This is a genomic window from Streptococcus parasanguinis, from assembly GCF_040908565.1.
GTDB classification, from domain to species: Bacteria; Bacillota; Bacilli; order Lactobacillales; family Streptococcaceae; genus Streptococcus; species Streptococcus parasanguinis_AC.
In genome coordinates this window covers 1-57671 of the sequence record NZ_JBDGEA010000007.1, presented here as the reverse complement: position 1 = coordinate 57671, position 57671 = coordinate 1, and the positions used below count along the sequence as shown (strand labels likewise).

Here is a 57671-nt window from a genome sequence, read left to right as displayed (position 1 = left end):
GAGCATTGCTCTCTTTTTGAATAGACCAAACAATCCGAATGCCTCGTTCATGTGCAATTTTTAGACTATCTGGGATTCTAGGATCATCTGTGTCCATTCCTAAGATGCCTGCCACTAAGGCTAAATCTGTTCCATGACCACGATAGGTTTTTGCGAAGGAATTAAATAATTGGAACTCAACCTCTTTTGGCTCCTCTCCAAAAATAGAAGAAACAATTTTACCAATTCGAACAGCACCTGCAGTATGACTACTGGATGGGCCAATCATCACAGGTCCAATAATATCAAAAACTGATTGGAATTTTAAAGAGTTCATGCTCTGCTCCTTTGTGATCACTTTACTTCATTATATCAGATATGGCTGATGATTTCTTATATTTTTCCCGAAATATCTGAGAAATCTTAAGCAAGACTTAAAGCATTTATATTATATCTAAACTTTAGTCTTTCTAACATCTATCTGAAATATTTGACATATAATTTCAATAAATATGAAATATTTCTTGTGTAGTATAGAGGTATACCAATAAAGGAGTACATAATAATGAATAAAAAACAAATGATGAAACGAATAATTGGACTTAGTTTACTTGCAGGACTTTTCCTTCCAATTGTAGCGAATGCAGATTCTTATACTGTAAAATCAGGTGATACTTTATCAGCTATTGCTAAAGAGAAGAACACAACGGTTGATGCAATTGCTAAGAAAAATAAGATTAGTAACGTGAACCTCATCTCAGTTGGTCAAGTTCTTGAGATTGAAGGTGCAAATACAACGAAAAAGACTGAGGAGCAAGCTACTACTAGTAAAACTGATACTACACAAGCAACAACGACTGTCTCTGCTTCAGATGGCTTGAGTGCGGGAGATGTAGCTGCTAAGGAATGGATTGCTCAAAAAGAGTCAAGTGGTAGTTATACAGCACAAAATGGCCAATATTATGGTCGTTACCAATTGACTATCACTTATTTGAATGGTGATTTATCACCTGCAAACCAAGAAAAAGTGGCCAATCAATACGTTGTCAACCGTTATGGATCATGGTCAGCAGCTAAAAATTTCTGGTTGGCAAATGGCTGGTATTAAATTCGTTTAAAAAGAGTTCTTGAATAGGACTCTTTTTTAATTTACAGACCTGTAAACCCATCGATCCTGATCAACAAAAAGAATAGTAAGATGCTTGTTTTCTACTATAAAGCGTGTTAAAATGGTAACTGCTCAAAACGACCTTCAATCGTTGAAGCAAACCACGACCTTCAATCGTGAGAAACGAAAAGATGGGAGAAATCTATGAGTGATAACTCGAAAACACGTGTTGTTGTTGGTATGAGTGGTGGTGTTGATTCATCTGTAACAGCTTTATTATTAAAGCAACAGGGTTACGATGTCATCGGCATCTTCATGAAAAACTGGGACGACACAGACGAAAATGGTGTCTGTACAGCTACAGAAGATTACAAAGATGTAGCAGCAGTTGCAGACCAGATTGGTATTCCTTACTATTCTGTCAACTTTGAGAAAGAATATTGGGATCGTGTCTTTGAATACTTTCTTGCAGAATACCGTGCAGGCCGGACACCAAATCCGGATGTCATGTGTAATAAGGAGATTAAATTTAAGGCCTTCTTAGATTATGCCATGACACTCGGTGCCGATTATGTAGCGACAGGGCACTATGCGCGCGTGACGCGTGATGAAGATGGCATTGTCCATATGTTACGTGGCGTTGACAATGGGAAGGATCAAACTTATTTCTTAAGCCAACTGTCACAAGAACAACTTCAGAAAACCATGTTCCCATTGGGACATTTGGAAAAGCCTGAGGTTCGTCGTCTAGCTGAAGAAGCTGGATTAGCGACAGCTAAAAAGAAAGACTCAACTGGGATTTGCTTTATTGGAGAAAAGAATTTCAAAGAGTTTCTAGGGAACTACCTTCCTGCCCAACCAGGTCGAATGATGACCATCGATGGACGAGATATGGGCGAACATGCTGGTTTGATGTATTACACGATCGGTCAGCGGGGTGGTCTTGGAATTGGTGGCCAACAAGGTGGAGACAATGCTCCCTGGTTTGTAGTTGGTAAAGACCTTAGTCAAAACATTCTTTACGTTGGTCAAGGCTTCTATCATGAAGCACTGATGTCAACAAGTTTACAGGCTAGTCAAGTTCACTTTACACGAGATATGCCTGAAGAATTTACGTTAGAATGTACAGCTAAGTTTCGCTATCGTCAACCCGATTCCAAAGTGACTGTACACGTTAAAGGTGACAAGGCAGAAGTGATTTTTGCAGAACCTCAACGAGCCATTACGCCAGGACAAGCTGTTGTGTTTTACGATGGTGAAGAGTGTCTCGGTGGTGGTTTGATTGACAATGCTTATCGAGATGGTAAAGTTTGTCAATATATTTAGTATTTTCTAGGAGGAACGAGGATGTTTCAGTTCTTTAAGAAAAAAACAGATAAAAAAGAGAACGAAATGCCTCTCTCTGACTATAAGAAACAGTATTTGAGGGAGAAAACGACAGAGTCGATTGAAGCCTTGTTCATGCAATTGAAGCGATCCAAAGTTTGGGTTCCCTTTAATGCTTCTTTAATGGATGGGAGTGACGAACAAGAAGGTGTTCGTCTAAAACCAGATATTCTACGAAAGGGAGACAACTACTTTTATCCTTGCTTCTTGACGGAACAGGATATTCCTAAAGATTATTACGATCGTTTTTCTTGGCTGCAAATACCTTTTACGGACTGTTTATTTACTGCAGAAAGGATAGGAAAGTTTCCAGTGAGAGGGATTGTTCTAGATGCATTCTCTGATCCAGTTGAGATTGACAAAGGAGTTTTTGAAGCAATCCGTCAATCTTAGTATATTTAAATTGACAAATTTTCTCAATTTGCTACAATAATAAAAGCAATAGAAATGATGGTCAAAGCTCATGGATGTTGCAGGCTTTTTTGTCCTGCACTTCTCAGAGTTTTGACTATTTTTGTGTGATTTCGAAAGGAAGTAAAATGAGGCAACAGGATTTTCGGACGAAAATAGGTTCTACCGTTTTTGGTGTGAGAGCGACTGCTTTGATTGTAAAAGATAATCGCTTGTTCGTCATAGAAGATGAGGACGGCTGTTATACAATCGGAGGTGCTATTCAGGTCAATGAAACTACAGAGGATGCTGTAGTTCGGGAAGTCAAAGAGGAACTTGGTGTCACATCTACAGTAGGTCCGTTAGCTTTTGTGGTTGAAAATCGCTTCGAACAAGCTGGAATCCACTACCATAACATTGAATTTCATTATTTGGTAGACTTGCTGGAAGATGCACCTTTGGTCATGCAGGAAGATGCAAAGCAATTACCTTGCCGTTGGATTGCTTTAGATGATTTACACACTGTTGACCTGAAACCAGCCTTTTTAAAATCAGCCCTACCAGAATGGGACGGAAAATTACAACACATCCATCTTGAGAAATAGGAGAAAAAATGACTTATAATTTTATTGAAGAATACGATATCATTGTAATCGGTGCGGGTCATGCGGGGGTAGAAGCCTCTCTAGCTGCTAGCCGTATGGGTTGTAAGGTCTTACTTGCGACTATTAACATTGAAATGCTGGCTTTTATGCCTTGTAATCCCTCTATTGGTGGTTCTGCTAAGGGGATTGTCGTGCGTGAAGTCGATGCCCTCGGTGGAGAAATGGCGAAGAATATCGACAAGACCTACATCCAAATGAAAATGCTCAATACTGGTAAAGGTCCTGCGGTTCGTGCACTTCGGGCTCAAGCAGACAAAGAACTTTACTCAAAAGAAATGCGGAAAACGGTAGAAAACCAAGAAAATTTGACTCTCCGCCAAACCATGATTGATGAGATTTTGGTGGAGGATGGTAAGGTTGTTGGTGTAAGGACTGCGACTCACCAAGAGTATGGGGCAAAGGCTGTTATTGTTACTACTGGGACAGCTTTACGCGGAGAAATTATCATTGGAGATCTCAAGTATTCGTCAGGGCCTAATCATAGTCTAGCTTCTATCAATTTAGCCGATAATCTCAAACAGCTAGGATTAGAAATTGGACGTTTCAAAACAGGGACACCACCTCGTGTAAAGGCATCGTCAATTAATTATGACGAAACGGAAATTCAACCTGGAGATGAAGCTCCAAACCATTTTTCTTATACATCGCGTGATGAAGATTATGTAAAGGATCAGGTTCCTTGTTGGTTGACTTATACCAATGGGCATAGTCATGAAATTATCCAGAATAATTTACACCGGGCACCTATGTTTACAGGTGTTGTAAAGGGAGTAGGCCCTCGCTATTGTCCGTCCATTGAGGATAAAATTGTCCGTTTTGCTGACAAAGAGCGCCATCAACTATTTTTAGAACCAGAGGGACGAAATACAGAAGAAGTCTATGTTCAAGGGCTGTCAACGAGTTTACCAGAGGATGTTCAACGGGATCTTGTCCATTCTATTAAGGGACTTGAGAAGGCAGAAATGATGCGAACGGGTTATGCGATTGAGTATGATATGGTTTTGCCTCATCAACTGCGCGCAACTTTGGAAACCAAGAAAATTGCAGGTCTCTTTACAGCTGGCCAAACCAACGGAACATCTGGCTATGAGGAGGCCGCTGGTCAAGGGATTATTGCAGGGATCAATGCGGCTCTAAAAATCCAAGGAAAACCAGAACTCATTTTGAAACGTAGTGATGGCTATATTGGGGTTATGATCGATGATTTGGTAACAAAAGGAACGATCGAACCCTACCGTTTGTTAACAAGCCGTGCAGAATACCGCTTGATCTTACGTCATGATAATGCAGATATGCGGTTGACGGAGATGGGGCGAGCAATTGGCTTGGTAGATGATGAACGTTGGCAACGTTTCGAAACCAAGAAGTATCAGTTTGAAAACGAGATGAAGCGCCTTGACAGTATTAAGTTAAAACCTGTAAAGGAAACGAACGAGAAGGTTGCAGCGCTAGGCTTTAAACCATTGACAGATGCTGTCACAGCCAAAGAATTCTTGAGAAGACCAGAAGTATCTTATCAAGATGTTGTTAATTTTATCGGACCAGCTGCTGAAGAGCTAGATGATAAGATTATCGAGTTGATCGAAACTGAAATTAAGTACGAGGGTTATATCTCAAAAGCTTTAGATCAGGTTGAAAAAATGAAGCGTATGGAAGAAAAACGAATTCCTGCCAATATTGACTGGGATGATATTGACTCCATCGCAACCGAAGCGCGTCAAAAATTTAAATTAATTAATCCAGAAACGATTGGTCAAGCAAGTCGTATCTCAGGTGTCAATCCCGCTGACATTTCTATCTTGATGGTTTATCTTGAAGGCAAGAGTCGTAGCATCTCTAAGAGTAAGACAAATTAGCATGAAAAGAGGTTGAAGTAGTTGCTTCAGCCTCTTTTGTCAGATTACAATGATCAAGCTGTATTTACAAATATGTCAATATAGTTTACAGCAATGTGAAATATTAGAAAAAATATGTGCTTACTTATCTTCGTAGAAATAAGGAGAAACCTCGCTTTTTAGCTCTTTTTATGGTATAATTCCGAGAAGAGGTTTATGATGAAAAAATTTCGTTTGACCCCTATTCATTATTGTATGGTAGGGTTATTATCTTTTATTATTTTAGCCATTAGTTCTAGATTAATGGGTGGAACATTTGCAAATTTAATTGTAATCTTTTTTATTCTTTCAGGAATCATCTATCTCTTTCTTCATCAATTAAAGCAGGTTGAACTGGATGAGTTGGAACAAATCCAATATGTCAATCATCAGGCAGAAAATGGACTGGCATCTTTACTAGATAAAATGCCAGTTGGGGTGATTAAAATTAATAGCGATACTAATGAAGTAGAGTGGTTTAACCCCTATGCAGAATTGATGTTTTCGACGGATGATGGAGATTTTGATGTTGAATTGTTGAAAAAACTCATTCACAATTTGTTTGAAGGCATTGGACATTTTATTACAATAGCTGATAAGAAATATTCTGTTTATTTTGATCAGACAGCTAGTGTTGTTTACTTTTTTGATGTATCTAGTGAGTATGAGGCGACAGTTGGCTTGGTGACAACTCGTCCTGTTATCGGTATTATTTCTGTTGATAACTATGATGATCTAGAAGATGTCATTTCAGACTCTGATATTAGCAATATCAATAGTTTTATTGCCAACTTTGTAGAAGAGTTTACAGCTCATTACCATATGTTTTATAGACGTGTGGGAATGGACCGTTTCTATTTGTTTACAGATTACACGGTCTTGGAACAATTGATGGAATCGAAGTTTTCAGTCATCGATCAATTCCGTGAAGTAGCTAAAAATCGTGAGCTACCTGTTACCTTAAGTATGGGATTCTCGTACGGTGACGGGGAGCATGATGAGATTGGTAAAGTGGCTCTCTTGAACCTAAACCTTGCGGAAGTTCGTGGTGGGGATCAAGCGGTTGTCAAGGAAAATGATGAACAGAAAAACCCTATCTTCTTTGGTGGGGGAACAGCTTCGGCTGTCAAGCGGACTCGGACTCGCACACGCGCTATGATGACAGCTATTTCGGATAAGATTAAATCCGTTGATCAAGTCTTCATAGTTGGACATCGGAACTTGGATATGGATGCTTTAGGAGCGTCTGTGGGAATGCAGTTTTTCTCTAGCAATATTTTGGCTTCCTCTTATGTGGTCTACGACCCGCATGCAATGGCTAGTGATATTTCAAGAGCGATTGAGAAATTAGAAGATGAACAAGTTACGAAAATCCTTACCTTAGAGGAAGCCATGCAAATGGTAACGGATCGCTCCTTGTTGATTATGGTTGACCATTCTAAGACGGCCTTGACCCTTTCTAAAGAGTTTTATAAGGAATTTCAACAGATTATTGTTATTGACCATCATCGTCGGGATGATGACTTCCCTGAAAATGTTCTGATCACTTATATCGAAAGTGGAGCAAGTAGTGCGAGTGAATTAGTCAGTGAGCTTATTCAGTTCCAGAAATCGAAGAAAAATCGGTTGACGAAGATTCAAGCTAGTGTCTTAATGGCTGGGATCATGCTGGATACTAAGAATTTTTCTGCTCGTGTGACGAGTCGGACCTTTGATGTGGCGAGTTACCTTCGCTCAAGAGGTAGTGATAGTGTAGCCATCCAGGAGATCTCTGCGATTCAGTTTGACGAGTACCGCGAAGTGAACGAACTGATCTTGACTGGTGAAAAGATTTTGCCACATATCATCGTAGCTTGTGCGAATACGTCTAAAGCTTATGATTCAGTAACCATTAGTAAAGCTGCTGATAGTATGCTAGCCATGTCTGAGGTGGAAGCAACCTTTGTCATTGCTTGTAATCAAAGTGGGACTGTCTCAATTTCTGCACGAAGTCGAAGCAAAGTCAATGTACAGCGTATCATGGAACAGCTTGGAGGAGGAGGTCATTTCAACTCGGCAGCCTCTCAAATTGAGGGTCAAGATTTGATGAGTATTCGTCAACAACTGATTGAGACTATTGAAAACGAAGTAACTATTGAAAAGGAGAATGTAGAATGAAAGTTATTTTCTTAGCGGATGTAAAAGGTAAAGGTAAAAAAGGCGAAATTAAAGAAGTGCCTACTGGTTATGCACAAAACTTTTTGATCAAGAAAAATCTTGCAAAAGAAGCCAACGCCCAAGCAATCGGGGAGCTTCGTGGAAAGCAAAAATCAGAAGAAAAAGCGCATGCTGAATTGTTAGCGGAAGCGCAAAAGATTAAAGCGAAATTAGAAGAAGAAGCAACAGTTGTTCAATTCACTGAAAAAATTGGACCAGATGGCCGTACTTTCGGCTCTATTACCAATAAAAAGATTGCAGAAGAGCTTGAGAAACAATTTGGCATTAAAATTGATAAACGTCATATCCAAGTTTCCTCTCCAATTCGTTCAACAGGATTGATTGACGTCCCTGTAAAAATTTATCAAGATGTTACAGGTGTGATTAATATTCGTGTAAACGAAGGGTAAACACGATCGATAGAAAGGTTTTTTTATGGCTGAGATAGAGGAATTACGAACACAACCTCAGGATATCCAGGCTGAACAATCAGTGTTGGGAGCCATCTTTATAGATGAGGGGAAATTGGTCTTTGTTCGTGAATATATCGAGCCTGGCGATTTCTTTAAGTATTCGCACCGTTTGATTTTTAAAGCCATGATTGATCTGGCTGACCGTGGGGATGCGATTGATGCGACGACTGTTCGAAATATTTTAGATAGTCAAGGAGATCTCCAAAATATTGGCGGTCTCTCCTATTTGGTAGAAGTTATCAATTCGGTACCAACTTCAGCCAACGCAGAGTATTACGCGAAGATTGTAGCCGAAAAAGCTGTCCTACGTCGGTTGATCTCTCGATTAACGGAAAGTATTAATCAAGCTTATGATGGTGCGAGTCCGTCAGATGAAATAATAGCTGGTGCTGAAAAAGCTCTGATTGATGTTAGTGAAAATGCAAATCGTAGTGGGTTTAAAAATATTCGAGACATCTTGAATAGTAACTTTGGTAGCTTGGAAGCTCGTTCGCTTCAAACATCTGATATCACGGGTATTGCGACGGGCTACCGCGATTTGGATCATATGACAACAGGGCTACATGAGGAAGAGTTGATCATTTTAGCAGCTCGTCCTGCAGTAGGGAAAACAGCTTTTGCTCTAAATATTGCTCAAAATATCGGAACAAAGCTGGACAAGACAGTGGCTATTTTTTCATTAGAAATGGGTGCTGAAAGTTTGGTCGACCGGATGTTAGCAGCTGAAGGCTTGATTGAATCTCATTCGATTCGGACAGGTCAATTGACGGATGAAGAATGGCGGAAATATGCTATTGCCCAAGGGAATTTGGCCAATGCGAGTATTTACATTGATGATACTCCAGGAATTCGGATTACTGAGATTCGTTCGAGAGCAAGAAAATTAGCACAGGAAACAGGGAACCTTGGTCTTATTCTGATTGACTACCTGCAGCTGATTACAGGGACTGGAAGAGAAAACCGTCAACAGGAAGTTTCAGAAATTTCCCGTCAGTTAAAAATTTTGGCCAAGGAACTAAAAGTACCTGTTATTGCTTTGAGTCAGCTGTCACGTGGTGTGGAACAGCGCCAAGACAAACGTCCTGTTCTTTCTGATATTCGTGAATCTGGATCGATTGAGCAGGATGCAGATATTGTTGCCTTCTTGTACCGAGATGATTATTATGATCGGGCTGGTGAAGAGGAAGAAGATGGCATGCCCAATAATACGGTTGAAGTGATTATTGAAAAAAACCGTTCAGGCGCGCGTGGAACAGTAGAATTAATTTTCCAAAAGGAATACAATAAATTCTCAAGCATTTCAAAGAGAGAGGATCAATAAAATGAGTGATGCATTTACAGATGTTGCGAAAATGAAAAAAATTAAAGAAGAGATCAAAGCTCATGAAGGACAAGTAGTTGAAATGACGCTTGAAAATGGACGGAAACGCCAAAAGAATAAATTCGGACGCTTGATTGAGGTCTATCCTTCTTTATTTATTATTGAGTATACAAATGACAATAGCCTGCCAGGTGAACCAGCTAATACCTACGTAGAGTCTTACACCTATTCAGATATTTTAACAGAGAAAAATTTAATTCGTTATTTGGATTAATTTCTTGCTTTTATCGCTTAAATCAGTTATTATAATAAATACATATGGGAGTCTGTGTACAGTCTGAGAGGAAGTGTAAGCTTCGACCGCACCTGATCTGGGTAATGCCAGCGTAGGAAACAAATGAAATGTATTTTTCGTTATGAGTGACCTTGTGCTATCCGTCTCCTTTTAGGAGGCGTTTTTTTATTTTTGAGAAAGGAGGTTACGATGTCTCTTGTAAATAGATATTCAAAGCAGTTGATAGGGATTGCAGGGGTTGCCAGTCTTCTTGTCTTATGGCAGTTGGCAGGGGTTTTAAACATCTTGCCAAAATTTGTATTGCCGACACCGCTTGAAATTGGGACTGCCTTTGTTCGGGATCGAGCGCTTCTGCTTCATCACAGCTTGTCTACTCTTCAAGTAGCCTTGCTCGGACTAGTTATAGGGGTTCTTCTGGCTGCAGGTTTAGCGATTGTCATGGATAGTTTTCAATGGGTCAATGATCTAGTCTATCCTTTTATGGTTATCATACAGACGATTCCGACGATTGCCTTAGCCCCCATCTTGGTTCTTTGGTTTGGTTATGGTATCCTTCCAAAGCTTGTTTTGATCATTATTACGGTGGTGTTTCCCATTGTAGTTAGTTTCTTAGATGGTTTTCGGCATTGCGATCATGATATCTTGAGATTGTTTCAGATTATGCAAGCCAACCGTTTTCAGACCTTAGTCCACTATAAAATTCCTGCAGCACTTCCTTATTTTTTTGCAGGTTTACGTGTGAGTGTATCCTATGCTTTTATCAGTACGGTTGTTTCAGAATGGTTAGGAGGATTTGATGGATTGGGAGTTTATATGATCCAATCGAAGAAGTTGTTTCAGTATGATACAATGTTTGCTATCATTGTATTAATTTCTGCTATTAGTTTACTCGGTATGTTTCTCGTTGACCAATTAGAAAAAACTATTCTGAAATGGAAAAAGGGTTGACAAACTTGTAAATGGTGTAAAAATAAATTGACAATAATGTAAAAGAGGTATTTCTTATGAAGAAGCAGTTAGCTTTGTTTTTATCGATTATTTGTGGAGTTGTTTTTTTGGTGGCTTGCCAAAATTCTGTCAAGCAATCGTCAAGCAATTTGAAAAAGATTGATTTTATTCTAGATTGGACCCCGAATACCAATCATACGGGTCTCTATGTAGCTAAGGAAAAAGGGTACTTTAAAGATGCAGGACTGGATGTAGATATAAAACTTCCCCCGGAAGACAGTAGTTCTGATTTGATTATCAATGGGAAAGCTCCATTTGGTATTTATTTCCAAGATTCTATGGCCAAGAAATTGGATAAAGGTGCGGGTATTACCGCTGTTGCAGCTATCGTCGAACACAATACGTCAGGGATTATTTCAAGAGAAGATGCAGAAATTAAAAGTCCCAGGGATTTGTCTGGGAAGCAGTATGGTACCTGGAATGATCCGATTGAATTGGAAATGATCAAATCTATGATGAAAAAAGAAGGGGCTGATTTTAATCAAGTAAAATTGGTTCCAAATAGTGACTCGAATTCCATTACGCCAATTGAAAATAAGGTCTTTGATGCTGCTTGGATTTATCATGGTTGGGATGGAATTTTAGCTGAGCAAAAGGGAATGAAGACGAACTTCTTTTACATGAAAGATTTTGTTCCTGCATTTGACTACTATTCGCCTGTTATTATTGCTAACAATGACTATTTGAAGTCTCATAAAGAGGAAGCAAAAAAATTCATTCAAGCGGTTAAAAAGGGCTACCAATATGCTATAGAGCATCCAGAAGAAGCTGCGGATATCTTGATCAAACAGGCCCCTGCCTTGGCAAACCAGCGTGATTTTGTCCTGGCTTCCCAAAAATATCTTTCCAGTCAATATGCTTCAGACAAGGACAAGTGGGGGCAGTTTGATTCTAAGCGGTGGAATGCTTTTTATGCTTGGGCAAAAGAGCAAGGTTTGGTTTCAAATGACTTAAGAGACAAAGGTTTCACAAACGAATTGGTAGGTGACTGATATTTTAACCGTAAAAGATGTAAGTTTCTCTTTTGGAGATAAAGCAGTTTTAAATAATGTATCACTAGAAGTGCAAAAAGGAGAAATCGTCTCTATTCTAGGTCCGAGTGGGGTAGGGAAATCAACCTTGTTTAATTTAATTGCTGGGATCCTTCCCTTACAAAAGGGCGCTATAGAAGTAGATGATGCTCCGATCTCTTTTGGGAAAGTCAGCTATATGCTACAAAAGGATCTTTTGTTAGAACATAAGACAGTATTGGGAAATATTATTCTTCCCCTTCAATTAAAAAAGATTCCTAAGGAAGAGGCGACATCTACAGCTCTAAAATTGTTAGATGAATTTAAATTGGGAAGTATCTCCAACCTTTATCCTAATGCGCTGAGTGGGGGGATGCGGCAACGGGTGGCGCTATTGAGAACCTATCTTCTGGGTCATTCTGTCTTCCTATTGGATGAAGCTTTTAGTGCCTTAGATGAATTGACAAGGCAGGATCTTTATCACTGGTATCTAGAAAGTAAGGAACGTCTTGGTCTCACAACTCTGGTGATCACTCATAGTATCGAAGAAGCTTTGACATTGAGTGACCGGGTCTATATCTTGAATCATAATCCCGGTGAAATTATTGCCGATCTTCCTTTAAAATGGGATCCAGCAATGGATAGAGATTGGCAACAATTGCAATATAAAAAACGAATCATAGAATTATTGTCTGAATTTCATTGAAATTGTTTTGAAGGACTTTACAAAGTCTCGATTCCGTGATAAAATAGAGTTTGTGCGAAATGACAGCAGGACAAAATGAAGCTCGTCAACAGGAAGTCAGCTAGAAAAGTAACCTTTGCTGTTTGGGCGAAGGCTTTCTGAACGAATCAGGTTTGTCTAAAACGTTATTTCCTACAAAAATTATTTTTATAGGAGGACATTTCACATGTCACGTTATACAGGACCATCTTGGAAACAATCTCGCCGTCTTGGCTTGTCACTTACAGGTACAGGTAAAGAATTGGCACGTCGTAACTACGTACCAGGTCAACACGGACCAAACAACCGTTCAAAATTGTCAGAATACGGTTTGCAATTAGCTGAAAAACAAAAACTTCGTTTCTCTTACGGACTTGGTGAAAAACAATTCCGTAACTTGTTCGTACAAGCTACTAAAGTTAAAGAAGGAACTGTCGGTTTCAACTTCATGCTTCTTTTGGAACGTCGTTTGGATAACGTTGTTTACCGTCTTGGACTTGCGACTACTCGTCGTCAAGCTCGTCAATTCGTTAACCACGGTCACATCCTTGTTGATGGAAAACGCGTTGATATCCCTTCATACCGTGTAACTCCAGGTCAAGTGATCTCAGTTCGCGAAAAATCAGCTAAAGTTCCAGCTATCCTTGAAGCTGTTGAAGCTACAGTTGGACGTCCAGCATTCGTATCATTCGATGCTGACAAATTGGAAGGTTCATTGACACGTCTTCCAGAACGTGATGAAATCAACCCAGAAATCAACGAAGCACTTGTCGTTGAATTCTACAACAAAATGCTTTAATTTTAAGATATATCTTACGAAAAGCCCATGGTTGTGGGCTTTTTGTTTTGTCTTAAACCGTTGATTTCTGGGTTAGCTACCCTTTTTGTTTTATTAAAACTGAAGCCTTATAATAAAAAACTCCTGATCTATCTAGATCAGGAGGCACTGTTACCGTAACATTTTCATTAAAAATTCAGCCATTTGTTGAGGGCTTTCTTTTTTTCCGCGAGAAACCCACATCTGACAGACTCCGAAGAAGGCATTGGTCAGATAGACAGAACTGTAGACTCTTTCAATATCTGTTAATGATTTATGACTATAGCGCTCTTGCAAACTATCAACTAATAGAATCTGCAATTTATGACGTAAGAAGGTTTGAATCTCCTTGGTTCCATTCTCTGTCAAAAGAACTGCAAAGAGGGGCTCCTTGGTTAGAAATTCAAACACCTCTGTAATCGCTTGACGCTTGTCGTCTTGGTGTTTGTCAAAGACGTATTCAAGTTTGTGAAAGAGTGCTTGTTGGTAGCGCTCGATCATGTCGTACTTGTCTCGATAATGGGTATAAAAACTAGAGCGACTAATGCCGGATTCTTGCGCTAACTCAACCGTTGTGATTTGGTCGAATGATTCCTTTTCGAGTAGTTGAACCATTGCTTCCTCAATATTTCGTTTTGTTTTTAATCGTTTATTGCTCTCAGTCATCTGTTAATCCTTTTTGCACAAAATTATACACAGTGTCCAAAAAATGAAATTCCTACTTGTGAAATTTTCTAGAAACTGTATAATCTATTATATCAGAAATTTAGACATTGTGTATAAAAAGGAGACAAAAAATATGATGAAAGAATGGAAGGCTGTTCTTAAAAAGCCGACATTTATCATTGTCATGCTTGGAGTTGCGTTGATTCCAGCTCTTTATAATATTATTTTTCTATCTTCCATGTGGGATCCATATGGTCAGGTTTCGGATCTTCCTGTAGCGGTTGTCAATAAGGATCAATCTGCTACATATAATGGACAAAAAATGGAAATCGGGAAAGACATGGTGTCCAATTTAAAGGATAACGATTCGCTTGATTTTCATTTTGTAGATGAGAAAGCTGCGAAAGATGGTCTAAAAAATGGCGATTATTATATGATTGTAACCCTACCTGAGGATCTTTCAAAAAAAGCTAGCTCCATCTTAACCAATCATCCGGAACAGATGACTATTGATTACCAAACGTCCAGTGGTCATAGTTTTATCGCAGGAAAAATGAGCGACTCTGCGATGACAAAAATGCAGCAGACAGTGGCTGAAAAAGTGACCAACACTTATACAACAGCTTTATTTTCCAAAATGGGATCGCTTAAATCTGGTATGGGGACAGCGGCAGATGGAAGTGCTAAATTGGCAGATGGTGCAACAAAGTTGGAAAACGGTGGGCAAACACTGACCACTAATTTGAATACCTTAGCTAGTTCCAGTTTAACATTTTCAGATGGTGCAACCACCCTTCGTACGGGTCTAGCAGCCTATACAAATGGTGTTGGTCAATTAGGAAATGGTCTTAATCAAATGGCTGGTCAACTTCCAAACTTGGTATCTGGAGTCAATCAATTAAATAATGGGTTTGGTACTTTTAATACAGGTTTGATGGCTTACGCTACCGGAGTGGATCAATTAGGAAATGGTCTCAATCAAATGGCGAGTCAAACCCCTCAGTTGGCCTCAGGAGTTGGTCGATTAACCAGCGGTATGGGGACACTCAATGACGGTCTTGGGAATTATACCAATGGCGTGCGTCAATTGAATTCGGGTCTATCTAACTTTTCAAATGGTTTAGTGACCTATACAAATGGAGTCGCTACATTATCAGAGGGAGCGGGTCAATTAAGTAGTCAATCCACTACTCTTCGAAATGGAGTTTCTCAATTAGAATCAGGTATTCAAACATTATCAAGCCAGCTGCAAGCTTCTACAAGCCAATCAGCTCAGATTGATCAATTGGCAGCTGGTTTGAACCAATTAAATGCAGCGATTCAAAATGCTTCGGTAGATACCAGTCAACTTTCATCTGGCTTGACGAGTATTGCGAATTCAGCCCAAGCGATCCTTGCTTCAGCCCAAGCGGATCGTGCAAATGCCCTTGCAAGTGTGCAAGGGACAGCAGCTTATCAAGCAATGACAGCTGATCAACAAGCGGAAATCAGTGCGGCGATCTCATCGAGTCCAAGCACGAGTGAAACAGCAGCTCAAGGGATTTTGACAACGATCCAAACGATCCAAAGTAGTTTGAATACAGGAAATAGCTTGACACAGCTGCAAACTGCAGCCAATCAAGTTTTACCAACAGCTTCTTCAACCTTGACAGACTTGTCAAGTGGCTTGTCTAAAATCCAATCCGCAGTTAGTGGACAATTGTTACCAGCTAGTCAAACCATCAGTCAAGGAATTGGCGCTTATACAGCTGGTGTTGATAAAATCGCTAGTGGGGCAAGCCAACTTCATACCAATAGTAACACTTTAACAGATGGTGCTAGTCGGTTAGCAGCAGGTGTTGGCCAACTAGATAGTAAATCATCGGAATTGCTTGCAGGAAGTAATCAATTAACTTCTGGACTAGGTGAGTTAAATGGGAAGATGCCTGCCTTGACATCAGGTATGAATCAACTGGCTTCAGGAGCAACACAATTAACAGGTAAGTCTAGTGAATTGGTTGCCGGTGCTGGAAAATTAGCTGACGGTGTAGGACAATTGAACAGCAAAACTCCAGAATTGGCAGGTGGTGTCAACAAACTTGTCACTGGTGTCAATCAGTTGACAGAAAAATCAAGTCAATTGGTGAATGGGGCTGATAAACTAGCTGACGGAGCAAATCAAATCTCAGAAGGGTCCAGCAAATTAGCAACGGGTGGCCAAACATTGACAAACGGTTTAGGTGAATTAGCAACAGGAAGCCAAACCTTGAGTCAAGGATTAAACGATGCTAAGGGACAATTGAATGCTGCTACAACTGAAAAAGAAAACGCAAAAACCTTAGCCAATCCTGTTACGACTTCTAAAACAGATCAAGATAATGTCCCTGTAAACGGGGTCGGAATGGCTCCTTATATGATCTCTGTAGCACTCTTTGTTTGTGCCTTGTCAACCAATATGATCTTTGCAAAATTGCCATCTGGTCGTCATCCTGAAAGTCGTTGGGCATGGTTTAAATCTCGCTTTGAGGTCAATGGAACCATTGCGGTGGTTGCAGGAATCTTGGTCTATGGTGCTGTTCACTTGATTGGTTTATCTGCCAATCATGAGATGGCTACCCTCTTCCTTTGTGTGATCGGTAGTGTGGCCTTCATGTCTACCGTGACCGCTTTAACAACATGGCAAAGAAAGGTCGGTGCTTTCCTCTCGTTGATCCTCTTGCTCTTGCAATTGGCTTCTAGTGCAGGAACTTATCCTCTTGCTTTGACAAATGGATTTTTCCAAGCCATTCATCCATTCTTGCCAATGAGCTATACCGTCTCTGGTCTTCGTCAAACGATTTCGATGACAGGAGAAATTGGAAATCAAGTGGTCTTTCTTCTGATGACCATTGCTCTTTTTGCAGGTCTCGGAATGTGGTTCTATAATCCCAAAAAATATGAAGAGGACTAATCTTCAAGAACTCCCAACAATGGATGTGTTGGGAGTCTTTTGTTTCATGTGAAACAAAAATTCTCGCTTGTTTAAGCGAGAATCAGAATGAAGATAAAGTCATATTAAAAACTTTCCTTAGGTGAGTACGGACGTCAGCGAACTTCTTCGAAGTTCCATGACTAATTATTGAGCCTAAGGTCTCAATAATTCCGAGTGCCTGAAACAACATTTCAGGCACTTTTCTCACAGTGGAGAGTTTCGGTATTTCCTTGAATTGATTTAAAAATTGGAACTCATTTTTATTTTTTTTTGCAGAATCATTTAACTTATTTTACTTTAAAATAGTTTGTCTAGATTCTAATTCTAGCTTGTCTAAGCGAGAATGTAAATTATTTAAAGAAGACAACATCAGGATTTGGCGTAATATAGAGGAGTTGGTCGTTTTCAAAGACCAATTGGATGGTGTTGTTTTTATAGGTGTAAATGGTGTAGGCTACTCCAAATTTAGAAGCTTGTTTCAGATCAACTGCCCCCAATAAAAAGGCATGAGCTTGTTCTTCTGTAATTTTCTCCTTACGGTAGAGATTTTTAATATTTTCTAGTTCAATATTTTGAAAAGATTCGCTAATATAAGCAGGGTCTGTTATTTGTTTCTCTGGATTTCCAAGGATTTTTTGGACAAGAGCAGTGGTATACCCTTCATAATCCGGCGTTTGTACAAAAATATTGTCGTCATTTCTAGAGTAGGCTACTTTTAAGTTCCCTGTTGCATAAATTTTATCCTTGGGTGCTTCTTGGGCATTTCTAGGGAGCCCTTCGGTTGTGATGATGTCAGAAGTGGTTTCCGTAGTAGTTGAGGGAGAGCTAGAGGAATTACCTGTGCTAGTTGAGCTAGTTGAACGACTCGAGCTACTTTTTTTAGTGGTTTTCTTTTTTGAGCTAGTAGTAGTAGGCTCTTGTTTAAAATTGATCTTAAGGTCCGGCACACAGGCTGATAGAAAAAGAAGAGACAGCAAGAGTGTGAAGAAAAGAGGTAGTGTCTGTTTTTTCATCATGTTCCTTTCAACAAGTTGATTGATTTTCTATTCTATCATAAAAAGAGTAACAAAAAAAGGTCAGGAAGAAATCCTGCCTTTATTTGTTATTATGGATGTCCGCCTCCAGGACCACCACCTTGAGGCCCGCCACCGCCGGGAGCACCACCGCCTCCAGGCATGGAATTGACAATTTCTGTTTGTTTTTCACCATTGATATAGATATCTCCACCGGTGTAGGTAGCAGTACCATCAAAGTCGAATCCAGATTGACCTGTTAATTTAATGGTTCCTCCGGTAACGGTGATATTTCCATTCGAATCGATTGGATCGGTGTCCCCTTGGCCAACTTCAACGTTGAGGGTTCCACCATTCATGGTGAAGAAAATTTCATCTTGGTTGGCATTGGCATTAGCCGCATTGACCCCGTCATCGGTTGCATAGATGGTGATATCTCCACCGTTAATGGTGATCGATTTTCCTTCGAGACCTTCGACAGACTCGGTTACCTTATAGGTTCCGCTATCGATGATCAGATCACCAGAAGCATGGATGCCATCGTCTCCTGCTGTGATGGTCATTTTGTTATCTGAAAGGTACATGGTTCCGACCGAAGTATCCTCATCATTATCCACCTTGACTGCATCTTCATCTGCGTCAATGGTCATGGTCGTGCCAGTGATATTGAGTTCGTCATTGACATTGAAGGCATCTCCTACAGCTGTGATTTTATAGGTTCCACCCGTGATGTGAAGAGTGTCATTAGCCTTTATCCCGTTGTTCTTCTTGGCATCAATATTGAGCGTACCTGAACCATTGATGGTGAGGTCGCCTTTAGAGAAGATGACCGCATCGGCATCTTCATCACTGTTTGAACTTGAATCAGACAAGGTATTGGTCGTGCCATTTGCTAGAGTCAGGTAAACATGCCCCGCTTTCGTAGCAGAAATTGGTGCGTTGGTGTTGGACATAGTAACACCTTTTAAGACGATATGAACATCATCTGAGTCACCTGCTTCGACTTTGATTTGAACCCCATCGGATTCACCAGAGATGACATAAGTTCCGGCCTTCGAGATGGTCACAGTTGATCCAGAAACGGCTACGCCATCCCCTGAAACAGTTGCAGACGAACCAGATAGTTTTACAGTAGATGCTTTACTTTCATCATATGAGGTATCTGAATCTTTTTCGGTAAAATAGTCAGATTGCTTGGTTTTAGTCGTTTTCTTTGAGACAGTAGAAGCAGTTGTTGTTGCGCTTGTTGTAGCTGATTGAGATGATTCTTGGCTACACGCTGTTAGTAGGGTGAGGGTTGCGGCCCCCGTTAATAAAAATTTCCATTTGTTTGATTTCATGAGCTTTTCCTCTCGTTCCATTGATATGCTCCTAGTCTAAAGTTGCTAGCTGAAAGTTTCCTAAAGTTTTTCTGAAAAGAATCTTAACTTTAGTTTTCTTTAAGTTTGGATTAATGACCAGTTAAGAAAGTCCCATTAAACTAGGAAACACGTAAGTCGTATCCATACTTACTGAAGATTAGAAGCAATATCCCCCCTTAAAGGAGTAGAAACATGAAAAAAACAATTGAGACAAATTTTAAACGAATCGAAACAAAATATATCGTCGCAAAAGATGACGTAAAAGACTTGATCAAAGACTTAAAAGAATACGTCGTAGAAGATGATTACCCAACTTCAACTATTTCAAACATTTATTTTGATACGGAAAATTTTGAGGTCATTCAAGATGCTCTTGCGAAACAACACCGCCGTGAAAAAATTCGGATGCGGACTTATATAGAAACACCTCAAGCAGACAGTCCGGTATTTCTAGAGGTAAAGTCAAAAGATGAAGAAGGAATTGGCCATAAATTCCGTTTAGTCGCTATTTCACAAGCCATTATCAACTTGATGACAGATGGGACAGTAGATCAGCAGATACAAGATCCAGACTTAGTGCAAGAGATTCAGAGATTGCGTAAACGCTATGGGCATCGATTGGAACCACGAATGTTCATTTACTATGATCGCTTGTCTCTCAAAGAAAAGAAATCCATTAAGGGTTATCCTTATCAGAAAATTCGCGTGACAATCGATCAAAACTTAGTCTTTCGTGATCAAGCTGTTAGTCTTTTTCATGGGAAGAAAGGAGAACCTTTGTTAGAGGATGATTTCGTAATCATGGAAATTAAGGCTCCCGGACAAGAATCTCAATGGTTAAAGGATATTTTAGAGAAGTATGGTTTGGTCAAGCAGAAATTTTCAAAATATAGCTGTGCTTATCATAAATCACAAGGATTGGATTATGCCCCAAGACCAGTGGAAGAAACGGTAGGTGCTGCCTATGTCTAATCTATTTGATTCTATTTTTAATAATGCCACAGCAACAGTGGATCCCTTGCGCTTACTGTTGGCTCTTTTGGTCAGCCTCTTTCTAGGGATGGCCCTATCTTGGACCTATAAATACCGAACACTGTACACTCGAGAGTTTGTCATTAGTTTGACCTTGCTCCCTTGTATGATGACCTTAGTGATCTTTTTGGTCAATGGAAGTTTGGGAACCTCGATTGCAGTGGCAGGGACCTTTAGTTTGATTCGTTTCCGGTCAGCTACGAGTGGTTCGAGAGAGTTGATTGCGATTTTTCTAGCCATGATTATAGGACTAGCGGCAGGTTCGGGCTATCTTTTATTGGTCATTTTATCAACCCTTTCTTTACTAGGGGTGTGGCTTGTATTAGAGAACAAACAGAGTAAGGCAGACCATCAACGGCGCCGTCATTTGACCATTACAGTCTCAAAACAAGATGCTGTTGCAGAACAAATCAGTCAGTTGTTAGACCAAAGTTGTTCAGAAGTTGACTTTATTTCTGTCACAACGGCCCAAGCTGGAGAACAACTGACCTTGAACTATGAGGTGAATATGAAATCGAACATCGATGATTTTGCCCTTGCTAATCTATTGATTAACAAGATTGAAAATTGTGATGTTGCTCTGACAAAGAAAGCCAAGAAAAGAAAGAATTTATAACTACTATCCTACTTTAGGATAGTTTTTTAGGATTTTAAGAACTTTTTAAGAAAAAGTGGTATACTATTTCTAAAAAATTGAAGGAATCCTTTATGAAAAAGACTGCTATTTTTGAAGATGTCATCTCGATTATGAGCCATGATTCATCTACCATCAAGGATCGAAAAGGATGCGACCCCGATCGCTTTCGAGGAAAAATGACAGATGATATGACGGATGATGCCTTTCTCTATCAAGTTAAGACCTACCTAGCTAGTTTTGGGGTGATCGGGCATGTTTCCTTTCGAGATACAAAAGCTATTCAAAAAGGGTTCCTCTTGAGAATAAATGAACAGAAACTTTATGTTGAGGAAGCTAATGAAGATACGGGTCTTCAAGTAGGAGATCAGATCTTGGGTCTGGATGGAAGAGACGTGGAGCAAGTAGCGTCTCTTCATAAGGACTATTTTATCAGTAAGACTCCCGAAAGACACTATAGAGAATGGGGAGATTTGGTCTCTCAGTCCACAAAGGTCACCCTACTTCGAGAAGGGATAGAAAAGACCATTAAAGTAGTCCCTAGTCGAGAACCGATCCAAGATCAGATTTTTTGGAAAAGATTAGACGATGAGATTCTTTATCTTCGTCTGGATAACTTTATGGATGAAGGAGCCATTAGTCGGGTATATCAAGAGTGTTTACCGATGATGACGGAAGTCAAGTTTCTTATCATTGATGTCCGACAGAACGGCGGAGGGACAGACTCTTTATATATCCCTCTATTACATCTAGCCTTAGAGAAGGATCAGGGCTATGATTCGCTTGACTGGGACGATGATGGCATGGAAATTCTCTATACGGAGCGCAATGTTGACCTGCGCTTGAAAGACTTTGAGGACTGGATGCAACAGGAAGAAATTAGTCCTGAAACAGTTAAACTGCTGGAAGAGATGAAAGAGGAGTTACTCCGCCATCGGGGAAAAGGCTATATACCGTATCAGCAAGAAAGCGAGGAATTCTTCCCAGAGGTTAGAGGAGGCCACTATCCTGAACAGATCTTTATCTTGTCAGATATCTACTGCGTTTCTTCTGGAGATAACTTCGTCCAGATGATGAAGCAGTTTAAGAAGGTAACGGTGGTAGGTAGACCAACGCTCGGAATTTTAGACTATTCCAATTGTTGTACCGTTGATTATGGTGATTATCGATTGATGTTTCCTACCTCTCGCTGTCTAAGCCTGGATCAAGGGAAAGGAATGACGGATCAGGGTGTTCTACCCGATATAGAGATTCCTTGGACACCTAGCCATTTCGAGAGAGATGTGGATCTGGACAAGTGTCTGGAGTTGATTCGTCAGAGCAACATAAAATAAAAAGAATTCTCATCAGAAAATGTAAAGAAGAAAAATTCTTTGGTTAGAAGGGATAAATGTCTGAAATGATAACGTTTTCCAGAGGGTTCTCACTATGTTTAAAATTGCTTACTTGGTATAAAAAATGGTAAAATAGAGAGTAATAATCAAAATGAAGAGTGAAACTTATGAAACATCAAACACTTTATAAATTTATCGGGCAGACGGTCTTGTATTTTGCCATTTTCCTAGCCCTACTTTATTTCTTTAGTTACCTTGGTCAAGGTCAGGGTGGCTTTATCTACAACGAATTTTAGAAAAGGAGAATCCTACCCGTGTCAAACCAACCTATTCACGATATGATCGAGACAATTGAACGTTATGCGCAACTACAACCAGACTATCCGGTCTACAATGTCCTTGGTGAGGAGCATACCTATGGCCAATTGAAGGCTGATTCAGATAGCTTGGCTGCCCATATTGACCAAATGGGACTTCCTGAAAAGTCACCTGTTGTTGTCTTTGGTGGCCAAGAATATGAAATGTTAGCAACCTTTGTGGCTTTGACCAAATCTGGCCATGCTTATATCCCAATTGATAGCCACTCTGCCTTGGAGCGCGTGTCTGCCATTGTTGAAGTAGCAGAGCCAAGCTTGATTATTGCTATCAATGAATTTCCATTGGAAAACCCAGCTGCTCCAATCATGTCCTTGGAGCAAGTGCGTGAAGCTTATGCGGCTCAGAATGCGTATGACTTGCAACATCCGGTCAGAGGGGATGATAACTACTATATCATCTTTACCTCAGGGACAACTGGGAAACCAAAAGGGGTGCAAATTTCGCACGATAACTTGCTCAGCTTTACCAACTGGATGATTACGGACAAGGAATTTGCAACGCCAGAGCGTCCGCAAATGTTGGCACAACCGCCCTATTCCTTTGATTTGTCTGTCATGTATTGGGCACCGACCTTAGCTCTTGGGGGAACGCTTTTTGCACTTCCATCAGCCATTACTCAAGACTTCAAACAACTCTTTGCGACGATCTTTTCTCTTCCGATTGCTATCTGGACTTCGACACCATCTTTTGCAGATATGGCCATGTTATCTGAAGATTTCAATGCTGAAAAGATGCCAGGGATCACCCATTTCTACTTTGATGGGGAAGAGTTGACTGTGAAAACCGCTCAGAAATTGCGCGAGCGTTTCCCAAATGCGCGCATCATCAATGCTTATGGCCCAACTGAAGCTACTGTAGCTCTTTCAGCTGTAGCCGTAACAGATGAGATGTTAGCTACCTTGAAACGTCTGCCAATCGGTTATACAAAAGAAGATTCTCCAACCTTCATTATTGATGAGGCAGGAAATAAATTGCCAAATGGTGAGCAAGGGGAAATTATCGTATCTGGTCCAGCCGTTTCAAAAGGTTATATGAATAATCCAGAGAAAACAGCAGAAGCCTTCTTCGAATTTGAAGGACTTCCAGCCTACCATACAGGAGATGTCGGAACCATGACGGACGAAGGCCTTCTTCTCTATGGTGGACGGATGGACTTCCAAATCAAGTTTAACGGTTACCGTATCGAGCTAGAGGATGTCTCTCAAAACTTGAACAAATCGAAGTATATTGACTCAGCAGTCGCAGTTCCGCGCTATAATAAAGATCACAAGGTTCAAAATCTCTTAGCCTATGTCATCTTAAAAGAGGGTATCAAAGAACAATTTGAGCGCGAGATTGATATCACGAAAGCCATTAAGGAAGATTTGGAACACATTATGATGTCTTATATGATGCCTTCAAAATTCCTCTATCGTGACAGCCTGCCATTAACACCAAACGGGAAAATCGACATCAAAGGGTTGATTAGCGAGGTTAACAACCGATGATCGAGTTTTTGAAACAGCTCCCTCATTTAGAACACTATGGAACACCGATCTATTTTATCTACCTCATTCTAGCTTTTTTGCCGATCTTTGTGGGTCTCTTTTTCAAAAAGCGGTTTCCGGTATATGAAGGACTTGTGAGTCTGATCTTTATCATTTTGATGCTGACAGGTTCGAATCTCAAGCAAATTTATGCCTTACTCTTTTACGTAGTCTGGCAAATCTTGATTGTGTATTCCTACAAATTTTATCGTCAGAAAGCGGACAATAAGTGGATTTTCTATCTTCATTCCTTCTTGTCTGTCTTGCCCTTGATTTTTGTTAAGGTAGAGCCAGCGATCAAGAATGGACACCAATCCTTGTTTGGATTTTTAGGGATTTCTTATTTGACCTTCCGGGCTGTCGGAATGATCATCGAAATGCGAGATGGTGTCTTGAAAGAATTCACGCTCTGGGAATTCTTACGTTTTATGCTCTTTATGCCGACCTTCTCAAGTGGGCCGATTGATCGTTTCAAGCGTTTTAATGAGGATTATAAAGCCATTCCTGAGCGCGAAGAATTATTGGATATGTTGGAGCAAGCTGTTAAGTACATCATGTATGGCTTCCTTTATAAATTTATCCTAGCTCATATTTTTGGCCACTTATTGTTAGGTCATGTGCAGACCTATGCCTTGTCTCAAGGTGGATTCTTCAACATCGGAACGCTGGGAGTCATGTATGTTTATGGCTTTGACCTTTTCTTTGACTTTGCAGGCTATTCCATGTTTGCGCTTGCGGCTTCCAACTTGATGGGAATTAAAAGTCCCATCAACTTTGACCGTCCTTTTAAATCACGTGATTTAAAGGAATTCTGGAATCGTTGGCATATGAGTTTATCTTTCTGGTTCCGTGATTTCGTCTTTATGCGTCTCGTGATGGTATTGATGCGCAATAAAGTGTTCAAGAGCCGGATCACGACCTCAAATGTTGCCTACATTATTAATATGTTGGTCATGGGCTTCTGGCATGGAGTGACCTGGTACTATATCGCTTATGGGCTCTTCCATGGGCTTGGAATGGTTATCAATGATGCCTGGATTCGAAAGAAAAAATCTATTAATAAAGAAAGAAAAGCAAAAGGATTGGATCCGATACCGGACAATCGTTGGACCAAAGCTTTAGGGATCTTTATCACCTTTAACACAGTGATGCTGTCCTTCCTGATTTTCTCAGGATTCTTGGATCAACAATGGTTTCCAAAATTGAAATAAAAGGAGAATAGAAAAATGGATGTAAAATCACAAGTAATTGAAATTATTGACGAATTGTTTATGGAAGATGTCTCAGACATGATGGATGAGGATCTCTTTGATGCGGGTGTTCTTGATAGTATGGGAACAGTTGAATTGATCGTGGAATTGGAAAATCGCTTTGGCATCCGTGTTCCTGTATCTGAATTTGGACGCGATGATTGGAATACTGCTAACAAGATCGTAGAAGGTGTAACGGAGCTTCAGAATGCTTAAGCGTTTATGGCTGATTTTAGGGCCCGTATTTTGCGCGCTCCTCATGGTAGCAGCTTTATTATTCTTTTATCCAATCAATCATAAGCACAACTATACTGAAGAGAAAAAAGCTGCGGTTAGTCTGAATGCAGAAGGCTTCAAGAGTCGTACAAAGAAGCAAGAAGCACTTTCTGATCCACAGCATCGATTTGTTCCTTATTTCGGCTCAAGTGAATGGTTGCGTTTTGATGTGGTGCATCCAGCAGTTTTGGCTGAAAAATATGACCGTAATTACAGACCCTACTTTTTAGGAGAACGTGGTGCGGCTTCTTTGAACCAGTATTTTGGAATGCAACAGATTTTGCCAGAACTTAAGGACAATACAGCTGTTTATGTGGTTTCTCCGCAATGGTTTACCAAGAAGGGCTATGATTCCTCTGCCTTTCAACAATTCTTTAATAGCGATCAGTTGAATAGCTTTATTGCCAATCACCAACAGGATGCTGCATCCCAGTATGCCGCGAAACGCCTGTTGCAACAGTATCCAAATGTCGCCTTTCAAAGTGTTGTGACGAACATTTCTCAAGGAAAGAAAATTTCAAGATTTGATCAGTCTTTGAACCAGCTTGTTTCCCATCTTGTTCAGCGCGAAGATGCCTTATTTAGCAATCTCGCTACTCGTACAAACGGGAATTACGATAAGAAGGTCAAAAAACGTCTACAAGATTTGCCAGATCAATTCTCATATGAGAAATTGGAGGAAATTGCAACGGCTGAAGCAAAAGTCAAAACCAATAACAACGACCTTGGAATCAGCAATCATTTTTACAATACTCGTTTAAAAATGAAGTTGAAGAAACTAAAAGGTTTCCAAAAGAACGAATCCTATGTTCAATCTCCAGAGTACAATGACTTGCAGTTGGTTCTAGACCAGTTTGCTAAATCTCGGACCAATGTCATCTTTGTGATTCCTCCAGTCAATGCCAAATGGATGAAATACACAGGCTTGAGCCAAGAAAAGTATGAACAGGCTGTTCAAAAGATTCGTTACCAATTAGAAAGTCAAGGTTTCACTAATATTGCAGACTTTTCTAAAGATGGTGATCAGCCCTACTTTATGGAAGACACGATTCATATGGGATGGAATGGTTGGCTAGCCTTTGATAAAGCGGTCAATCCCTTTGTCACAAAGGCTGAAAAAGCACCAACTTACCATCTAAATGATCGCTTCTTCAGTAAAGATTGGGCCCAATATAAAGGAACACCAGACGAATTTAAATAATGCTTGATCAAAGGGGGCAGGATCGAATCCTGGCTCCTTGATTTGTGAGGAAAGGGACGGAAAGTCACAAGTAAGCAAGCAAGTTATCCACAGGCTGTGGAAAACTTGCTTGTAAATGGATGAAAACAAGTCCTGATGCTGATGAATCTTCCTCTTTTAAGGGGAAAATAGGTAAAAGTTATCCACATTTTTGTGGATAAGTGATGAAAAACAGTGGATAAGTCAGCTAGCATGTGAAAAGGAGAAATAGTGTGAAAAAAATTTGGTTTTACGCAATTGTTCAGGGGATTGTTATCTTTTTTATTGTGGGTGGCATGACCTACGCACTTAGGGGGGATTTCTTTTTCCGTTACTTATCCCCTATTTTTGGACTAGCAGCAGCTGTCTTGAGATTTGGGACAGCGACTTTAATGAAGGGGATAGCCCCCACTCTCTACGATGATCCCAAAAAGAAGGAAGAAGTTGGCCACGATAACTAAAGAAGTTGGTAACTGAAAAAGTTGAGCTAAAGGCCACTTTCTGCTGGTCTTTATGGTAAAATAGAAAGAAGAATATTAGTTTGGAGATTAATTAGAAATGAAACGTTCAATGTTTGCTGGACGTGTTCGTGAAGAACACATTGGAACTCATATCACCTTGAAAGGATGGGTTAGCCGTCGTCGTGATTTGGGTGGTTTGATCTTTATTGATTTACGCGACCGCGAAGGAATCATGCAATTGGTGATCAATCCAGAAACAGTTAGTGCAGAAGTGATGGCCACAGCTGAAAGCATCCGCAGTGAATATGTTGTAGAAGTGACAGGTCTTGTGGAAGCTCGTGAACAAGCGAATCCGAACTTGCCAACTGGAGCAGTAGAACTTAAGGTAGAGGCTATTACGGTTCTTAATACTGCCAAAACAACGCCATTTGAAATCAAGGACGGAATCGAAGCCAATGATGATACTCGTCTTCGTTACCGCTACTTAGACCTTCGTCGTCCTGAAATGTTGGAAAACCTCAAACTCCGTGCAAAAGTAACTCATTCAATCCGCAATTATTTAGATGAATTAGAGTTTATTGATGTGGAAACACCCTTCCTTTCTAAGTCAACTCCAGAAGGAGCACGTGACTACTTGGTTCCTTCCCGTGTCAATAAAGGCCATTTCTATGCCCTTCCACAAAGTCCTCAGATTACAAAACAATTGTTGATGAATGCTGGATTTGACCGCTATTATCAAATCGTAAAGTGTTTCCGGGATGAAGATTTACGGGGAGACCGTCAACCTGAGTTTACACAGGTCGACTTGGAAACCTCTTTCTTGAGTGATCAAGAAATCCAAGATATCACAGAAGGCTTGATTGCACGTGTCATGAAAGAAACCAAGGGAATTGAGGTAACACTCCCATTCCCACGGATGAATTATGATGATGCCATGGCCTTGTATGGTTCAGATAAACCAGATACACGTTTTGAAATGTTGCTTCAAGACTTGACAGAGCTTGTCAAGGGTGTAGACTTCAAAGTCTTTTCAGAAGCTCCAGCAGTTAAGGCGATCGTTGTCAAAGGTGCAGCGGATCATTACTCTCGTAAAGACATCGATAAATTGACAGAAGTTGCGAAGCAATACGGTGCGAAAGGTCTTGCTTGGGTGAAATATGCTGAAGGAGCCTTGAACGGTCCTGTTGCGAAGTTCTTGACAGAATTGACAAGTGACTTGACAGCTGCTTTACAGTTAGAAGACAAGGATCTAGTTCTCTTTGTAGCAGATACTCTTGAAGTAGCCAATGCAACGCTTGGTGCTTTGCGTGTTCGTCTTGCGAAAGAGCTTGACTTGATTGACAACAATCAATACAACTTCCTTTGGGTAGTGGATTGGCCAATGTTTGAATGGTCTGAAGAAGAAGGTCGTTATATGTCTGCTCACCATCCGTTTACACTCCCACAAGCTGAAACAGAGCATGAATTGGAAGGCGATCTTTCAAAAGTTCGAGCAATTGCCTATGACATCGTCTTAAACGGGTATGAATTGGGTGGAGGAAGCCTGCGGATTAATCATAAAGATTTACAAGAACGGATGTTTAAGGCGCTTGGATTTACAAAAGAGGCTGCTAATGAACAATTTGGGTTCTTGTTGGAAGCAATGGATTATGGTTTCCCACCACATGGAGGATTGGCGATTGGGTTGGACCGCTTTGTGATGCTTCTTGCAGGTGAAGACAATATTCGGGAAGTCATTGCCTTTCCTAAGAATAACAAGGCGACAGATCCAATGACGCAAGCTCCTTCTGTCGTTTCTGAAAAACAATTGGATGAGTTAAATCTTCAAGTAGAAGTAGCAGAGCAAGAATAGGACAAGATAGAAAAAGGAAAGTCTAGGAATCAGTTGCTCTAAGATTTTCCTTTTCTTCTAATCGATGGATTGAAAATGAAAAAAACTCGCTTTCATAAGCTATTTCGCTATCATGTGCGGCGACTAGCTTATAATATTAAATTATTGCGCGTGCTGAAGAGCATCTCTCGTGAGAAATACGATGAAAAAGTGTCAGCTTCCTTGCTGTATGGTTTTCTATCAGCGATTGCCGTCAACTTCTTCTTTCAACCAGGACATGTTTATTCCAGTGGTGCAACAGGGCTAGCTCAGATTTTATCTGTTCTGAGTCATCGCTTTATAGGTTTTACGATTCCCGTTTCCTTGACCTTTTATGCTATTAATATTCCTCTAATGATTGTGGCTTGGTACCACATTGGACATAAATTTACCATCTTTACCTTTATTACGGTTTCGATGAGTTCCCTCTTTATTCAGTTTGTGCCAGTGGTTACTTTGACCAACGATCCGATTATGAATGCCCTGTTTGGTGGAGTTGTCATGGGGACAGGAATTGGTTTTGCCCTTCGGAATAACATTTCTAGTGGAGGAACGGATATTGTCAGTTTGACGATTCGAAAACGGACAGGAAAGAATGTCGGCAGCATCTCCTTTTTGGTCAATGGGACCATTATGTTGATCGCTGGTCTGACTTTTGGTTGGAAGTATGCCCTTTACTCTATGATTACCATCTTTGTATCGAGTCGAGTAACGGATGCTGTCTTTACCAAGCAAAAACGGATGCAGGCCATGATTGTAACGAGCCAGCCGGATGCTATTATTGAAAAGATTCATAAAAAATTGCATCGTGGAGCGACCATTATCCACAATGCAGAAGGAACCTATAACCATCAAGAAAAAGCAGTTCTGCTGACAGTTATTACGCGTGCAGAGTTTAATGAATTCAAATATATTATGAAAAAAGCTGATCCTCAGGCTTTTATCACCATTTCAGAAAACGTTCATATCATTGGACGCTTTGTGGAAACAGAAGAATAAAAATAAGGTCCCACATTGTGGTGACCTTATTTTGTTTATTCAGCTTCTCGGAGAAGGAGCCAACTATGAGCGGAAATAGAAAGTTCCTTTCCTTTAGGAATAGGCGTTTGGAGATTTGCATGAGGATAGGCAAATAGCAGTTGACTATCGCTCGGATGTTGATAGGTCATGTCCTGATCACCGATATTAACGAGAATCGTTATTTTTTCACGATTTTTTTCAATCGTGTAGATAAAATGATGATCAGACAACCATTTGACGTCACAGTAATCTCGAATCTCTTGTCCTTTTTTCAAACGAAGGAGAGGTTGCGATTTCCGGTAAGCAATCAATTCTTTAAGAAAAGCAAGTTCTTCTTGGCATTTTGAAAGGGATGTCCAGTCCAATTGGTTGAGACTATCTGGCAAGTTATAGGTGTTTTCTTCGAGCTCTTTTGTGCGGTAACGTTCTTGACCAGCATGGATAAAAGGTACACCTTGGGATAATAATACCAAATGAAGAGCGAGGCGTGAGAGAGCTTTTTGCTCCTCTAGACGAATCTCTTCTTTTTCAAGTTGGAAATAATCAAAAATAGTTGCATTGTCGTGGCATTCGACGTACTGAATGGCTTGTTGAGGTTGGATGAAATGAGCAGGTCCTACTTTCCCGACATTTGCTGTTAGGATATTAGAAAAATCATTGGCTGGATATTGACTATCACAACGGTGACCGGCTAAGAGTGTTCTCTTGACCGTATCCCGGAAATTATCACTGAAAAAGCCAAAATCTGGTAATCGTTTTGAGTTGTACTGGTGAGCGAGCTGGTCTTCAGAGAGACCTGTATCCATCTTCCACCCTTCGCCGTAGAGATAGACGTTAGGATAGATTTCACGGAGCTCCTCTGCAATCTCTGTCATGGTTTGAATGTCTAAGATTCCCATCAAGTCAAAGCGAAAACCATCAAAGCCGTAGAGGGAAACCCATTGCTTGAGGGATTGCTTGATATAGTGTCTTACCATGGAGCGTTCACTTGCGACATCATTCCCACAGAAGGTTCCATTGGTCCGCTCTCCCTCTGCATTATAGCGGTAGAAATAGCCAGGAACGATTTGTTCAAAAGCGTACTCATCTGCCTGGTAGACGTGATTGTAGACTACATCCATGATGACGCTCAGATTGGCTTGATGATAGGTGTCAATGGTGTCTTGGAGCTCTAGGATTCGCGCATAAGGATCGTTAGGGTCACTCGCATAGCTTCCTTCTGGAACATTGTATTGAACAGGATCATAGCCCCAGTTGTAGGCTTTCCATTGATCCTCTTCATCGACACTACCGAAATCGTAAACTGGAAGTAACTGTACATGGGTAATGCCAAGTTTTTGAAGATAATCAAATCCAAGGATCTGACCATTGAGTTGAGGCGATTCTGTCAACCCTTTAAACTTACCAGGGTGTTTAAAGTCGGCCTCTTTTTGGACGGAGAAGTCCCGAACGCTCATCTCATAGATGAGCGCTTCTGTCGGGTCGAGTTGACGAGCAGCACGTGTGATAGGACGTGTGATCTTCTTGCGGTCGACGACTAAGCTATCTCCAGAGTTTGCTAAAGAGGATAGAGCATAGGGATCGTGGATCCGACGTTCTAGGCCATTGACACGGAACTCATAGTGGTAGGCAGCTCCTTCCCAGTCCCCTTTAAGCAAAAGTTCCCAGACACCGTTTTCTGTACGATTCATCGGATAGACCTGATCTTCGATATGAAGGGTCACATCTTGCGAAATGGGTGCCCAGAATTTAAATTGCGTCTGATTTGGTGTGTAAAAACTTCCTAAATCCTCTCCAGTATAGGTGAAGATTTGATCGAAAATGGGTTTGCGAACGATGTTTCGATAGTGGAGTATAGAAGAATTTCCAGTAGCATCGTAGATGGTGTACTCTTCTCCGAGTTCAAGTGGAATAGGGCTTAAGAAATAGTCTCCTGTGTCAGTCGCTGCACTTGACGTTTTGACAGGGATTAAGGCAAGATGACCTTGGTTCGTTTTTAAATAAAAAGGAAGGATATGCTCCTCTCCCTTTTGGATACGAATGAGGTCTTGGTCATCTAAATAAGCAGTAAATGTAGACATAAAGACTCCTAAAGTTTCGTAATGGTATGGTCAATCAATTGACGGTAGCAAACAGTTTTTCCTTCTTTGTGATCTTTGATGATTTGAAGGATGGTCCGGACAGATTCACGCCCGAGTTCCACCGCATTGATGTCAATATAGGCTTCAATATCGAGTCGTGGCTTGATCGAATCAAAGGAAATAATCGGGATTGTCAGCTGGTTTTCTAATAGGTATTGGCGCACCCCTTCAGCTACGAGAATATCGGTCGTCATAATCGCATCTAGTTCTGTTAACGGTAGACTCTCCATCATTTGATAAGAATTATCTTCTAACATAAACCCAAATGAAAAATGAACGAGTTTTTCATCGAGAGGAATCCCTGCTTTTTGGAGGGCTTCTTTATAACCTTCGTAGCGGTCTTGAGACACAAACAGCTCTTTGTTTCCCCCGATAAAAGCAATTTTTCGGTAGTTTTGTTGAATAAAATAATCTGTCGCATCAAATGCGGCCTTGATATTGTCATTATCGACTAGCGAAACAAAAGGAGAGACCGCCTTTCCAAGGATGAGGAAGGGGAACTTGTCTTTGATCGCAAATTCAACGAGGGGATCATTCGGGTTGGAATAAAGGAAAATCAAACCATCTACACGATTTCCGTAGATGAGTTGTTTGAGGTTGTCGAGCCGCCGTTCTTCATTTTGCCCCGTACAGATTTGGATGGCATAATCATTGTCTGACGCGATCTGGGTAATTCCTCTTAAAACAGTTGGGAAGAAAGGATTCTGGTAGAAAACGTCACTATCGATTGGAAGAACCAAAGCAATGACTTGACTAGATTGGCTGACAAGGCTGCGAGCATTAAGATTGGGATGGTAATCCAACTCGACCATGGCCTTGCGGACTCGTTTTTTTGTTTCATCACTAATCGTGGATTTATTTTGGATGACGCGCGTGACAGTTGAAGGCGCGACGCCAGCGAGTTTCGCCACATCTTTGATGGTAACACGCATGAGAAAACCTCCTATCGGTGATAGTCTGGATCACGGAAGTGGGTCTTATAAAACACCATAGCAAGATAGAGTACAAATAAGACATTTTGGATCATGATCGTCGTAGTAAATACTTGATGGAATAGTAAACTGATGAGGACACTTAGTAAAATAGGGAGTCCCAAGCAATTCAGAATACAATTGAAACATTCCTTGAAAGTTTGTAGTGAAAAGAGTCGAGATTTTCGTGTCAAGTAGAGGAAGAAAGATGCCCCTACGATGAGAATCAAATAATTGACTGTCGATAAGAAGCCAGAGAAAATCACGAGAAAGAGACTGACAGGAAGTCGGTTTTCACGGAACCAATCGCTAGAGATAGCTTGAGTGAAGCTTTTTTTATCCCGGAGGCTCTCTTGATTGATAGCCTGGTATGAGACGGTAGCGAGTTCTTTATTTTCTTTTGAGATGGTCAACTGTTTGCGACCAAAATGGAGGGTTAACTCCTTGCCTTTACTCGCCTTTGCTTCTTGGCCCAAGACAACCTGTCCTTTTGAAGTCTTGTGTACAGGGCTAGTTCCTGTATAGGTGAGCTCTTGGTCTTTGATCACGACGTGTTCTTGGATATCTTTCATGACGTCATTTGATAAGGGATCAAACACATCACTAACAAAAGTTGTTAAGGGATAGGTCTTGAGTTGAGCATTTTGAAGAGCCACTGGTAATAGTGTGACAGAAATCAGAAAGAAAGAAGTAAAAATCATTTGGAACCAACTCAGCTTTTTGCGGTTTGCAAAAGAAGAGCGGAAATTGAAGATACTTGCGAAATAATTAAAAGGATAGGGCATGAGATGACCTTTCTAAACATAAGAGAATCAGAGATGCAAAGAGGAGTCTCTTTGATTGATTTTATTCTTAACGAAGGGTAGTAAAGCATCCACCATACTACCCTTAACTTAAAAATAAAATGTGTTTGAAATAAGGTTCTATTTTATCCTTTATCCCCACCAGCTGTCAAGCCTGAAACAAAGTTCTTTTGTAGGAAGAAGAATAGGATACAGATTGGAACCGCGATCAAAATGGCACCGGCTGCAAAGAAGGCGATTTTTTGATCTTTTTGGTCGCTGATAAAGGTTTGAAGACCAACGGCTACAGTATAGTTTACTTCATCACGAAGCAAGAATTTAGACAAGATATAGTCTCCGAAAGGTCCCATGAAAGCCCAAAGTGCTTGAACGGCGATCATTGGACGAACAAGTGGAAGGACGATTTGCCAGAAGCGACGGAAGTGACCTGCACCATCCAATTTCGCAGATTCATCAAGTGAGATTGGAACGGTATCGAAGTACCCCTTCATCAACCAAGCATTCATTGGAATACCACCACCAACATAAAGGAAGATCAAGAACCAAGGTTGGTTCAAGGCATTCAGCATCAAAGCCATAACGAAGAAGGCTGTGAGGGCTGCCATGGTTGGGACCATTTGGATGATCAAGAAGAAGACCAAACTTTGCTTACGCGCTAAGAAGTTGTAACGACTGTAGGCATAACCTGCGAAGGTGACGATGCTGGTTTGTACCACCATCGTAATAATCGCGATGATCAAGGTATTCATATACCAAGTGCCATAAGGAGTTTCAGAGAAGAGTTTTGAGAAGTTATCAAAACTAAGATTGCCACTAAAGTCAAGTGTAAAGGCACTGACGTTCCCTGACTTGAAGGCTGATAAGATCGTAATCAACAGCGGGTAGATAATGATGATTGAAAGAACCACCATGTACAGGTAAGTCAAGAAATGATTGAGGCGGCGTTTAAATTGAACTGAATTTTTCATTTTATACATCCTCCATATCAAATGCATGTAGTTTCTTGAAGGCAATCATTGAGATTGAGATCACGATCACAGAGATAATCAAGGTTACCGCTGCGGCCATTGAATATTGAGGAGAGGTATTAGTTGTCAACTTATAGATCCAAGAAATCAAGATATCTGTAGAACCAGCATTTCCTCCGACAGAACCAGGTCCCCCATCGTTAAACAAGTAAATGATGGAGAAGTTGTTGAAGTTGAAGGTGTATTGACTGATCAAGGTTGGTGCTGCAACCGCAAGGATCATTGGGAAAGTAATGTTGCGGAATTTTTGCCAACCGTTGGCACCGTCAATATAAGCAGCTTCGTAAAGATCGTTTGGAATTGATTGAAGAATCCCTAAAGTCAAGACATAGATATAAGGGAAACCGAGCCAACCTTGCATCATAATCAAAGCAATTTTTGTCCAAGTAGGATCTGTCTTCCAAGGAATCAAGACACCATCTAAGAATGGGAAGATCTTGGCAAACAATGGGATAACTTGGGCGTTGATGGCACCGACACTATCGTTAAACATATTTGAGAATGTAAGGATAGTGATGAAGGCTGGAACAGCCCAAGGAAGCAAGAAGATAACCCCAAAGATTCGTTTTCCTTTTACGAATGGTTGGTTTGCCACAATGGCTGTCAAAATACCGAGTACGATTTGAAGAGTTGATGCTGCGAGAGCCCAAATCAAGGTCCAGCCAAGAACAGATGTAAAGGCTGAACGGAAGGTACTCAAGGTCCACATGTTAGTGAAGTTTTGGAACCCGATCCAATCCAACAAAGTTGTTGGTGCGGTATGTTTGAAGTCATAGTTGGTAAAGGCGATCATCAAAGTAACCAAAACTGGGAAGATAATCGCAAAGGTCATAGCGATATAAGAAGGGATAATCAAAAGATAAGGGAAGCCATTTTCATAGATCGCATGAACCATATCTTTCAAGGTTTTTGGAACTGTAATCCCGTTGTTGATGCGTTTAGCAACTGTTCCAGCGTCCTTAATATTTAAGGCGTAAAATAGGAAGTAAACAACAGTGATGATCAAGTGGAAGGCCCCACGAATCAAGATAAAGAGGGAATTATCTTGTCCACGAACGGTTCCAAGTGTGACTAACTTCGATAATTCTCCAGCTCCAATTCCAATGAAGTAAACGAGAAAGAGAGCAGTCACTGCAAGAAAAATATAGCCTTTAGCTTTTTGTTTGTTATAAATTTGCCCAAGACCCGGGATCAAAGAGAGCCACATAGCCTTTTTAGGGTTTTGTTCTGTAGTCATTCAAATCTCCTTATAATGTCCTTGCCAGAGAGCAAGAAGACAAGTTTGACAGTGATCTAGTAGAAGGTTGATAATTGAACATAAGAGGTTGGGACCTTGTCTCCAACCTCTTACTCAAACCTAAAAAACTGTCTTATTTGCTACCGAATTTTTGTTCGATGGTTTCTTTAATCAATTTCACTGCATCGTCAGCAGCAGCTTTTGCAGATTTTTTACCACTTACAGCATCGAAAAGCATAGTAGCAGCTGGATCCCAAACAGCACTCATTTCAGAGATGTTTGGCATTGGTTGAGCGTTCTTGAACTGTTCAACAACGGCAGTTGTCAATTCATCGTTTTTACCAACCGCATATTTACGAGCTTCGGTGTTGGCAGGAACTTCATTTGTCTTGTCAAACAAAGCTTTTTGTTGGTCAGTACTTGTCAAGAAGTCAATGAATTTTTGAGCGCCATCAAGGTTTTTCGCACCTGCAGGGATAACCCAAGCTTTACCACCACCAAAGGCAGAATATTGTTTTCCGTTTGGAAGAGTTGGAATAGTTGCGACACCATAGTTTACTTTAGCTTCTTTCAATGAAGCAGCTTTCCAAGGACCATCGATGATAGCAGCTGTTTTACCTTCTTGGAATTGTGTTTGGATGAAGTTAGCAGCACCTTTAGTATCTTGCAAACCTTTTGGCCATTTAGCATACCAAGTTTTCGCATATTCGATACCGTCGATAGAACCTTGGTTGTTCAATCCAATATCTTTAGGATCTGTACCATCTTTACCAAATACATAACCACCATTACCTGAAAGCAAACCGTAAGCATAGTAGAAGTTTGTCCAGTCAGCTAAGAAGGCAGTTGTTTTACCAGGTTCGCTAGCAAAGTCGTATTTGCTATCTTTTGCAAGATTGTCAAGGTCACCAAATGTTTTTGGAGCTTCGCTTACAAGGTCTTTGTTATAGTAGAGAACCAAAGTTTCGATGACAGCAGGTGCACCGTAGACTTTACCACCGTTTGTGACAAGAGCTTCAGTTGTTTTATCGGTGTGGCTATCTTTGTTCAAAGTCACTTCAGCCAATTGACCATCGTTACCAAGACCACCTACACGGTCGTATGGTGCCATCATAACGTCTGGAGCTTTTTTAGATTGGTTATCAAGAGAAAGGTTATCCAATCCACCAAGGGCATCACCAGTTTTGATTTTAACTTTTACGCCATTTTCTTTTTCAAAAGCTTTTGCAGCTTCTTCAACATAAGATTTGTAGCCTTTGTCTACATAGACGTTGATTTCTTTACTTGCCTCAGAAGAACCTGATGAGCTATTGCTACAAGCAGCAAGTAAGAAGCCAGCAAAACCAACTGTACCAAGTACAGCAGCACTACGTAAAATTGTACGTTTCATGATTTATTCCTCCTAAAGAATAAAAAAAAGATAATAATTAGAAACCGTTTTAGACAAACGTTTTCCTAAAACGACTTAAGTATATCACAAGGCGAAAACGTTTGCAAGTGATTTTGAGAAAATTTTTTAAAAATATTTTAATTCTAAACTTTCTTCTATAAAAACCGCTAATTCATTGACATTGCTAATAATAAATACTAAACTAGTGATAAGGGGCTTTTTTAAAAAAGATAAAAAGTTTTTTAAGAAATCCCTTGCAGAAAATAGGGAAAAAGTTTATAATGACATGGTACGCAAACGTTTTCGCAAAAATTGCGTAAACTGAGTTGCGCCTGTTCGATTTTAACAAAGAGTAGAGCCGCTTGAGAGCTCGATACGACTCTGCAACGATACCCATACCGTGCACCGAATCGCAGGCTTCAAAGAAATAAAAAGAGGTGGTAACCCATGAAAAAACGTCAAAGTGGTGTTTTGATGCACATTTCTTCCCTTCCTGGACAATACGGGATCGGATCATTCGGTCAATCAGCATATGATTTTGTTGATTTCCTCGTTCGGACCAAGCAACGTTACTGGCAAATCTTGCCGCTTGGTACAACTAGTTATGGAGATTCTCCATACCAATCTTTCTCAGCTTTTGCTGGGAACACTCATTTTATTGATTTCGATCGTTTGATCGAGCAAGGTTTGTTGACAGAAGCAGACCTTGAAGGAGTGGACTTTGGTCAAGATCCTACTCAAGTGGATTATGCAAAGGTATTCGAACAACGTCGTCCCTTGCTTGAAAAAGCAGTTGCGAATTTCTTGAAATCAGGTGATCAAAAAGAATTCCAAGAATTTTGTGAAGCCAATGCTTCTTGGTTAGAGCTATTTGCAGAATACATGGCTATTAAAGAACACTTTGATTTGAAAGCATGGACAGAGTGGCCAGATGCGGCTATTCGTGCGCGTGAGCCAAAAGCGTTGGCCGAATATCGTGAAGAATTGGCGGATAAATTGACTTACCATCGTGTGACTCAATTCTTCTTCTTCCAACAATGGTTGGCTTTGAAAGCTTATGCCAATGATCACCACATTGAAATCGTGGGTGATATGCCAATCTACGTAGCGGAAGATTCAAGCGACATGTGGGCAAATCCTCATCTCTTTAAAACAGATGAAAATGGGAAAGCAACCTGCATTGCAGGATGCCCACCAGATGAGTTCTCAGCAACTGGTCAGCTTTGGGGCAACCCAATCTATGACTGGGAAGCAATGGACAAAGATGGCTACCAATGGTGGATTGAACGCTTACGTGAAAGCTTCAAGATCTACGACATCGTGCGGATCGACCACTTCCGTGGTTTCGAGTCTTACTGGGAAATCCCTGCTGGATCAGATACAGCAGCACCAGGTAAATGGGTCAAAGGTCCTGGCTACAAACTCTTTGCAGCCGTGAAGGAAGAACTGGGTGATTTGAACATCATCGCAGAAGACCTTGGATTCATGACTGACGAAGTCATTGAGCTTCGTGAGCGCACAGGCTTCCCAGGCATGAAGATTCTTCAATTTGCCTTCAATCCGGACGATGAAAGTATCGACAGCCCTCACTTGGCACCAAATAACTCTGTGATGTACACTGGAACACATGATAACAACACAGTTCTTGGATGGTACCGCAATGAAATCGACGATCCAACTCGTGAGTACCTTGCTCGTTACACCAACCGGAAAGAGTACGAATCTGTACCACATGCTATGCTTCGCACAGTCTTTGCTTCTGTCAGCTTTATGGCGATTGCGACGATGCAAGATTTGCTTGAGTTGGATGGTTCAGCTCGGATGAACTTCCCATCAACTCTTGGTGGGAACTGGTCATGGCGCATGACAGCGGATCAATTGACTCCAGCTGTCGAGCAAGAATTGCTTGATTTCACTACGATCTATCGTCGTGAAAATAAAGACTTGAAAAAAGAAGTTAAGAAAGCAGAAAAATAATCGTTTTCGAAAGGTTGCTGATTTCAGCAATCTTTCCCCTATTAAAATTGTTGAAACAAAGGAGACTTTAAAACATGGAATCATTACAAAAATATGTGATTGATCATCATCAAAAAACAATTGCAGAATGTTCAAATGAAGAATTGTACATTGCTTTGCTGAATTACACCAAGCAAGCAAGTGCTCAAAAGAAATTAAATACTGGTAAGAAAAAAGTATACTACATCTCAGCTGAGTTCTTGATCGGTAAACTCTTATCTAATAACTTGATCAACTTGGGTCTTTACGATGACGTCAAAAAAGAATTGGCTGACGCTGGTAAAGACTTGATCGAAGTCGAAGAAGTTGAATTGGAACCATCACTCGGTAATGGTGGTTTGGGACGCTTGGCAGCCTGCTTTATCGACTCTATCTCTACTCTTGGATTGAACGGAGACGGAATCGGATTGAACTACCACTTTGGTTTGTTCCAACAAGTCCTTAAAAACAACCAACAAGAGACCATTCCAAACGCATGGTTGACTGATCAAAGCTGGCTCGTTCGTTCAAGCCGTAGCTACCAAGTGCCATTCGCACACTTTACATTGACTTCAACACTTTATGATATCGACGTACCTGGTTACAAGATCGATACTAAGAACCGTTTGCGTTTGTTTGACTTGGATTCAGTTGATTCCTCTATTATTGAAGAGGGAATCGAATTTGACAAGACAGATATCGCTCGTAACTTGACTCTTTTCCTTTACCCAGACGATAGTGACAAACAAGGGGAATTGCTCCGTATCTTCCAACAATATTTCATGGTTTCAAACGGTGCACAATTGATCATCGATGAAGCCATCGAAAAAGGAAGCAACTTGCACGACCTTGCTGACTACGCAGTTGTCCAAATCAACGATACTCACCCATCAATGGTGATTCCTGAGTTGATCCGTCTCTTGACTGAACGTGGTATCGAACTTGATGAAGCAATCTCTATCGTTCGTAGCATGACTGCTTACACTAACCACACCATCCTTGCAGAAGCCCTTGAAAAATGGCCACTTGAATTCTTGCAAGAAGTGGTTCCTCACTTGGTACCAATCATCGAAGAATTGGATCGTCGTGTCAAAGCAGAATACAAAGATCCAGCAGTTCAAATCATTGATGAAAACGACCGCGTCCACATGGCTCACATGGATATTCACTATGGATACAGTGTAAACGGGGTTGCCGCTCTTCACACAGAAATTTTGAAGAACTCTGAGTTGAAAGCTTTCTACGATCTTTACCCAGAAAAATTCAACAACAAAACAAACGGTATCACCTTCCGTCGTTGGCTCATGCATGCTAACCCAAGCTTGTCTCACTACTTGGATGAGATCCTTGGACGTGACTGGCACCATGATGCTTCTAAGTTGGAAGACCTTCTCTCATACGAAGATAAAGCTGCTGTCAAAGAAAAATTGGAAAACATCAAAGCCCACAACAAACGTAAATTGGCTCGTCACTTGAAAGACCATCAAGGTGTAGAAATCAATCCAAACTCTATCTTTGATATCCAAATCAAACGTCTTCACGAGTACAAACGTCAACAAATGAACGCTTTGTATGTGATCCACAAATATCTTGACATCAAGGCTGGTAACATCCCTGCTCGTCCAATCACAGTATTCTTTGGTGGTAAAGCAGCTCCTGCCTACACAATCGCTCAAGACATCATCCACTTGATCCTTTGCTTGTCAGAAGTCATCGCAAACGACCCAGCAGTAGCTCCACACTTACAAGTAGTAATGGTTGAAAACTACAACGTGACTGCAGCAAGCTTCTTGATCCCAGCATGTGATATCTCAGAACAAATCTCATTGGCTTCTAAAGAAGCTTCAGGTACTGGTAACATGAAATTCATGTTGAACGGAGCTTTGACGCTTGGTACTATGGACGGAGCTAACGTGGAAATCGCTGAGTTGGTTGGAGACAAAAACATCTACATCTTTGGTGAAGATTCAGAAACTGTTATCGATCTTTACGCAAAATCAGCTTACAAATCAAGCGAATTCTACGCTCGTAAAGCGATCAAACCATTGGTTGACTTCATCGTCAGCGACGCTGTTCTTGCAGTTGGTAACCAAGAACGTTTGGAACGTCTGTACAACGAGTTGATTAACAAAGACTGGTTCATGACCCTTCTTGACTTGGAAGACTACATCAAAGTGAAAGAGCAAATGTTGGCTGACTACGAAGACCGTGATGCATGGTTGGATAAAGTCATCGTCAACATTGCCAAAGCAGGATTCTTCTCATCTGACCGTACCATCGCTCAGTACAATGAAGATATCTGGCACTTGAACTAATCATTATTTTCTGACCGAGGTCCTTAAGACCTTGGTCTTTTTTATTCCTTCTGATTTGGAAACAGAAAGGGGAAGGAAATCAGAGAATGGTCCTTCTGTAAATAGTATTGTTTTTTTGAATTTTTTCGACCCAGTGGGGAATATATTACATAATTTTTTATTTCATTCTTCAAATCTAATCTATTGGTATAAAAAAATACCTCCCCTTGAAAAGCACTCCGGTGAATTTATAAAAAGAAAAATCGGATTGAAAAGCCTTGAAAATAAAGGGTTTTTCAAAAATATTTACATGTATTTTCAACCAAAAGATGGGGAAGGGACTGAAGGTTTGGAAGTTCAAGTTGTTATATATTTAAAGTAAAATAAAAAATTAAATCAACAAATATTTAAAAATGGTTGAATATGCTACAATATTCTTAACTGGTAGTAGCATATTTTTGCCTCTACAGTGAGATTTTTTTAAACAAAAAGGAGAGTTTTGAAAATGAAAAGCTATCGTGAACATGTTTCGAAGCAGGAGAAATTTTCAATTCGTAAGTTATCAATCGGTGTTGTATCATTGGCCATCGCTGGATTGGCTACTGTTAATACCTACGGTGCAGAAGTGAAAGCGGATGAGGCAACAGCGCCTGCAACTGAAGCAACCACTACAGAGACAACAACAAGTGATGTAGCTGTTGCAACAAGTTCTAAGTTGACATCTACAACTGTGATAGAAGGAAATAAAACAGTTACGACGACTTATGTAGAATCACCAGAACTTGAAAAAGCAAAAGCAGATGCAGCTACAGAAGGTGTGACAGTTACAGAAGAAGCTGAAAAAGTCCAACCATCTATCGCAGCAGCAGAAACAGATAACAAAGCTCAAACAGCTGAAATCAACACAGTCGTTGAAAACTACAAAAAAGCAAAAGCTGAGTATGAAGCAAAATCTCAAGAAATCACATTGATTGAAAAGAGAAATGCGGAAGCAGAAGCAGATTATCAAAAGAAAGTAGCAGAGTACAATCAGCAAAAGGCAGCTTATGATAAAGCTTTAGAAGAGTACAATGCTAAAAAGGCAGCTTATGATGCCAAAGTAGCCGAAAAAGCAGCAGCAGATAAGGCCAATGCAGAAGCAAAAGCTAAGTACGATGCGGAAATGGCTGTTTATAATGTAGCTAAAGCACAATACGACAAAGATTTACAAGAATACCAAGCTAAGAAAGCTCAGTACGATAAAGATAAAGAAGCTTATGATCAATTGGTAGCGAAGAAGGCAGAAGAAGATGCTGCCAAGGCTCAATACGAAGCTGATCTTAAAAAGTACAATGTTGAAAAAGCACAGTATGAAAATGATTATATTGCTTATCAAAAGAAATTAGCTGAATACGAAATTGCTAAAAAACAATATACGGACGCAAAACAAGCTTACGACAAATATATGACAGACAATGCGTATGCTGACCTTAAAAATGTTTCAACTGTTCAAGATTTGACCTTCCAACGTGAAGGTGGGGCAACTCACACCATTGACGGTATCAGCACTTATCTTACTCGTGATGCTCAAGCTCGTTTGAATACAAGCAATGTGCAACAGTATGATTCCAATAAATTGGAAGCTTCAGATATTGTAGCAACTAGTCCTTGGGCGAATAATGAGACTGAATACATTCAAGTGAAGGAAGGCGACAAATTTGTTGTGACCTATGATAACTTGAATCAGTCTAGCATGCGTGAAGATACGGATATGCATCCAATCAAACGTGTGATTTACCGCTATGAGATTTTGAGTCTTCCATCAAATGATGGCAAAGGGATTGCTGCAGTTAGTGCGGACCCAACGATAACCCTTACAGTCGGTGCTTCAACAGACCAAGACAAACCTGTTAAAGTGGCTGTCGATGTTGAATTTTATGATGGTGATGGCAAAAAATTTGATTTGACGAAACGCAATGCCATTGTCGCTTTGAACTCCCTCAACCACTGGACAGGTGCTTCCTATGTAGATAGTGGAGATAAACCTCGTGCCCTTACAGTAGAAGCCAAAGATAAAGATGGCAACACTGTACGGGGTACATGGGATCCGTATGCAGATGGTTCGTCAATGAGCATTGAAAACAATGAAGTGAAGGTTAAAACAGGAAGAGCAAATTTTGGTGATGCTACTGTTTCCATTTCAGCGGACAATCCTCTTAAAATTGTGCAACAGACCTATGGTTATGTAGAAGTTGAAGCCGGTAAATGGGCACCAGGTACAACTCCTGAGAAGGAAGAAGTAACAGATGCCTTAACTGTGAATGCTTCAGGTTCAGGAAGTGTTCATTCCATTGGAACGGAAGAATTTACCTTTGAAGGTAAGGATGACGTTCTCGGATCATACAAAGTAGATGCAACGACTGGTCAAATTACGTTCACACCTAAGAAGAAATTTGAAACAGTAGACCACCAAGAGTCTGTAAATGTTGGAAACAATAAATTTATTCCAATTCCAAACTCAAGTGTTTCTTATGATGCGGCTACTAAAGAAGTAACTTCTTTCAAGGATAACCAATATATTGAACATGGTTCCGTCTTTAACGGGGAAACATCTTCAACTCTTGAAGGTTGGGATAATCCATCTTCTAAATATCTTTATTACGGTGGAGCAGGCTTGAAGATGTCTGATGGTCACTTGGTATTTACGGCCAATGGGGCCAATGCGGCTGGTCAGCCAACGGTTTACTGGTTTGCCATCAACTCAAATGTAGGTCTTCCGAAAGAGCCAGGTGAAGAACCGAAAGAGCCAACAAAACCAACCGAACCAACAGCTCCAACTCCACCAACGATTACCGTTGAAAACCTTCCTGCAGAGCCAACAAAACCAGAAGAACCTAAATCACCAACTCCGCCAACAGCACCTAAGTATACTGTGATTACGGTCGATGTGGAGGAACCAACAGCTCCAACTCCACCAACCCAACCAACCCCACCGACTCCTGAAGTCGTTCCAAATACGAAACCGGTGAAACCGGAAGCTGAAGTGAAATGGCATAAGAATAAAGTGGTAACAGAAACAGATATTCCAACCCCACCAACTACATATAACCCACCAACACCAATCGTTCCTCCAACTCCAGAGGTTCCAACAAAACCAACTCCTGAAGTTCCGGAACAACCTGTAGAACCTGCGCAACGACAAACACCTGCGCTTCCAAATACAGGTACAGAAAGCTCAGCTGCAGCTGTTCTTGCAGGTGCGATGGCTGGATTGCTTGGATTGGGTCTTGCTCGCAAGAAAAAAGAAGATTAATTCATATCCCATTCCTTCATTCATCTAAATAAAGAAAGTCAGAGGGCAAAAACTTCTGACTTTTTTGATGGAGTGTGACCAAATAGTTGAGAAAAAGAACTGAATAGTTTTTGGATAAGGAACGGAAATGGCTTTTAAAGATCAAATAGTGTCCAAATGAAGCAGAATAGAAATAATCTACTGAAATAGAGAAAAATCAGCTATACTAGTCCTGTTCGAATGAAAGTTTATAGGACTCCGTTATATCTCTAATCATTCCAATCATACAGTTGCGATGTCTTTTTCATCTTTTGCACACATTACTTTTCCAAATGAATTTCATTTGAACATATCAGCGATCAGGCAAGTACTTCCATGGTTTTGAGGTACTTGCCTTTCTATCTGTATCGCGATATAATAGTGTGTAAGAAATGAAAAGGAGTTTGTATGAAAAAGAAACCTATCTATTTGTATATCCTGTTATTTTTCTCCACAGTGGGAACCCTAACATCAGCTGTCGCTACCTTTGGAGCTTCAAAGAATTTCGAATTGACAGACGATTTTGCGAACCAACTTGCTTTAACGACAACTCAAGACAAGGCAGATTACATGGTTTATTATGAAAAATCAGTACAAGTCAATCAGTCTCCACTAGCTTTTTTATTTGTTTCTCTGATTATTATCGCCTTACTTGCAACTTTCTATTTCCTCTTTATGAAGCAAGATCTGTTAACAGCCCATTATACTTATATGGGACAGATTGTGTTAAGTCAAGTCTTCTCTTTCTATAATTATTTTGCAGGGCGCTCACTATTAGCTACTTTTTCAAACCCATCCCTTCGTCAACGATATCTAGTTTCTTCATCGCTTGCCTTGTTACTCTTGACGGCTATAGCTCTCCTCTTCTTTGGAATTGTTTTGTATAAAGCTTTGCGTTTGAGAAAAGCTCAAGCTACGGCATAATAGATAAGTTTGAATGAAGCTCTCTTAGAGGATAAGAGAGCTTCTTGGTTGGAGAAAAAATATGAAAGTATCCTTTGTTTATATTAGTCTGAGTGGGAATACAGAAAGTTTTGTCCACCGCTTAAGTGACTATTTGCTGGGAGCCCATCCCGGACTTGAAATTGAGAAAGTTCATGTGAAAGACCTAGTCAAAGAGGGCCAGCCCTTCTTTGAAATGACCAATCCTTTTATCACTTTTTTGCCTACATATTTGGAGGGTGGAAATGGTGTTGACAATGGCGATGTGGAAATTTTGACGACAGATGTCGCAGATTTTATTGCTTATGGAGACAATGCCAGCAAGTGCTTAGGAGTGGTTGGATCAGGCAATCGGAATTTTAACAATCAATATTGTTTAACCGGTAAGCAATACAGCCAACGCTTTGGTTTCCCCATGTTAGCCGATTTTGAAATGCGGGGGATGTTGGGAGATATTAAAAAAGTAGCTGCCATTGTAGAAGATTTATATCATCTGTAAAATAAAGAGAGGCTGGGACAAAAGTCCTAGCCTCTTAATTGTTTTTGGATTGTCGAGCAAGACGCAGTGGTTGAGTGGGCTCTACTACGCTGATTTCATCAGCTTTTACAGCCCTACTCAACTGTGCGGAGGTGGGACGACGAAATCGAATTCTAACGAATGACCGATTTCTGTCCCACTCTCTTTTTTACAGTTTATTTTAATTTCTCTATAATTTCTTTGGCAAGTAAAAGACCTAATCGATAGTCCTTGTTGATGGCATGAATGACATCGTTGATGTTATCGGTCTCTTGGATTTTTTCCTTGATACTCTTTTTGAAGGTTTGGTCTTTCAAAAGTTGTTCTTGTAGGAGCCGTTGGAGTGTTTCTTTTTCGTATTTGTTATATAAAAAGAGGATCACTAAACTGATAAGGATCAGAATGTATACCGTTTGATTCATAGGGTTCTCCCAGATAAAAATTAATGTGTGAAATGTTGTCTCTCCGAAAATCCGAGTGTGGACATGAGAAAAGGAGTGAGAAAGAACTAATTTTAAATGCATTTAGTTCTTTCTCACTCCCAGAAGAGATATTCTACTGATCAACAATTAGATAAGAAATTACATTTTCTCAGGAGCATCGACACCAAGTAAGCGAAGGGCTTCTTTTAAGACTACTGCAGTTGAGTAGCTAAGAGCAAGACGGCTTTCGCGTTCTGGGCTTTCATCCAAGATACGAGTGTGTGCATAGTATTTGTTGAAGGCTTGAGCCAAGTTAATCGCATATTTTGCGATCAAGGATGGATCATAGTTTTCAGCGGCACGTTTGACAACACGAGAGAAGTCTTGGAGAAGCTTGATGATTTCCCAGCTTTCAGGATCGCTCAAGCTGTATGTCGCATCTGTAGATGGTGTGAAGTTGGCTTTGCGAAGGATTGATTGGATACGAGCGTAAGCGTATTGAACGTAAGGTCCAGTTTCTCCTTCGAAGGATACCATGGCTTCGAGGTCAAAGTCATACCCGTTGCGACGGTCTGTCTTCAAATCGTAGAATTTAACCGCACCAACACCGACTGCATGTGCCACTTCTTCTTTGTTTTCAAGTTCAGGATTCTTTTCTTCGATCTGAGCTTTGGCACGAGAGATGGCTTCTTGAAGAGTTGGTTCGAGAAGGATGATATTTCCTTTACGAGTTGACAATTTTTGGCGGTTCTTTGTGACCAAACCAAAGTCAACGTGGATCATATCATCGCTCCACTCAAATCCCATTTTCTTCAAAACAGCTTTCAACTGACGGAAGTGGTTGGATTGTTCTTGACCTACAGCATAGATGTTTTTCACAAAGTTGTAAGTCCGTGCACGGTAGATAGCGGTTGCGATATCACGAGTGATATAAAGAGTGGCACCGTCTGATTTCTTAATCATAGCTGGTGGAAGGTTGACATCATCAAGCTCAACGATGCTAGCTCCCTTAGACTCTTTCAACAAGCCTTTTTCTTCAAGGATTTGGACAGCTTCATCCATCTTGTCATTGTAGAAAGCTTCCCCGTTTAAGCTATCAAACTCAACGCCAAGGAGTTTGTAGATACGGTTGAATTCTACCAAACTTTCGTCACGGAACCATTGCCACAATTCAGTCGCTTCTGGATCTCCATCTTCCAATTTCTTGAACCAGAGACGTCCTTCTTCATCAAGCTCAGGATCGTTTTCAATTTCAGCATTGATACGAACGTAAAGTTTTAGCAATTCATCGATTGGGTTGGCTTCGACAGCTTCCTTGCTACCCCATTTTTTATAAGCGACCATCAAGAGACCGAACTGTTTGCCCCAGTCTCCCAAGTGGTTGATTTTAATCGTGTTGTAGCCCATTTTGCGGAAGATGTTTGAAAGAGCATCCCCGATAACGGTTGAGCGCAAGTGACCAACTGAGAATGGTTTTGCAATATTTGGACTTGAAAGGTCGATGGTAATGTTTTGACCATGTCCTTCGTCTTGTTGGCCGTAGTCTGCACCCGCTTCGATGACGGATTTGATTACTTGATCAGAGATCTTAGATTTGTCTAAGAAGAAGTTCACGTAAGGTCCAGTTGCAACGACTTTTTCGAAGGCGCTTTGGTCGATCTTTTCAGCAATATCTGCTGCGATTGCTTGAGGAGCCTTGCGTTCCACTTTTGCAAGTGAGAAGGCTGGAAAAGCAATGTCACCAAGATCAGATGATTTTGGTTGTTCAAGCAAATTTAAAATAGCATCTTGGTCAAGAGAGTCAATCACTTTGGCCAATTCACTAGCAATGAGTTCTTTATTATTCATATTAGCTCCTTAGTCCTTTTAACTATTATTTTAACACAATTTCGAGCGAATTTTCAATTTTTTTGGTATAATTTAAAGTATATTTATTCAAAAGTGGAGGTCCAATGAAAAAGACAGAACGTCACCTTTTGATTCAACAAATGATTCGAAATGAAAAATTGTCGACTCAAAAAGAGATTCAGGATCGATTAGAAGCAAAAGGTATTGCCGTGACGCAAACAACTCTTTCACGTGATTTACGCGATCTAGGTCTGGTCAAGGTAAAACGAAAAGACCAGTTGTATTATATTTTGCCGAATGAGCCTGAGGTGGCAGAGATTTATATTATGTTGTCCAGCCATGCCAAATCGGTCTCACGAGCAGAATTCACTTTGGTTTTGCGGACAGAGCTGGGAGAAGCAGCTCTCTTGGCCAATGGTGTAGATGAAATGGCAGATGAGCGTATTTTGGGAACAGTGGCTGGGGCCAATACCCTCCTGATTGTCTGTCGAGACCAAAATGCGGCCATTGAAATTCAAAATGAAATTTTAGGGATGATGCAATAATCAAGGCCTTAAAGAAAAAGAGAATACCCCATTAAGATGTCAAAAGGAGGAAGATAGTGAGCTATCTACTCCTGTTTTCATCTATGGAGATTGTGTCAGAAAATGATGCAACAGTAAGGAATAAAGAAGTATGACAGTAGAAAAAATATCCCCTGGAATGCAGCAGTATCTAGATATCAAAAAAGACTATCCGGATGCCTTTTTGCTGTTTCGAATGGGAGATTTTTACGAATTATTTTATGAAGATGCAGTGAATGCAGCTCAAATTTTAGAGATTTCCTTAACCTCACGGAATAAAAATGCAGAGAATCCAATTCCTATGGCAGGTGTTCCCTACCACTCGGCCCAGCAGTATATTGATGTTCTCATCGAACAGGGGTATAAGGTAGCGATTGCGGAACAAATGGAAGATCCCAAAGAAGCCAAGGGGGTCGTTAAGCGTGAAGTCGTACAGGTGATCACGCCGGGTACAGTGGTGGATTCGACCAAGCCAGATAGTGAGAATAACTTTCTGGTTGCTTTGGACCGTTCAGGGAATGACTATGGGCTAGCCTATATGGATTTGGTGACAGGGGAATTTCAGGTGACGACCCTCAATGACTTCAGCATGGTTTGTGGAGAAATCCGCAATTTACGTGCGCGTGAGGTGGTCCTGGGTTATGCCTTGCCAGAACAGGAAGAACGTGTTTTTGTGAGCCAGATGAATCTCTTGCTGTCACATGTAGAGACAGCGCAGGACGATGTCCAACTTTTAGGGGATCGGTTGAGTGAGCTCGAAAAGAAAACGGCTGGAAAACTTCTCCAGTATGTCCACCAGACCCAAATGAGGGAATTGAGTCACCTCAAAAAAGCCCATCATTATGAGATTTGTGATTTCTTACAAATGGACTTTGCGACTAAGGCTAGTCTTGATTTGACAGAGAATGGTCGGACTGGGAAGAAACATGGTAGCTTGTATTGGTATTTGGATGAAACCAAGACGGCCATGGGAGGTCGTTTGTTGCGGTCCTGGATTCAGAAACCCTTAGTCGATTTGAAACGGATTCGAGAGCGTCAGAACATCATTCAGGTCTTTATGGATCATTTCTTTGAACGGAGCGACCTGACCGACAGTCTCAAAGGGGTTTATGATATTGAACGCTTAGCGAGTCGGGTTTCCTTTGGTAAAATCAATCCTAAGGATCTCTTGCAACTAGGAGATACTCTGGGGCATGTGCCGATGATCAAGTCGATTCTACTAGGGATTGGTGATCCAGTCTTAGATGTCTTAATTGCACGCTTGGATGAACTTCCTGAGTTGCACCGCTTGATTACCTCAGCTATTGCTCCAGAAGCGTCTGCTGTTATTACAGAGGGAAATATTATCCGTACAGGTTTTGACGAGCAATTGGATCAATACCGTGTCGTTCTTCGGGATGGTACTGGTTGGATTGCTGAGATTGAAGCCAAGGAGCGCGAAGCCAGCGGTATTACAGGTCTAAAGATCGATTACAACAAGAAGGATGGCTACTATTTCCATGTCACCAATTCTCAATTGAGTCACGTTCCTGCTCATTTTTTCCGCAAGGCGACCTTGAAAAATTCAGAACGCTTTGGTACGGAGGAATTGGCACGCATCGAAGGCGATATGCTTGAGGCGCGTGAGAAGTCTGCTAATTTGGAATATACGATTTTTATGCGGATTCGTGAAGAAGTTGGCAAGTATATCCAACGTCTGCAACAGTTAGCTCAGGCGATTGCGACGGTTGATGTTTTACAAAGTTTGGCCAGTGTTGCTGAGTCACAACAGTTGAATCGTCCGCTCTTCCATGAAGAAAGACGAATCGCGATCGACAAAGGTCGCCATCCGGTTGTTGAGAAAGTGATGGGAGCCCAGTCCTATATTCCTAATAGCATCTTTATGGATGAAGAACGGGATATTCAGCTGATTACGGGGCCAAATATGAGCGGGAAGTCTACCTATATGCGCCAATTGGCGATCATTGTGATTCTTGCGCAAATTGGCTCCTATGTACCCGCGCAAAAGGCCGATTTGCCAATCTTTGATGCGATTTATACCCGAATCGGAGCTGCTGATGACCTGGTATCGGGGCAGTCTACCTTCATGGTGGAAATGATGGAAGCCAATCACGCCATTCGCAAGGCGACGCCCCAGTCCTTGATTTTATTTGATGAGTTGGGACGGGGAACGGCGACCTATGATGGAATGGCTCTTGCCCAGTCCATTATCGAATACATCCACGATCGTACCGGTGCTAAGACCTTGTTTGCGACCCATTACCATGAGTTGACAGCTCTATCAGAGACCCTGTCCCGTTTGGAAAATGTCCATGTCGCAACCTTGGAGCGAGATGGACAGGTTACCTTCTTGCACAAGATTGAACCCGGCCCAGCGGATAAGTCCTATGGGATTCACGTAGCAAAGATCGCTGGTTTGCCAGAAGAATTGCTGGGGCGGGCGGATGCGATTTTGACCAAGCTCGAAGGACAAGCCCAGCAAGTACCGCTTGTGGATGCAACTCCTAAAAAGGAAGCACCTTCACAGGTTGCTGAACAAATGTCCCTCTTTGAGGAGGAGGCAGAAAATACAGTGATCACTGAATTGAAGAATCTGGATCTCTACAATATGACTCCGATGGAAGTCATGATGGCAGTCGCCGAATTGAAAAAGAAATTGTAAAAAAAGATCCTCGTAGCATTGAGGATCTCAGATTGAAGACAAAGTCATCTTTGAAACTTTCCTTAGGTGACTCCGGACGTCAGGTGAAATTATCCAGTGGATGATTTCAGCAATCCAGGAAGTTCCATGACTAATTATTGAGCCCCTTCGCTCTTTAATTTCTGGGCTCAGGCTAAAACAGTTTCCCAAACTGTTTTACTCTCAAAACTCCCGAGTTCCTGAAACGTTTGTGTTTCAGGAACTTTTCTCACAGCGGAAAGTTTCAGTAGATGATTGAATAACTATAACGAGTATAATTTTTATAGAATTTATTAGATTTGTATAAAAGAACAGCTTATCTCCACTTTCAGATCCTCGTGACGGCGAGGATCTTTTTTTAGTGGTTAGTAATGCTTTGATTGATTTCTTGTACTTGTTTTTTGTAAAAATGATAAGAGACCAACCAGATGATCACATAAACGAGGGTGAATTCGACAATGAGCGAGAGGTAAAATCCTAGTCGTGCTGGGAACCAGCCGGCCAAGGTAGCTAGGGGAATAAAGCCAAGTAACATGAGTAGGTAATGGCTCAGAGTAGCCCGCAAGAGGCTCCAGTCTTTTTGAAAGAGGAGACTTCCCAAGCTAAAGAGAACCCCAATCGCACCCCAAACGAGGACGCAATAGAGCATGACCAGTGAGCCGTGAACATGATGCAAGAACATCCAGCGGCCGACTGCAGAGTTGGGACTTAAGGGAAGGTACAATTCAGGTGAGAAGTGGTAGGAAAAGAAGATGGATAGAATGAGCCCGATGAGAATCCCTTTTAGGGCGTCAGAAAATGATTGTTTTAGCATGATAATTTCTCCTTAATGGCTTTTAAATAACGACGGGAGGAGTAGGTCAGGCTCCCATTTTTGAGATGGATTTGAACCGATCCTCCACTAGTGAAGTGCAGGTGATCGATTTCTTTTGTGTTGATAATTTCAGATTGGGAAATTTTGAGAAAGAAGGTCGGTAAGTCTTCAGATAGTTGATAGAGTGGTCCAGTCAGGATAAATTGATCTGTCATGGTCTCACCAATCACTTGCCGGTTTTCAATGTAAAAACGTTGGAATAGCTGACTTTCGATCAGGTAAGCCTCCCCATCCTTTTTGGCACGTAAGCGCCCTTTTTGATCCAATTCTTCCACAAAGTCACGGATTCTCTCTACACGCGTAGATAGTGTAGGTGCTGTAATCGTCACCGCTTCTTCTTGGAAGTGGGAATCAATGTGTACTTCTACTTTCATAAGATATTTTCTCCCTCCTTAGGTAAAGTCGGTTAGCCTGCTAGCCCGGCTCCTTCTTTACACTACTATTAAACACTTTTTCCAAAGGGAAGACAAGGGGATTTGTTTATGTGGTCATTTTCTTTGCCTATGCGGTTTTTAGGGAAGAAGATGGGGCCAGCCTCCATTTTTTAAGAAAGGGAGTCCTGTGGATCTGTGGTATAATAGAGCTACATGTATCGGTGAAAAAAGGTAAAGGAGCAGCTATGTCACAGATTATTGAATTGCCAGAAGTCCTAGCCAACCAGATTGCGGCAGGTGAAGTAATTGAACGACCTGCTAGTGTGGTCAAGGAATTGGTTGAAAACTCGATCGATGCTGGAGCTAGCCAGATCGTCGTTGAAATCGAAGAAGCAGGATTGAAGTCGATTCGGATCACAGACAATGGGGAAGGAATTGCGCATGATGAGGTCGCTTTGGCCCTTCGTCGACATGCGACCAGTAAGATCAAGAATCAAGCGGATCTTTTTCGCATTCGAACCCTTGGTTTTCGTGGCGAGGCCATGCCTTCCATTGCTTCTGTTAGTATTCTAACCCTTCTAACGGCTCAAGAAGGAGCTGCCCACGGGACCAAATTGGTCGCAAAGGGTGGTGAAATTGAGGAATTGGAGCCAGCGACAAGCCCTGTCGGGACCAAGATCACAGTAGAAGATCTCTTTTTTAATACCCCTGCTCGTCTCAAGTATTTAAAGAGCCAGCAGGCAGAGCTGTCCCATATCGTGGATATTCTCAACCGATTGAGTTTGGCCCATCCAGAGATTGCTTTCACCTTAATCAATGATGGAAAAGAAATGACCAAAACGGCAGGTACTGGCAATCTCCGGCAAGCGATTGCGGGCGTCTATGGATTGGCGTCTGCCAAGAAGATGGTGGCCATTGAAAATCGCGACCTGGATTTTGAAGTGACGGGCTTTGTGTCTTTGCCTGAATTGACTCGTGCCAATCGCAACTACATCAGTCTCTTTATCAACGGCCGCTACATCAAGAATTTCTTGCTCAATCGGGCTATTTTAGATGGCTACGGTAGTAAACTCATGGTGGGTCGCTTCCCACTTGCGATCATTCATATCCAGATTGATCCTTACTTAGCGGATGTCAATGTTCACCCGACCAAGCAAGAAGTGCGCATTTCTAAAGAACGAGAATTGATGGCCTTGATTTCCCAAGCCATTGCGAATGCTCTGAAAGAGCAGGACCTAATTCCGGATGCTCTAGAAAATCTAGCCAAGTCGACCATTCGCCGAACAGAAAAGCCAGTACAGACAACCTTGCCTTTAAAAGAAAACCGCCTTTATTATGACCGAGAAAGTCAAGATTTCAAACTTCGACCAGAGGTGGCAGATCCTCAACTTCCTCTAACAGATGAAGCTACTGCTGATTCGATAAGCCAAGAAAATCCAGTAGAAAAACCGACAAGCGCGATCAAGTTTGCGGAAAGAAAGGCTGCGGTATACAATGAACTGGATCACCCAGAGTTGGATCTGGCTAGTCTAGACAAGGCCTATGACAAGCTGGAGGGAGAGGAAGCATCGACCTTCCCAGAGTTGGAATATTTTGGTCAGATGCATGGAACCTATCTCTTTGCTCAAGGCAATGGGGGCCTCTACATCATTGACCAGCACGCGGCCCAAGAGCGGGTCAAATACGAAGAATACCGGGAGAGCATCGGGGATGTGGACGGTAGTCAGCAACAACTGCTGGTGCCTTATATCTTTGAGTTCCCTGCAGATGATCTGATCCGCCTGCAACAGCGCAAGCACCTTTTAGAAGAAGTGGGAGTCTACTTAGAAGAATACGGAGCCAACCAGTTGATCTTGCGGGAGCACCCTATCTGGATGAAGGAAGAGGAGATTGAGGCGGGCATCTATGAGATGTGTGACATGCTCCTCTTGACCAAGGAAGTGTCCATTAAGAAATACCGGGCGGAGTTGGCTATCATGATGTCCTGCAAACGCTCTATCAAGGCCAACCACACGCTGGACGATTACTCCGCACGCGACCTCATCTATCAACTGTCCCAATGCGACAACCCTTATAACTGCCCTCATGGCCGTCCCGTCTTGGTCAACTTCACCAAGTCCGACATGGAAAAGATGTTCCGACGCATTCAGGAAAATCACACTAGCCTACGAGAATTGGGCAAATATTAAGTAAACGATAAAGGAAGATTATGTACGAATACATTAAAGGAATCTTAACGAAAATCACCGCCAAATACATCGTGGTGGAAACGGCTGGGATCGGTTATCTCTTGCATGTGGCCAATCCCTATGCCTACTCTGGCAAAGTGAATCAAGAGGTGCAAGTCTATCTGCACCAAGTGGTTCGTGAAGATGCCCACCTTCTTTATGGCTTTGCGACAGAAGAAGATAAAAAGCTCTTTTTGAACTTGATCTCGGTCTCTGGAATTGGCCCGGTCTCAGCTCTAGCCATCATTGCTGCAGATGACAATGCAGGCCTTGTCCAAGCTATCGAAAGCAAGAACATCACCTACTTGACCAAGTTTCCGAAGATCGGCAAGAAAACTGCCCAACAGATGGTCTTGGATCTAGAAGGTAAGATTAATCTTGACCTAGAAGATGCACCGGCTCAACCCAATGCCAAAGTTTCAGAAGAAAACCAAGCTCTTGAGGAAGCTATGGAAGCCATGTTGGCTCTGGGCTACAAGGCAACGGAACTCAAGAAAATCAAGAAATTCTTTGAAGGTACGACCGATACTGCTGAGAACTATATCAAGTCTGCCCTGAAGATGTTGGTGAAATAATGAGCATTGCTCGAATTAAACTAGCTGAAGCAGGAAGCAGTAACAACCATATCAAGATAATGTTTAAGAATGGGAAGATTAAGACGATACGGATACACTGTAAAGTTTTTCCTTTATTTTGTAAAAATTGTCAACAGAGTCAGACAGAATTATTTTTGCATAATGGATCTCGCTATGGTCAAGTTGGCTCAATTCCTTGTGAATTTTGTGGTGTGAGTATTGCCGTAGTGGATAATGACAATATAGTAGATAGTATAAAGGTGAATGATGAATCTTGTTCTTTCGAAAAACTCTATCTGTTAAGTGCAGACTACATTGAATGGTTTCAAGAATGGTATGGAATAACATTGGCTCCCGAAAGCTTTTTTGAAGGGTGGACTGATTGGATAACTGTAGACCAACTTCGAGAACAGATTGAAACATTAACTGGTATAGAAACAGATGGTCAAGCAAGGTATCAAACAGATGAAAAATTTAACCCTCTACCACCAGATATTAATCGTTGGATTAATCTATTGGAGAAGTCTACTGTTCCCTTGCCTGATTATGTTTCAAAGATAGGAGAATAAGATGCCAAAACGTTGTAGCTGGGTCAAAATGAACAACCCGCTATATGTAGCCTACCATGATGAGGAGTGGGGACAGCCCCTCCACGATGACCAGGCGCTCTTTGAGTTGCTTTGCTTAGAGACTTATCAGGCTGGACTATCTTGGGAAACGGTGCTCAATAAACGGCAGGCTTTCCGTGAGGTTTTTCATGGCTATCACCTTCAAGGTGTTGCAGACATGACGGATGAGGAGCTGGAAGCTTTGTTAGACAATCCAGCCATCATTCGCAATCGTGCAAAGATCTTTGCGACACGGGCCAATGCCCAGGCCTTTTTACAAGTCCAGGCAGAATTCGGCTCTTTTGATGCCTATCTCTGGTCTTTTGTAGATGGGAAAACCATCGACAATGATGTTCCGGATTACCAGCAGGCTCCAGTGAAGACAGCTCTTTCTGAGAAGCTAGCTAAGGATCTCAAAAAGCGTGGTTTTAAGTTTACAGGCCCCGTTGCGGTCCTATCCTACCTACAAGCAGCAGGCCTCGTCAATGATCACGAGAATGATTGTGAATGGAAAAGTGGAAATAAGTAACTTTAGATGACTAGAACATCAGAGAATATAGAAAAAGAGAGTGGGACAGAAATCGGTAATTCGTTAGAATTCGATTTCGTCGTCCCACCTCCGCACAGTTGAGTAG

General features: G+C 41.1%; 51 protein-coding genes (1 of these 51 running past the window's edge). 37 read left to right on the top strand and 14 right to left on the bottom strand.

Going from position 1 to position 57671, the window contains the following annotated elements:
* Nucleotides 1–316, bottom strand: partial view of an L-serine ammonia-lyase, iron-sulfur-dependent subunit beta gene (gene sdaAB / locus AB5Y61_RS04885; protein ID WP_368403361.1) — the 5' end (the start) only. The gene continues 356 nt to the left of window position 1, outside the view; the window shows 316 of its 672 coding nt (coding positions 1–316); its start codon is at nt 314–316; its stop codon lies beyond the left edge, outside the window.
* 228 nt (nt 317–544) lie between these two features.
* Here sdaAB and AB5Y61_RS04880 point away from each other — a divergent pair, with 228 nt between their 5' ends.
* The 13 genes from AB5Y61_RS04880 (at nt 545) to rpsD (ending at nt 13228) form a co-directional block, all read left to right on the top strand.
* Nucleotides 545–1087 (top strand): LysM peptidoglycan-binding domain-containing protein, encoded by a 543-nt coding sequence (locus tag AB5Y61_RS04880; RefSeq protein ID WP_368403360.1) that lies wholly within the window; start codon nt 545–547, stop codon nt 1085–1087.
* Nucleotides 1088–1291: 204 nt separating this feature from the next.
* Nucleotides 1292–2413 carry a tRNA 2-thiouridine(34) synthase MnmA gene (gene mnmA / locus AB5Y61_RS04875; RefSeq protein ID WP_315375782.1) on the top strand — a complete coding sequence of 374 codons (1122 nt, stop codon included), beginning with the start codon at nt 1292–1294 and terminating at the stop codon, nt 2411–2413.
* 21 nt (nt 2414–2434) lie between these two features.
* Nucleotides 2435–2866: an SseB family protein gene (locus AB5Y61_RS04870; RefSeq protein WP_368403359.1), complete on the top strand. Its 432-nt coding sequence runs from the start codon at nt 2435–2437 to the stop codon at nt 2864–2866.
* Nucleotides 2867–3012: 146 nt separating this feature from the next.
* Nucleotides 3013–3468: an NUDIX hydrolase gene (locus AB5Y61_RS04865; protein ID WP_368403358.1), complete on the top strand. Its 456-nt coding sequence runs from the start codon at nt 3013–3015 to the stop codon at nt 3466–3468.
* An 8-nt stretch (nt 3469–3476) separates the two neighbouring features.
* On the top strand, nt 3477–5384 hold the full coding sequence (gene mnmG / locus AB5Y61_RS04860) for a tRNA uridine-5-carboxymethylaminomethyl(34) synthesis enzyme MnmG (protein ID WP_368403357.1): 1908 nt from the start codon (nt 3477–3479) through the stop codon (nt 5382–5384).
* Nucleotides 5385–5579: 195 nt separating this feature from the next.
* Nucleotides 5580–7559, top strand: a complete 1980-nt coding sequence (locus AB5Y61_RS04855; RefSeq protein ID WP_368403356.1) for a DHH family phosphoesterase — start codon at nt 5580–5582, stop codon at nt 7557–7559.
* Nucleotides 7556–8008, top strand: a complete 453-nt coding sequence (rplI, locus tag AB5Y61_RS04850; RefSeq protein WP_003002156.1) for a 50S ribosomal protein L9 — start codon at nt 7556–7558, stop codon at nt 8006–8008. The genes AB5Y61_RS04855 and rplI overlap by 4 nt, the downstream gene beginning before the upstream one ends.
* A 25-nt stretch (nt 8009–8033) precedes the next feature.
* On the top strand, nt 8034–9392 hold the full coding sequence (dnaB, locus tag AB5Y61_RS04845) for a replicative DNA helicase (protein WP_003018603.1): 1359 nt from the start codon (nt 8034–8036) through the stop codon (nt 9390–9392).
* Between the two features lies 1 nt (nt 9393).
* Nucleotides 9394–9666 (top strand): Veg family protein, encoded by a 273-nt coding sequence (locus AB5Y61_RS04840; protein WP_003009183.1) that lies wholly within the window; start codon nt 9394–9396, stop codon nt 9664–9666.
* Between the two features lie 210 nt (nt 9667–9876).
* On the top strand, nt 9877–10635 hold the full coding sequence (locus tag AB5Y61_RS04835) for an ABC transporter permease (RefSeq protein ID WP_368403355.1): 759 nt from the start codon (nt 9877–9879) through the stop codon (nt 10633–10635).
* Nucleotides 10636–10691: 56 nt separating this feature from the next.
* On the top strand, nt 10692–11687 hold the full coding sequence (locus tag AB5Y61_RS04830) for an ABC transporter substrate-binding protein (protein ID WP_368403354.1): 996 nt from the start codon (nt 10692–10694) through the stop codon (nt 11685–11687).
* On the top strand, nt 11680–12411 hold the full coding sequence (locus AB5Y61_RS04825; protein ID WP_368403353.1) for an ABC transporter ATP-binding protein: 732 nt from the start codon (nt 11680–11682) through the stop codon (nt 12409–12411). Before AB5Y61_RS04830 ends, AB5Y61_RS04825 begins: the two co-directional genes overlap by 8 nt.
* Nucleotides 12412–12616: 205 nt before the next feature.
* Complete coding sequence (gene rpsD, locus AB5Y61_RS04820) at nt 12617–13228, top strand: 30S ribosomal protein S4 (RefSeq protein ID WP_003002210.1); 612 nt, start codon at nt 12617–12619, stop codon at nt 13226–13228.
* A gap of 150 nt (nt 13229–13378) precedes the next feature.
* Here rpsD and AB5Y61_RS04815 read toward each other — a convergent pair whose 3' ends face one another.
* Complete coding sequence (locus AB5Y61_RS04815) at nt 13379–13912, bottom strand: TetR/AcrR family transcriptional regulator (protein WP_368403352.1); 534 nt, start codon at nt 13910–13912, stop codon at nt 13379–13381.
* Between the two features lie 133 nt (nt 13913–14045).
* Between AB5Y61_RS04815 and AB5Y61_RS04810 the strand changes: the two genes are divergently transcribed.
* Complete coding sequence (locus AB5Y61_RS04810) at nt 14046–16841, top strand: YhgE/Pip family protein (RefSeq protein ID WP_368403351.1); 2796 nt, start codon at nt 14046–14048, stop codon at nt 16839–16841.
* Between the two features lie 371 nt (nt 16842–17212).
* On the opposite strand, the gene AB5Y61_RS04805 is transcribed toward AB5Y61_RS04810, so the two are convergent.
* Nucleotides 17213–17875 carry a DUF4947 domain-containing protein gene (locus AB5Y61_RS04805; RefSeq protein WP_368403350.1) on the bottom strand — a complete coding sequence of 221 codons (663 nt, stop codon included), beginning with the start codon at nt 17873–17875 and terminating at the stop codon, nt 17213–17215.
* Nucleotides 17876–17967: 92 nt separating this feature from the next.
* The gene (locus tag AB5Y61_RS04800) at nt 17968–19215 is read right to left on the bottom strand and encodes a carbohydrate-binding domain-containing protein (protein WP_368403388.1); all 1248 of its coding nucleotides are present in this window, start codon (nt 19213–19215) and stop codon (nt 17968–17970) included.
* A gap of 213 nt (nt 19216–19428) precedes the next feature.
* Here AB5Y61_RS04800 and AB5Y61_RS04795 point away from each other — a divergent pair, with 213 nt between their 5' ends.
* The 11 genes from AB5Y61_RS04795 to AB5Y61_RS04745 all read left to right on the top strand — a co-directional run bounded on the left by AB5Y61_RS04795 (nt 19429) and on the right by AB5Y61_RS04745 (nt 30215).
* Nucleotides 19429–20208, top strand: coding sequence for a polyphosphate polymerase domain-containing protein (locus AB5Y61_RS04795; RefSeq protein ID WP_368403349.1), 780 nt, complete (start codon nt 19429–19431; stop codon nt 20206–20208).
* Nucleotides 20201–20884: a DUF4956 domain-containing protein gene (locus tag AB5Y61_RS04790; protein ID WP_368403348.1), complete on the top strand. Its 684-nt coding sequence runs from the start codon at nt 20201–20203 to the stop codon at nt 20882–20884. The genes AB5Y61_RS04795 and AB5Y61_RS04790 overlap by 8 nt, the downstream gene beginning before the upstream one ends.
* A gap of 92 nt (nt 20885–20976) precedes the next feature.
* On the top strand, nt 20977–22236 hold the full coding sequence (locus tag AB5Y61_RS04785; protein WP_368403347.1) for a S41 family peptidase: 1260 nt from the start codon (nt 20977–20979) through the stop codon (nt 22234–22236).
* Between the two features lie 167 nt (nt 22237–22403).
* Complete coding sequence (locus AB5Y61_RS04780) at nt 22404–22532, top strand: teichoic acid D-Ala incorporation-associated protein DltX (protein ID WP_251457995.1); 129 nt, start codon at nt 22404–22406, stop codon at nt 22530–22532.
* Between the two features lie 18 nt (nt 22533–22550).
* Entirely contained in the window at nt 22551–24101 is a 1551-nt protein-coding gene (gene dltA / locus AB5Y61_RS04775) for a D-alanine--poly(phosphoribitol) ligase subunit DltA (protein ID WP_368403346.1), read from the top strand.
* A complete protein-coding gene (gene dltB, locus AB5Y61_RS04770) occupies nt 24098–25351 on the top strand; it encodes a D-alanyl-lipoteichoic acid biosynthesis protein DltB (protein WP_223345503.1) in 1254 nt (417 codons plus the stop codon). The genes dltA and dltB overlap by 4 nt, the downstream gene beginning before the upstream one ends.
* A 15-nt stretch (nt 25352–25366) precedes the next feature.
* Entirely contained in the window at nt 25367–25606 is a 240-nt protein-coding gene (dltC, locus tag AB5Y61_RS04765; protein ID WP_003002265.1) for a D-alanine--poly(phosphoribitol) ligase subunit DltC, read from the top strand.
* Nucleotides 25599–26867 carry a D-alanyl-lipoteichoic acid biosynthesis protein DltD gene (gene dltD, locus AB5Y61_RS04760; protein ID WP_003009158.1) on the top strand — a complete coding sequence of 423 codons (1269 nt, stop codon included), beginning with the start codon at nt 25599–25601 and terminating at the stop codon, nt 26865–26867. The genes dltC and dltD overlap by 8 nt, the downstream gene beginning before the upstream one ends.
* 251 nt (nt 26868–27118) lie before the next feature.
* Entirely contained in the window at nt 27119–27346 is a 228-nt protein-coding gene (locus AB5Y61_RS04755) for a hypothetical protein (protein WP_368403345.1), read from the top strand.
* Between the two features lie 97 nt (nt 27347–27443).
* Complete coding sequence (gene aspS, locus AB5Y61_RS04750; protein ID WP_368403344.1) at nt 27444–29198, top strand: aspartate--tRNA ligase; 1755 nt, start codon at nt 27444–27446, stop codon at nt 29196–29198.
* A 75-nt stretch (nt 29199–29273) separates the two neighbouring features.
* Entirely contained in the window at nt 29274–30215 is a 942-nt protein-coding gene (locus tag AB5Y61_RS04745) for a YitT family protein (RefSeq protein WP_134974266.1), read from the top strand.
* A gap of 35 nt (nt 30216–30250) precedes the next feature.
* On the opposite strand, the gene pulA is transcribed toward AB5Y61_RS04745, so the two are convergent.
* The 6 genes from pulA to AB5Y61_RS04715 form a co-directional block, all read right to left on the bottom strand.
* On the bottom strand, nt 30251–32317 hold the full coding sequence (pulA, locus tag AB5Y61_RS04740) for a type I pullulanase (protein ID WP_368403343.1): 2067 nt from the start codon (nt 32315–32317) through the stop codon (nt 30251–30253).
* 8 nt (nt 32318–32325) lie between these two features.
* Nucleotides 32326–33309: a LacI family DNA-binding transcriptional regulator gene (locus AB5Y61_RS04735; RefSeq protein WP_368403342.1), complete on the bottom strand. Its 984-nt coding sequence runs from the start codon at nt 33307–33309 to the stop codon at nt 32326–32328.
* 11 nt (nt 33310–33320) lie between these two features.
* A complete protein-coding gene (locus AB5Y61_RS04730; protein WP_368403341.1) occupies nt 33321–34133 on the bottom strand; it encodes a DUF1189 family protein in 813 nt (270 codons plus the stop codon).
* A 143-nt stretch (nt 34134–34276) separates the two neighbouring features.
* The gene (locus tag AB5Y61_RS04725) at nt 34277–35119 is read right to left on the bottom strand and encodes a sugar ABC transporter permease (protein ID WP_041818389.1); all 843 of its coding nucleotides are present in this window, start codon (nt 35117–35119) and stop codon (nt 34277–34279) included.
* A 1-nt stretch (nt 35120) separates the two neighbouring features.
* On the bottom strand, nt 35121–36416 hold the full coding sequence (locus tag AB5Y61_RS04720; RefSeq protein WP_368403340.1) for a sugar ABC transporter permease: 1296 nt from the start codon (nt 36414–36416) through the stop codon (nt 35121–35123).
* A gap of 133 nt (nt 36417–36549) precedes the next feature.
* Nucleotides 36550–37806, bottom strand: coding sequence for an extracellular solute-binding protein (locus AB5Y61_RS04715; protein WP_320909629.1), 1257 nt, complete (start codon nt 37804–37806; stop codon nt 36550–36552).
* A gap of 447 nt (nt 37807–38253) precedes the next feature.
* Between AB5Y61_RS04715 and malQ the strand changes: the two genes are divergently transcribed.
* The 6 genes from malQ (at nt 38254) to nrdI (ending at nt 46846) form a co-directional block, all read left to right on the top strand.
* The gene (gene malQ, locus AB5Y61_RS04710) at nt 38254–39783 is read left to right on the top strand and encodes a 4-alpha-glucanotransferase (RefSeq protein ID WP_368403339.1); all 1530 of its coding nucleotides are present in this window, start codon (nt 38254–38256) and stop codon (nt 39781–39783) included.
* Nucleotides 39784–39857: 74 nt separating this feature from the next.
* On the top strand, nt 39858–42116 hold the full coding sequence (gene glgP / locus AB5Y61_RS04705; RefSeq protein WP_368403338.1) for a glycogen/starch/alpha-glucan family phosphorylase: 2259 nt from the start codon (nt 39858–39860) through the stop codon (nt 42114–42116).
* Nucleotides 42117–42147: 31 nt separating this feature from the next.
* Complete coding sequence (locus AB5Y61_RS04700) at nt 42148–42477, top strand: hypothetical protein (RefSeq protein ID WP_368403337.1); 330 nt, start codon at nt 42148–42150, stop codon at nt 42475–42477.
* A gap of 123 nt (nt 42478–42600) precedes the next feature.
* Nucleotides 42601–45387 carry a GbpC/Spa domain-containing protein gene (locus AB5Y61_RS04695; protein ID WP_368403336.1) on the top strand — a complete coding sequence of 929 codons (2787 nt, stop codon included), beginning with the start codon at nt 42601–42603 and terminating at the stop codon, nt 45385–45387.
* A gap of 426 nt (nt 45388–45813) precedes the next feature.
* Nucleotides 45814–46329 (top strand): ABC transporter permease, encoded by a 516-nt coding sequence (locus tag AB5Y61_RS04690; protein WP_368403335.1) that lies wholly within the window; start codon nt 45814–45816, stop codon nt 46327–46329.
* Nucleotides 46330–46390: 61 nt separating this feature from the next.
* The gene (gene nrdI, locus AB5Y61_RS04685; RefSeq protein ID WP_368403334.1) at nt 46391–46846 is read left to right on the top strand and encodes a class Ib ribonucleoside-diphosphate reductase assembly flavoprotein NrdI; all 456 of its coding nucleotides are present in this window, start codon (nt 46391–46393) and stop codon (nt 46844–46846) included.
* Between the two features lie 194 nt (nt 46847–47040).
* Here the strand turns inward: nrdI and AB5Y61_RS04680 are convergent, their stop codons facing one another.
* Both AB5Y61_RS04680 and argS read right to left on the bottom strand, forming a co-directional pair.
* Nucleotides 47041–47286, bottom strand: a complete 246-nt coding sequence (locus AB5Y61_RS04680; RefSeq protein WP_368403333.1) for a MarR family transcriptional regulator — start codon at nt 47284–47286, stop codon at nt 47041–47043.
* A 159-nt stretch (nt 47287–47445) separates the two neighbouring features.
* Nucleotides 47446–49134, bottom strand: a complete 1689-nt coding sequence (gene argS, locus AB5Y61_RS04675) for an arginine--tRNA ligase (RefSeq protein WP_368403332.1) — start codon at nt 49132–49134, stop codon at nt 47446–47448.
* Nucleotides 49135–49238: 104 nt separating this feature from the next.
* Here argS and argR point away from each other — a divergent pair, with 104 nt between their 5' ends.
* The gene (argR, locus tag AB5Y61_RS04670) at nt 49239–49679 is read left to right on the top strand and encodes an arginine repressor (RefSeq protein ID WP_368403331.1); all 441 of its coding nucleotides are present in this window, start codon (nt 49239–49241) and stop codon (nt 49677–49679) included.
* A 130-nt stretch (nt 49680–49809) separates the two neighbouring features.
* Nucleotides 49810–52359, top strand: coding sequence for a DNA mismatch repair protein MutS (gene mutS / locus AB5Y61_RS04665; RefSeq protein ID WP_368403330.1), 2550 nt, complete (start codon nt 49810–49812; stop codon nt 52357–52359).
* Between the two features lie 376 nt (nt 52360–52735).
* On the opposite strand, the gene AB5Y61_RS04660 is transcribed toward mutS, so the two are convergent.
* Together AB5Y61_RS04660 and AB5Y61_RS04655 are read right to left on the bottom strand one after the other, a co-directional pair.
* Nucleotides 52736–53191, bottom strand: coding sequence for a DUF3021 domain-containing protein (locus AB5Y61_RS04660; protein WP_269796450.1), 456 nt, complete (start codon nt 53189–53191; stop codon nt 52736–52738).
* Entirely contained in the window at nt 53185–53625 is a 441-nt protein-coding gene (locus AB5Y61_RS04655; RefSeq protein WP_049482826.1) for a LytTR family DNA-binding domain-containing protein, read from the bottom strand. The genes AB5Y61_RS04660 and AB5Y61_RS04655 overlap by 7 nt, the downstream gene beginning before the upstream one ends.
* Before the next feature lie 245 nt (nt 53626–53870).
* On the opposite strand from AB5Y61_RS04655, the gene mutL reads away from it, so the two are divergent.
* Genes mutL through AB5Y61_RS04635 form a run of 4 tightly spaced genes read left to right on the top strand, consistent with a single transcriptional unit; the run spans nt 53871 to nt 57565 of the window.
* A complete protein-coding gene (gene mutL, locus AB5Y61_RS04650; protein WP_368403329.1) occupies nt 53871–55814 on the top strand; it encodes a DNA mismatch repair endonuclease MutL in 1944 nt (647 codons plus the stop codon).
* Between the two features lie 20 nt (nt 55815–55834).
* The gene (ruvA, locus tag AB5Y61_RS04645) at nt 55835–56428 is read left to right on the top strand and encodes a Holliday junction branch migration protein RuvA (protein ID WP_368403328.1); all 594 of its coding nucleotides are present in this window, start codon (nt 55835–55837) and stop codon (nt 56426–56428) included.
* Nucleotides 56428–56997 (top strand): hypothetical protein, encoded by a 570-nt coding sequence (locus AB5Y61_RS04640; RefSeq protein ID WP_368403327.1) that lies wholly within the window; start codon nt 56428–56430, stop codon nt 56995–56997. The genes ruvA and AB5Y61_RS04640 overlap by 1 nt, the downstream gene beginning before the upstream one ends.
* 1 nt (nt 56998) lies before the next feature.
* Nucleotides 56999–57565, top strand: a complete 567-nt coding sequence (locus tag AB5Y61_RS04635) for a DNA-3-methyladenine glycosylase I (RefSeq protein ID WP_368403326.1) — start codon at nt 56999–57001, stop codon at nt 57563–57565.
* Nucleotides 57566–57671 lie beyond the last annotated feature (106 nt).

Coding starts and splice junctions, on each gene's coding strand:
- AB5Y61_RS04880 (WP_368403360.1), top strand. CDS start 545: ATGAATAAAAAACAAATGATGAAACGAATAATTGGACTTAGTTTACTT.
- mnmA (WP_315375782.1), top strand. CDS start 1,292: ATGAGTGATAACTCGAAAACACGTGTTGTTGTTGGTATGAGTGGTGGT.
- AB5Y61_RS04870 (WP_368403359.1), top strand. CDS start 2,435: ATGTTTCAGTTCTTTAAGAAAAAAACAGATAAAAAAGAGAACGAAATG.
- AB5Y61_RS04865 (WP_368403358.1), top strand. CDS start 3,013: ATGAGGCAACAGGATTTTCGGACGAAAATAGGTTCTACCGTTTTTGGT.
- mnmG (WP_368403357.1), top strand. CDS start 3,477: ATGACTTATAATTTTATTGAAGAATACGATATCATTGTAATCGGTGCG.
- AB5Y61_RS04855 (WP_368403356.1), top strand. CDS start 5,580: ATGATGAAAAAATTTCGTTTGACCCCTATTCATTATTGTATGGTAGGG.
- rplI (WP_003002156.1), top strand. CDS start 7,556: ATGAAAGTTATTTTCTTAGCGGATGTAAAAGGTAAAGGTAAAAAAGGC.
- dnaB (WP_003018603.1), top strand. CDS start 8,034: ATGGCTGAGATAGAGGAATTACGAACACAACCTCAGGATATCCAGGCT.
- AB5Y61_RS04840 (WP_003009183.1), top strand. CDS start 9,394: ATGAGTGATGCATTTACAGATGTTGCGAAAATGAAAAAAATTAAAGAA.
- AB5Y61_RS04835 (WP_368403355.1), top strand. CDS start 9,877: ATGTCTCTTGTAAATAGATATTCAAAGCAGTTGATAGGGATTGCAGGG.
- AB5Y61_RS04830 (WP_368403354.1), top strand. CDS start 10,692: ATGAAGAAGCAGTTAGCTTTGTTTTTATCGATTATTTGTGGAGTTGTT.
- rpsD (WP_003002210.1), top strand. CDS start 12,617: ATGTCACGTTATACAGGACCATCTTGGAAACAATCTCGCCGTCTTGGC.
- AB5Y61_RS04815 (WP_368403352.1), bottom strand. CDS start 13,912: ATGACTGAGAGCAATAAACGATTAAAAACAAAACGAAATATTGAGGAA.
- AB5Y61_RS04810 (WP_368403351.1), top strand. CDS start 14,046: ATGATGAAAGAATGGAAGGCTGTTCTTAAAAAGCCGACATTTATCATT.
- AB5Y61_RS04805 (WP_368403350.1), bottom strand. CDS start 17,875: ATGAAAAAACAGACACTACCTCTTTTCTTCACACTCTTGCTGTCTCTT.
- AB5Y61_RS04800 (WP_368403388.1), bottom strand. CDS start 19,215: ATGAAATCAAACAAATGGAAATTTTTATTAACGGGGGCCGCAACCCTC.
- AB5Y61_RS04795 (WP_368403349.1), top strand. CDS start 19,429: ATGAAAAAAACAATTGAGACAAATTTTAAACGAATCGAAACAAAATAT.
- AB5Y61_RS04790 (WP_368403348.1), top strand. CDS start 20,201: ATGTCTAATCTATTTGATTCTATTTTTAATAATGCCACAGCAACAGTG.
- AB5Y61_RS04785 (WP_368403347.1), top strand. CDS start 20,977: ATGAAAAAGACTGCTATTTTTGAAGATGTCATCTCGATTATGAGCCAT.
- AB5Y61_RS04780 (WP_251457995.1), top strand. CDS start 22,404: ATGAAACATCAAACACTTTATAAATTTATCGGGCAGACGGTCTTGTAT.
- dltB (WP_223345503.1), top strand. CDS start 24,098: ATGATCGAGTTTTTGAAACAGCTCCCTCATTTAGAACACTATGGAACA.
- dltC (WP_003002265.1), top strand. CDS start 25,367: ATGGATGTAAAATCACAAGTAATTGAAATTATTGACGAATTGTTTATG.
- dltD (WP_003009158.1), top strand. CDS start 25,599: ATGCTTAAGCGTTTATGGCTGATTTTAGGGCCCGTATTTTGCGCGCTC.
- aspS (WP_368403344.1), top strand. CDS start 27,444: ATGAAACGTTCAATGTTTGCTGGACGTGTTCGTGAAGAACACATTGGA.
- AB5Y61_RS04745 (WP_134974266.1), top strand. CDS start 29,274: ATGAAAAAAACTCGCTTTCATAAGCTATTTCGCTATCATGTGCGGCGA.
- pulA (WP_368403343.1), bottom strand. CDS start 32,317: ATGTCTACATTTACTGCTTATTTAGATGACCAAGACCTCATTCGTATC.
- AB5Y61_RS04735 (WP_368403342.1), bottom strand. CDS start 33,309: ATGCGTGTTACCATCAAAGATGTGGCGAAACTCGCTGGCGTCGCGCCT.
- AB5Y61_RS04730 (WP_368403341.1), bottom strand. CDS start 34,133: ATGCCCTATCCTTTTAATTATTTCGCAAGTATCTTCAATTTCCGCTCT.
- AB5Y61_RS04725 (WP_041818389.1), bottom strand. CDS start 35,119: ATGAAAAATTCAGTTCAATTTAAACGCCGCCTCAATCATTTCTTGACT.
- AB5Y61_RS04720 (WP_368403340.1), bottom strand. CDS start 36,416: ATGACTACAGAACAAAACCCTAAAAAGGCTATGTGGCTCTCTTTGATC.
- AB5Y61_RS04715 (WP_320909629.1), bottom strand. CDS start 37,806: ATGAAACGTACAATTTTACGTAGTGCTGCTGTACTTGGTACAGTTGGT.
- malQ (WP_368403339.1), top strand. CDS start 38,254: ATGAAAAAACGTCAAAGTGGTGTTTTGATGCACATTTCTTCCCTTCCT.
- glgP (WP_368403338.1), top strand. CDS start 39,858: ATGGAATCATTACAAAAATATGTGATTGATCATCATCAAAAAACAATT.
- AB5Y61_RS04695 (WP_368403336.1), top strand. CDS start 42,601: ATGAAAAGCTATCGTGAACATGTTTCGAAGCAGGAGAAATTTTCAATT.
- AB5Y61_RS04690 (WP_368403335.1), top strand. CDS start 45,814: ATGAAAAAGAAACCTATCTATTTGTATATCCTGTTATTTTTCTCCACA.
- nrdI (WP_368403334.1), top strand. CDS start 46,391: ATGAAAGTATCCTTTGTTTATATTAGTCTGAGTGGGAATACAGAAAGT.
- AB5Y61_RS04680 (WP_368403333.1), bottom strand. CDS start 47,286: ATGAATCAAACGGTATACATTCTGATCCTTATCAGTTTAGTGATCCTC.
- argS (WP_368403332.1), bottom strand. CDS start 49,134: ATGAATAATAAAGAACTCATTGCTAGTGAATTGGCCAAAGTGATTGAC.
- argR (WP_368403331.1), top strand. CDS start 49,239: ATGAAAAAGACAGAACGTCACCTTTTGATTCAACAAATGATTCGAAAT.
- mutS (WP_368403330.1), top strand. CDS start 49,810: ATGACAGTAGAAAAAATATCCCCTGGAATGCAGCAGTATCTAGATATC.
- AB5Y61_RS04660 (WP_269796450.1), bottom strand. CDS start 53,191: ATGCTAAAACAATCATTTTCTGACGCCCTAAAAGGGATTCTCATCGGG.
- AB5Y61_RS04655 (WP_049482826.1), bottom strand. CDS start 53,625: ATGAAAGTAGAAGTACACATTGATTCCCACTTCCAAGAAGAAGCGGTG.
- mutL (WP_368403329.1), top strand. CDS start 53,871: ATGTCACAGATTATTGAATTGCCAGAAGTCCTAGCCAACCAGATTGCG.
- ruvA (WP_368403328.1), top strand. CDS start 55,835: ATGTACGAATACATTAAAGGAATCTTAACGAAAATCACCGCCAAATAC.
- AB5Y61_RS04640 (WP_368403327.1), top strand. CDS start 56,428: ATGAGCATTGCTCGAATTAAACTAGCTGAAGCAGGAAGCAGTAACAAC.
- AB5Y61_RS04635 (WP_368403326.1), top strand. CDS start 56,999: ATGCCAAAACGTTGTAGCTGGGTCAAAATGAACAACCCGCTATATGTA.